Source organism: Bosea sp. (in: a-proteobacteria), from assembly GCA_023910605.1.
Classification (GTDB): domain Bacteria; phylum Pseudomonadota; class Alphaproteobacteria; order Rhizobiales; family Beijerinckiaceae; genus Allobosea.
In genome coordinates this window covers 2,658,333-2,716,003 of record JAAVVV010000001.1, presented here as the reverse complement: position 1 = coordinate 2,716,003, position 57,671 = coordinate 2,658,333, and the positions used below count along the sequence as shown (strand labels likewise).

General features: G+C 63.3%; 44 protein-coding genes, 2 tRNA genes and 3 pseudogenes (2 of these 49 cut by a window edge). 20 read left to right on the top strand and 29 right to left on the bottom strand.

The window, feature by feature from the left end; all coding sequences use genetic code 11:
* A protein-coding gene (locus HEQ16_13070; GenBank protein MCO4054951.1) for an IS1595 family transposase crosses the window boundary here: on the top strand, window positions 1-763 show its 3' portion. It extends 305 nt beyond the left edge of the window; 763 of the gene's 1,068 nt are visible here — the last part of the coding sequence; the start codon falls outside the window, past its left edge; the stop codon is at window positions 761-763.
* Here the strand turns inward: HEQ16_13070 and HEQ16_13065 are convergent.
* Complete coding sequence (locus HEQ16_13065) at window positions 760-1,209, bottom strand: hypothetical protein (GenBank protein ID MCO4054950.1); 450 nt, start codon at window positions 1,207-1,209, stop codon at window positions 760-762. The genes HEQ16_13070 and HEQ16_13065 overlap by 4 nt on opposite strands.
* 399 nt (window positions 1,210-1,608) lie before the next feature.
* On the opposite strand from HEQ16_13065, the gene HEQ16_13060 reads away from it, so the two are divergent.
* A complete protein-coding gene (locus tag HEQ16_13060; GenBank protein ID MCO4054949.1) occupies window positions 1,609-2,631 on the top strand; it encodes a hypothetical protein in 1,023 nt (340 codons plus the stop codon).
* A gap of 294 nt (window positions 2,632-2,925) precedes the next feature.
* Here the strand turns inward: HEQ16_13060 and HEQ16_13055 are convergent, their stop codons facing one another.
* Window positions 2,926-5,904, bottom strand: coding sequence for a DEAD/DEAH box helicase (locus HEQ16_13055; GenBank protein MCO4054948.1), 2,979 nt, complete (start codon window positions 5,902-5,904; stop codon window positions 2,926-2,928).
* Window positions 5,904-8,873, bottom strand: coding sequence for a hypothetical protein (locus HEQ16_13050; GenBank protein MCO4054947.1), 2,970 nt, complete (start codon window positions 8,871-8,873; stop codon window positions 5,904-5,906). The genes HEQ16_13055 and HEQ16_13050 overlap by 1 nt, the downstream gene beginning before the upstream one ends.
* A gap of 131 nt (window positions 8,874-9,004) precedes the next feature.
* Between HEQ16_13050 and HEQ16_13045 the strand changes: the two genes are divergently transcribed.
* The 4 genes from HEQ16_13045 (at window position 9,005) to HEQ16_13030 (ending at window position 18,064) form a co-directional block, all read left to right on the top strand.
* Entirely contained in the window at window positions 9,005-11,377 is a 2,373-nt protein-coding gene (locus HEQ16_13045) for an ATP-dependent helicase (protein MCO4054946.1), read from the top strand.
* A 29-nt stretch (window positions 11,378-11,406) separates the two neighbouring features.
* Window positions 11,407-14,565 carry a DNA helicase gene (locus HEQ16_13040; GenBank protein ID MCO4054945.1) on the top strand — a complete coding sequence of 1,053 codons (3,159 nt, stop codon included), beginning with the start codon at window positions 11,407-11,409 and terminating at the stop codon, window positions 14,563-14,565.
* A 416-nt stretch (window positions 14,566-14,981) separates the two neighbouring features.
* Window positions 14,982-16,385 carry a DUF1998 domain-containing protein gene (locus HEQ16_13035; GenBank protein ID MCO4054944.1) on the top strand — a complete coding sequence of 468 codons (1,404 nt, stop codon included), beginning with the start codon at window positions 14,982-14,984 and terminating at the stop codon, window positions 16,383-16,385.
* A gap of 2 nt (window positions 16,386-16,387) precedes the next feature.
* A complete protein-coding gene (locus HEQ16_13030; protein MCO4054943.1) occupies window positions 16,388-18,064 on the top strand; it encodes a hypothetical protein in 1,677 nt (558 codons plus the stop codon).
* A 151-nt stretch (window positions 18,065-18,215) separates the two neighbouring features.
* Here HEQ16_13030 and HEQ16_13025 read toward each other — a convergent pair.
* A protein-coding gene (locus HEQ16_13025; protein ID MCO4054942.1) for an IS630 family transposase occupies window positions 18,216-19,282 on the bottom strand; the annotation gives its coding sequence in 2 pieces (ribosomal slippage) (window positions 18,216-18,796 and window positions 18,796-19,282; 1,068 coding nt in all).
* 186 nt (window positions 19,283-19,468) lie between these two features.
* Here HEQ16_13025 and HEQ16_13020 point away from each other — a divergent pair.
* The 4 genes from HEQ16_13020 to HEQ16_13005 all read left to right on the top strand — a co-directional run bounded on the left by HEQ16_13020 (window position 19,469) and on the right by HEQ16_13005 (window position 22,142).
* Window positions 19,469-19,639: a hypothetical protein gene (locus tag HEQ16_13020; GenBank protein ID MCO4054941.1), complete on the top strand. Its 171-nt coding sequence runs from the start codon at window positions 19,469-19,471 to the stop codon at window positions 19,637-19,639.
* A 51-nt stretch (window positions 19,640-19,690) separates the two neighbouring features.
* Window positions 19,691-20,104 (top strand): transposase, encoded by a 414-nt coding sequence (locus HEQ16_13015; protein ID MCO4054940.1) that lies wholly within the window; start codon window positions 19,691-19,693, stop codon window positions 20,102-20,104.
* On the top strand, window positions 20,101-20,463 hold the full coding sequence (gene tnpB / locus HEQ16_13010) for an IS66 family insertion sequence element accessory protein TnpB (protein MCO4054939.1): 363 nt from the start codon (window positions 20,101-20,103) through the stop codon (window positions 20,461-20,463). The genes HEQ16_13015 and tnpB (HEQ16_13010) overlap by 4 nt, the downstream gene beginning before the upstream one ends.
* Window positions 20,464-20,537: 74 nt before the next feature.
* Entirely contained in the window at window positions 20,538-22,142 is a 1,605-nt protein-coding gene (locus HEQ16_13005; GenBank protein MCO4054938.1) for an IS66 family transposase, read from the top strand.
* On the opposite strand, the pseudogene HEQ16_13000 reads toward HEQ16_13005, so the two are convergent.
* The 4 genes and pseudogenes from HEQ16_13000 to HEQ16_12985 form a co-directional block, all read right to left on the bottom strand.
* Window positions 22,132-22,359, bottom strand: a pseudogene (locus HEQ16_13000) (hypothetical protein). The gene HEQ16_13005 and the pseudogene HEQ16_13000 overlap by 11 nt on opposite strands.
* A gap of 28 nt (window positions 22,360-22,387) precedes the next feature.
* A complete protein-coding gene (locus HEQ16_12995) occupies window positions 22,388-23,992 on the bottom strand; it encodes an IS66 family transposase (protein MCO4054937.1) in 1,605 nt (534 codons plus the stop codon).
* Window positions 23,993-24,066: 74 nt separating this feature from the next.
* Entirely contained in the window at window positions 24,067-24,429 is a 363-nt protein-coding gene (tnpB, locus tag HEQ16_12990) for an IS66 family insertion sequence element accessory protein TnpB (protein ID MCO4054936.1), read from the bottom strand.
* The gene (locus HEQ16_12985) at window positions 24,426-24,839 is read right to left on the bottom strand and encodes a transposase (protein ID MCO4054935.1); all 414 of its coding nucleotides are present in this window, start codon (window positions 24,837-24,839) and stop codon (window positions 24,426-24,428) included. The genes tnpB (HEQ16_12990) and HEQ16_12985 overlap by 4 nt, the downstream gene beginning before the upstream one ends.
* Window positions 24,840-24,944: 105 nt before the next feature.
* Between HEQ16_12985 and HEQ16_12980 the strand changes: the two are divergent.
* Window positions 24,945-26,278 (top strand): annotated as a pseudogene (locus HEQ16_12980) (IS4 family transposase).
* Between the two features lie 147 nt (window positions 26,279-26,425).
* Here HEQ16_12980 and HEQ16_12975 read toward each other — a convergent pair.
* From HEQ16_12975 to HEQ16_12890, 18 genes and pseudogenes are all read right to left on the bottom strand, one after another.
* Window positions 26,426-27,784 (bottom strand): restriction endonuclease, encoded by a 1,359-nt coding sequence (locus HEQ16_12975; GenBank protein MCO4054934.1) that lies wholly within the window; start codon window positions 27,782-27,784, stop codon window positions 26,426-26,428.
* Window positions 27,781-28,236, bottom strand: a complete 456-nt coding sequence (vsr, locus tag HEQ16_12970; GenBank protein MCO4054933.1) for a DNA mismatch endonuclease Vsr — start codon at window positions 28,234-28,236, stop codon at window positions 27,781-27,783. The genes HEQ16_12975 and vsr overlap by 4 nt, the downstream gene beginning before the upstream one ends.
* Window positions 28,229-29,479, bottom strand: coding sequence for a DNA (cytosine-5-)-methyltransferase (gene dcm, locus HEQ16_12965; protein MCO4054932.1), 1,251 nt, complete (start codon window positions 29,477-29,479; stop codon window positions 28,229-28,231). The genes vsr and dcm overlap by 8 nt, the downstream gene beginning before the upstream one ends.
* 90 nt (window positions 29,480-29,569) lie before the next feature.
* Window positions 29,570-29,851 carry a hypothetical protein gene (locus HEQ16_12960; GenBank protein MCO4054931.1) on the bottom strand — a complete coding sequence of 94 codons (282 nt, stop codon included), beginning with the start codon at window positions 29,849-29,851 and terminating at the stop codon, window positions 29,570-29,572.
* Window positions 29,852-29,986: 135 nt separating this feature from the next.
* Complete coding sequence (locus tag HEQ16_12955; protein MCO4054930.1) at window positions 29,987-31,870, bottom strand: site-specific integrase; 1,884 nt, start codon at window positions 31,868-31,870, stop codon at window positions 29,987-29,989.
* A 102-nt stretch (window positions 31,871-31,972) separates the two neighbouring features.
* Window positions 31,973-32,047, bottom strand: a tRNA-Gln gene (locus tag HEQ16_12950).
* A 146-nt stretch (window positions 32,048-32,193) separates the two neighbouring features.
* Window positions 32,194-32,270, bottom strand: a tRNA-Pro gene (locus HEQ16_12945).
* 116 nt (window positions 32,271-32,386) lie between these two features.
* Window positions 32,387-35,545 carry an EAL domain-containing protein gene (locus HEQ16_12940; protein ID MCO4054929.1) on the bottom strand — a complete coding sequence of 1,053 codons (3,159 nt, stop codon included), beginning with the start codon at window positions 35,543-35,545 and terminating at the stop codon, window positions 32,387-32,389.
* On the bottom strand, window positions 35,542-35,913 hold the full coding sequence (locus HEQ16_12935; GenBank protein MCO4054928.1) for a hypothetical protein: 372 nt from the start codon (window positions 35,911-35,913) through the stop codon (window positions 35,542-35,544). The genes HEQ16_12940 and HEQ16_12935 overlap by 4 nt, the downstream gene beginning before the upstream one ends.
* Before the next feature lie 464 nt (window positions 35,914-36,377).
* Window positions 36,378-37,040, bottom strand: a pseudogene (locus HEQ16_12930) (ISAs1 family transposase).
* A 107-nt stretch (window positions 37,041-37,147) separates the two neighbouring features.
* Window positions 37,148-37,873: a DUF1028 domain-containing protein gene (locus tag HEQ16_12925; protein MCO4054927.1), complete on the bottom strand. Its 726-nt coding sequence runs from the start codon at window positions 37,871-37,873 to the stop codon at window positions 37,148-37,150.
* Window positions 37,874-37,886: 13 nt separating this feature from the next.
* On the bottom strand, window positions 37,887-39,686 hold the full coding sequence (locus HEQ16_12920) for a gamma-glutamyltransferase family protein (protein ID MCO4054926.1): 1,800 nt from the start codon (window positions 39,684-39,686) through the stop codon (window positions 37,887-37,889).
* 67 nt (window positions 39,687-39,753) lie between these two features.
* Window positions 39,754-40,632 (bottom strand): ABC transporter permease, encoded by an 879-nt coding sequence (locus HEQ16_12915; GenBank protein MCO4054925.1) that lies wholly within the window; start codon window positions 40,630-40,632, stop codon window positions 39,754-39,756.
* Window positions 40,632-41,576: an ABC transporter permease gene (locus HEQ16_12910; GenBank protein MCO4054924.1), complete on the bottom strand. Its 945-nt coding sequence runs from the start codon at window positions 41,574-41,576 to the stop codon at window positions 40,632-40,634. The genes HEQ16_12915 and HEQ16_12910 overlap by 1 nt, the downstream gene beginning before the upstream one ends.
* 151 nt (window positions 41,577-41,727) lie before the next feature.
* Entirely contained in the window at window positions 41,728-43,206 is a 1,479-nt protein-coding gene (locus HEQ16_12905) for an ABC transporter substrate-binding protein (GenBank protein ID MCO4054923.1), read from the bottom strand.
* A 61-nt stretch (window positions 43,207-43,267) separates the two neighbouring features.
* Entirely contained in the window at window positions 43,268-44,356 is a 1,089-nt protein-coding gene (locus HEQ16_12900; GenBank protein MCO4054922.1) for an ATP-binding cassette domain-containing protein, read from the bottom strand.
* Window positions 44,353-45,516, bottom strand: coding sequence for an ABC transporter ATP-binding protein (locus HEQ16_12895; GenBank protein MCO4054921.1), 1,164 nt, complete (start codon window positions 45,514-45,516; stop codon window positions 44,353-44,355). The genes HEQ16_12900 and HEQ16_12895 overlap by 4 nt, the downstream gene beginning before the upstream one ends.
* A 107-nt stretch (window positions 45,517-45,623) precedes the next feature.
* Window positions 45,624-46,247, bottom strand: a complete 624-nt coding sequence (locus tag HEQ16_12890) for a biotin transporter BioY (GenBank protein ID MCO4054920.1) — start codon at window positions 46,245-46,247, stop codon at window positions 45,624-45,626.
* Window positions 46,248-46,280: 33 nt separating this feature from the next.
* Between HEQ16_12890 and HEQ16_12885 the strand changes: the two genes are divergently transcribed.
* The gene (locus HEQ16_12885) at window positions 46,281-47,372 is read left to right on the top strand and encodes an MBL fold metallo-hydrolase (protein MCO4054919.1); all 1,092 of its coding nucleotides are present in this window, start codon (window positions 46,281-46,283) and stop codon (window positions 47,370-47,372) included.
* Here HEQ16_12885 and HEQ16_12880 read toward each other — a convergent pair whose 3' ends face one another.
* Both HEQ16_12880 and HEQ16_12875 read right to left on the bottom strand, forming a co-directional pair.
* Window positions 47,373-48,146, bottom strand: coding sequence for a DUF1499 domain-containing protein (locus HEQ16_12880; GenBank protein ID MCO4054918.1), 774 nt, complete (start codon window positions 48,144-48,146; stop codon window positions 47,373-47,375).
* A gap of 54 nt (window positions 48,147-48,200) precedes the next feature.
* Window positions 48,201-49,826: a long-chain-fatty-acid--CoA ligase gene (locus HEQ16_12875; protein MCO4054917.1), complete on the bottom strand. Its 1,626-nt coding sequence runs from the start codon at window positions 49,824-49,826 to the stop codon at window positions 48,201-48,203.
* Between the two features lie 162 nt (window positions 49,827-49,988).
* On the opposite strand from HEQ16_12875, the gene HEQ16_12870 reads away from it, so the two are divergent.
* The 5 genes from HEQ16_12870 to HEQ16_12850 all read left to right on the top strand — a co-directional run bounded on the left by HEQ16_12870 (window position 49,989) and on the right by HEQ16_12850 (window position 54,268).
* The gene (locus tag HEQ16_12870; GenBank protein ID MCO4054916.1) at window positions 49,989-50,468 is read left to right on the top strand and encodes a MarR family transcriptional regulator; all 480 of its coding nucleotides are present in this window, start codon (window positions 49,989-49,991) and stop codon (window positions 50,466-50,468) included.
* A 271-nt stretch (window positions 50,469-50,739) separates the two neighbouring features.
* Window positions 50,740-51,651, top strand: a complete 912-nt coding sequence (locus HEQ16_12865; GenBank protein ID MCO4054915.1) for a hypothetical protein — start codon at window positions 50,740-50,742, stop codon at window positions 51,649-51,651.
* Between the two features lie 148 nt (window positions 51,652-51,799).
* Entirely contained in the window at window positions 51,800-53,134 is a 1,335-nt protein-coding gene (locus tag HEQ16_12860; protein ID MCO4054914.1) for a L,D-transpeptidase family protein, read from the top strand.
* A 97-nt stretch (window positions 53,135-53,231) separates the two neighbouring features.
* A complete protein-coding gene (locus HEQ16_12855; protein MCO4054913.1) occupies window positions 53,232-53,948 on the top strand; it encodes a branched-chain amino acid ABC transporter permease in 717 nt (238 codons plus the stop codon).
* 20 nt (window positions 53,949-53,968) lie between these two features.
* On the top strand, window positions 53,969-54,268 hold the full coding sequence (locus tag HEQ16_12850) for an AzlD domain-containing protein (GenBank protein ID MCO4054912.1): 300 nt from the start codon (window positions 53,969-53,971) through the stop codon (window positions 54,266-54,268).
* 7 nt (window positions 54,269-54,275) lie between these two features.
* On the opposite strand, the gene HEQ16_12845 is transcribed toward HEQ16_12850, so the two are convergent.
* Window positions 54,276-55,739 carry a histidine--tRNA ligase gene (locus tag HEQ16_12845; GenBank protein MCO4054911.1) on the bottom strand — a complete coding sequence of 488 codons (1,464 nt, stop codon included), beginning with the start codon at window positions 55,737-55,739 and terminating at the stop codon, window positions 54,276-54,278.
* Between the two features lie 141 nt (window positions 55,740-55,880).
* Between HEQ16_12845 and HEQ16_12840 the strand changes: the two genes are divergently transcribed.
* The 3 genes in view from HEQ16_12840 to HEQ16_12830 are tightly spaced (at most 22 nt apart) and all read left to right on the top strand, a layout consistent with a single transcriptional unit that may run on beyond the window.
* Window positions 55,881-56,315, top strand: coding sequence for a DUF2948 family protein (locus HEQ16_12840; GenBank protein MCO4054910.1), 435 nt, complete (start codon window positions 55,881-55,883; stop codon window positions 56,313-56,315).
* Between the two features lie 18 nt (window positions 56,316-56,333).
* A complete protein-coding gene (gene hisD, locus HEQ16_12835) occupies window positions 56,334-57,626 on the top strand; it encodes a histidinol dehydrogenase (GenBank protein MCO4054909.1) in 1,293 nt (430 codons plus the stop codon).
* Window positions 57,627-57,648: 22 nt separating this feature from the next.
* A protein-coding gene (locus tag HEQ16_12830) for a UPF0262 family protein (GenBank protein MCO4054908.1) crosses the window boundary here: on the top strand, window positions 57,649-57,671 show its start. It continues 460 nt past the right edge of the window; only the first 23 of its 483 coding nucleotides appear in the window; it begins with the start codon at window positions 57,649-57,651; the stop codon falls past the right edge of the window.

Sequence of the window (57,671 nt, the reverse complement as noted above, 5' to 3'; positions counted from 1 at the left end):
CGGTCGAAAAATGCCGATCAAGAAGATCCTCTTCGGCATCATGACCTTCGTCGACGGTGCCAAGGGCGAGGCGGCGCTGCAACTGGGTCGCCTGTTTCGCGGACAACACAAGACATGCTTCGTGATGCTGCACAAGCTCAGGGAAGCTCTCGGCATAGAGACCGACGCGCGGATGGCCGAGGGGGTTGTCGAGATCGACGGCGCGAACTTCGGTGGATACGTGAAACCGGAAAATCTGGTCAAAGACCGTGTCAACCGCAGCCTGAAGGAAAATCAGTCCGGCAAGCGCAGGAGTGTGGTGGTGATGCGTGAACGAGGCGGACGCACGCTGCCGTTCGTCGTGCGGCACGAGAGCCAAGGTGCCAAGACGGTGCGCGAGCGGGTCAAGCCTGGGAGCACTATCCACGCGGACGAAGCGCCGTGGTGGAACGATGTCGAATACGACGACAGGTTCGAGACCAAACGCATCAACCATGACAAGGACGGCTATTCCTTCGAGGGAGCCTGCACGAATAGCGCGGAAGGCTTCTTCTCCCGGCTCCGGCGCAGCGAGATCGGCATCCATCACCATATCGCGGGCCCTTACCTGGACGCCTACGCCAAGGAAATGGCATGGCGCGAGGATGCACGCCGGATCCCGAACGGCACGCAGTTCAAGCTCGTTGTGCAGGCTGCCGCAACGCATCCGAAGTCGAAGCGGTGGTCCGGCTACTGGCAACGCCGCGCTGCGGGCACTGCCGCTCCACCGCCTCCGGGCGCTTAGGCGGCACGCTCCCAAGTCGCCTCGACACCCTTCCGCTCGCCGTTTCGGACTCGCCCCTTGGCAAGGTGCGCCTTCAGTGCCTGATAGACCGTGCGGCGCATGTCCTCGCGAACGACGCCATCGTCCCGGTCGAGTCCGGCGATTTCCATCACTTTCTCTGCGATCTCATGCGTCGTCGCCCCTGGGGAGACTGCGATCGCTCTCAGCACCAACCGCATCGGTTCGCCGCGCTTGAGATGGGACGAACGCGACGGACGCTTGACGACATCAGAAAGGTCGCGCTGCAAACCGAATACCCTCAACGCACGATCCAGGGCGTTGAGGTCCGTCTGCAGGCGCTGCACCTCGTCCTGCTTGGCCTTCACCTCGCCAGCGATCTCCGCGCGCTTGCGGAGCAACCCTGAAACCGTCCGCTCGTAGCCGTCTTCGATGTCATCTTCCGTCATTCCCGTAGTATGCCAGCGGGAATGCGAGAACGCTATTTCCGTAATATGTGTTTGCTACCGGATACCGCGTTATCTGTCGATCGCGTTCGCGTGATTAACCCGCTGGGGGACGCCTCATTGCGATCTGAAAGACGATTTGTGCCCGCTGGCGAAGGCATAAAGTCACTTGTGAAATGCCGCTGGCAACTGGTGCTACAGTTCCAGGCGGTGCTGTACGGGGTGCCGCTGGCGTTTGCCTCGCGGAATCTGCGATCTGTGATTTTTCCGCTGGCAATCGCGTGAATTGATCCGCTTTCGGCGCTGGCAATGGCTCAACGGCATTGCCGCTGGGCCTGACATAGACCGTCCCAGACTATGTCACCAGATTTACATTACAAAATACTTTATGTAATGTAACGCATGATCCAAACCACACAGCTGCAAATTCAGACCCTTTACCAGGATCTCGTCGACGCGCATGTCAGCCGCCCCGCTGCTGATGTCGACGGGGCACCGTTTATCCGTGTGATCAGCGGGAAGAGGTACTGGTACACCAACGAGCGGGTCGGCGCCCGAATGGTGCAGCACTATTTCGGGCCTGATGACGAGGCAACACGCCAGCGCATGCACAATGCCAGGATCGCCCGTGAAGAAGCCAAGGCTTTCGAGCGTCGAACGTCGGATATAGTGGCTCAGCTGCGCGCAGCGCGTTTGCCTGCACAGGATGCAGATACAGGCCGTCTGCTGACCGCGCTGGCTCGTTCCGGCGTGTTTGGTGTTGGTGGAACCTTGGTCGGAACCCACGCCTTTCGGCTTTATGATGCCGAGATTGGTCGGCGCGTGACCCAGGCCGCTCCTGCACAAACCGAAGATGTCGACATCGCAAGCTTCGAGCGACTATCGCTGGCCATGGCTGCAGATGACGTTCCGCCCGTGGCTTTGACAAACACCCTTGCGGCTCTTGATCTCGAACCCGCCCCGACGACCGACCCGAAAGGAAGGACAGGCCGCTGGCGCCGAAAGGGCGGCGGTGTCGCCCTTGACCTGCTGGCACCAAGTTTCAGCGAAGAAGAAGGAATCGTGAGGCTGGAGGTCATGGGTGTCTGGGCGCAGAGCCTCCACTTCCTCAATTACCTCATAGCCGACCCAATTCCCGCAGTTGCACTGTATAGAGCGGGAGTTCTGGTGCGGATTCCGCGGCCCGAGCGCTACGCCATCCACAAGCTCATCGTTGCGCAGCGTCGGCAGGCAGGCAACCTTGCCAAGCGCCGCAAGGACCTCGCTCAGGCTGCCGCACTGATTGAAGTGCTGGCAGAAGATCGAAATTCTGAGCTGCGGCAGGCATATCAGACCGCGCTGGAAGCCGGACCTGAATGGCGCGCGGCAATCGAAATCTCATTGGCAGGGATGCCCAACAGTCAAAAGTTGGTTGCAGAACTTTAGAAAAGCTCGGGGCGCAACCACAGGTCCCCGGGGCGCTGTCCTATACTCCTGATGGCGTCGTCTTTGCCTTGTCCATGCTGTCCACGGTGCGCGGCTCGCCGTGGTCGGCGTCGAGCCTCCCGCCGACGCTTGTCCTGCACCACCGTAGGGATAAGTGCCACGTCACCCACGCCGCCGATGTCGAGCCCTTCGCCCAATGAGCAGGGTCAAAGGTCCGCGTTCGGTGGAACGATGGCGGCTGAGCCCCGTCCAGCCGCATCACGCAAGCTGATTTTCCCCTGACAGTGCCCCACACTATGTCCAATCGTCTGGGATGAGCGCCATGAGAGCCGTGAAGGGCTGAATTATTACGAAAAAGCTGCTCCCGCTAGCAAAACCTTGAAGAAAGGTGGTCGCTTCCGAAAAGTTCAGACGGCCCATCGCCAGCGATCTTTCCAAAGCGGCCACCTGACCCTGCCAAAGTTCGACTGGGCCAGCTTGGGGTGGTGACTGTCTACGGCGCTCCAAGGCCATCTCTCGATTTCTGATTTCCGCTAGAAAGTGAGCGCTCACTTGATTTGCGAAGCCCACAAGCTCTTGTCGGACATTATTCACAGCCGCAGCTCGGTACTGCTCCACCTTTGAGTTGATCGCGGCCACTTGTCGAGAACGGATTGAATTCACCGCATCATGTCGCTCGAGGGGCACGCGTGGAATTCGACCCTTGGCCAAAACGTTGTTTGTGCGAGAAGTGACTGGCTTAAGGCAAAGGTCCACTTCCTCTTCTGTCAAGTCTTGCCAGCCATCACGTGCCTTGTATGACCCAACACGAATTAAGCTTGATGGTGCTGCGATTCTGATTTTGCGCTGGAGAGCGCGAAAGAGGGATTGAAGTGCATTTCGGTCGGCACTGAGTGCTCTCCTCTGTGCATCTGTCGGCGCGGCTTCAAGCATTTGCTTTGCTGCAGGCGTCCATAATGGCGGGAGCAGTTCATCTGGGCACGGGTCGATCTGCGCTACCGAAATGAGCACCAGTGGGCCAATTCCTTTTGCTGGGTGGTCCTCCGGCAGCCTGACGCTCGTCTGCACTACTGGTTTCGCTGTTCCGAAAGAATTCAGGCATGCAGCCGTGTAGCCAGCAACTAGAGCGTCGTGCAGCTCTGCGCCATGATCGAAAAAGCGTAATGGACGTCCTGATCTTTCGCCATCTCCTGAACGCTCTCCATCGTCAGTGAAGACACTTTTCCTAGGCGGTGCAGAAATATCAGATCGCCGATAGATGAACGGGTGGTGTCCAGACATCCAGCTTTCCCTGGACACACCAGGCAGGGCGAAAGGGCTCTCGCCAGCGCGGCCTCGCTCACCAATGCCATGATACCAGAACGTCTGGAACCCGTAGCCGTCGACCTTGTCACGTCGGTACTCTATGTCGAAGTCGCTGGAAGCTGTGATTGCTTTCAGCCATGCTCCGATTGCTCGCTCTTCTAGCCGTATTGGTGTCTCCTTGCGGCGTGCGAGCTCAGACAGCATGGCCGGTCCGGGACAAGGTTTCTCACACCAAAGATTGAAGTCGGCCGCTGCCTGTTGCTTTGTGAAGGGATCTGCCCCCTTGAAGCGAGAAGGCAGGCCTGTGCCGCTTCCCGTGAGTGGAACAACCGAAAGAGCTGCCTTGCGCCTGATGGCAGCGCGCCCGAGCACTGTCTGCAGCTCAGCCAGTTCCGCGGGTGATAGTGGTGGCAGCGGAGCGTCGAAAACGCCGAGCGCTGCGACTGTGTCGGCAATCGCGGCTTCCTGAGACCCTTCGATAAGGATGCGCCAGATATCGATGACACGCCTCGAGCCCTTTCGGTCATCATTAGGACCAAGACGGTCCACGCGGCCGATCAGCTGGTCGATTCCGTCGATTTCCCAAGGCAAAGAGAAGAAGATGATCCCTTGGGCAACGTGGTGCAGGTTCAGTCCAGCTTGCACCCAGTCGCCAACGAGCAGAAGGCGGTTTTTGCCATACAACAAAGGTGCGAGTGTTTCCTGGATCTCGCGAAGGTTGGTGACCCCTTCCACATCTGTCGCTGCGGGGCGCCGCAGCACGGAGATAGCATCTGCAAGGAAAGGGAAGTACCTCGGAAGCGCTACACGCAACATGTCGATCGTCGGATTGTCTCCGCAGACGACGATGAATGCGCGATCCTCATCGCGGCACCATTCCTCCGAAAGGATGTCGAGCAAGGCCTCGAGGCGACTGTCGCCGGGATCCTCGAGTGACTTGATGAGGGCGGCATCTGCCAGTTCAGCGACAGACCCTCCCCGTGTTGCCAGTTCTGTGAGAACCGTTCTTGCAGCTCTCGCGCTACGCTGGAGGGCTCGTGCAGCCGTCCACGCAGGTCCCTGGATGCCTTGGGCTGGGTCTGCAGCTTCCAGCACCATAGCAGCGATCTCATGCCGCATTCGCTCGAAAGTAAGGGGTTGCAGCCGAACCTCGTGATTTCGGCGCTGCGGCAGATACTCACCCCAGTCGGAGCGACCGTTCCTGATGATGCGCCGTGCCGCTCCCGACTGCAGGAAACCTTGGGTCCAGTCTTCCGAGTAATCTGATCCGTTCAGAGCCGTGACTGCCGCGGCCTCACGGTCTTCAAGAACTTCAGCAACGTTCCGGCCTTCCATCCGAGCAAGCGCAGCAGCCTCCGGTTCGATCATTCGCAAGATCGGTTCGCGCCAAAGAGGGTCGCCTAGTCTAGGTGTTGCGGACAGGACAAGCACCTGCCGAAATTCATCCGATGCTTGGGAGATGGCCTGAATCGTCTCACGCGGCATTGTCTGGGGCTCGTCAACGATCAGTAGATCGAAGACAGCCGGGTCTGCGTTGATGGTTCGCCCCTCCTGTCCGTGACGTGTCATCAGGTCGCGCGGACGCGCCAGCGTGACGGGCGACCGCTCGTCTTTTGTACCATCTCCGACCGCACCAGCGATCGCAGGCATTATGTGACCTCTGATCCAGCACTCCTCCTGCCACTGCGACAACAGATTGTCCGGTGCAATCACCAGTGTCCGGTGTCCCGGGTGTTGCCAGCGAATGGCATTGACGATCATCAACGCTTGTACGGTCTTTCCGAGCCCTACCTCGTCGGAAATCAAGTGACGGATATGGGAGTCCCCAAGCACTCGACGGACCGTTGCAATCTGGTGCGGCAAAGGATCAGCGGCGACCCCAAGCGCACCACCCAAACCGATATCGAGCGCTGAGACCCTTCGCCGCAACGCCTGAACACCGTTAACGAACCTGAGGTAGTGGTCCATTAGCTGGGACTCCCGTCAGGAAGGTCTCCAAGTGCGAGTTTCCGTCGAAGTGCTACGTAGCGCACGGCTCTACTCGTTCGGATGTCCGAGAGTCCCTTTGCCAGAAGCTTTCGCCAACCTTCTGTTTCCACCATCGCCTTTGGCGAAAGCCACAACTGTAACATGGCTCGGATCTCAGGACGTCCGAGCCAGCGCAGCCCAGGTCGCCGGAAGGCGTCGACATGGACGGAATCCAGCAGGTCAACCAAATCGTCTTCGGTAAGTTCGCTGTAGAATGGTCGCACGAGTGCAGACCACCTCGCATCGGGCAAAATATACGGTCCAAAAGTCAAGAGTCTTTGGGCATCCCCCGCTTTTCTGAATGCGGATCTCCAGTCATCTGTGAGAAAACCAACTGCACAAGAGAACTCTGGCGTGTCACCTCGAGCTTCGACAGCCGCGCTCAACTCATCGTAAGCGTCTTCCATCGCCAGATCTAAGGCACCCGCCATGTCATCGTCGATGTTCGTGGCTGCAGTTTGCGGATCGGGTAGGACCTCCTTCATCTTTTGAATTATTCTACTCGACAGAAAATCGCGATCCCGAGCATTGTCTAGTTGCGGTCGACCACCCTTGGTACTGTCCCAAATCTCGACGATAAACAGCAACAACGCCGAATAAAAGTCAGCGAAAGACGGATCGATTTCAGTTTCCAGTTTACGCCATCTCGCTCCGCAAAGCTGTTCAATCAAGGCGGCCTCAAGCCCTTCTACTACCGACCATCGTTGCCAGTTTCCAAGAAGATCACGCGCTTCTGCAAGTTGCCACGCAACATTCGCACGGGCCAGTTCGATGAGCCCAACGCCGTTCTCGCTTGAAGTCGGCTCCCGAAGTAGTGTGGGCAGTGATATTCGGCTGCGATTAACTAGGCCAAGTCGAGTGGAAGCTGGTCCTGAAAAGATGATACCCGCCGGCAGCGCCTCGTGGTCAGGAGCATCTGGCAAGATCAGTCGGGTTCCTTTCGAGTCAGAATTTCCTGCGCCGAGAAGGGGTGCTCCGACGGCGGCGCCGATCGATGCCAGGACTTTTTCGTCATCTCCGATCCCAATCCAATTGCCCGTATCCCCGTCATAGCGAATCTCGCGGCGAACTGGTGGAAGCGAGAAGACCTTCTCCAGAAGTCCTTCGGCTTCGACATGCAGTCGCAAGCCGGATTCGTTGGATTGGAGCCCAGCCAACTGTGTCTGGATTTTATACAGGATTGGAGAACGTCCAGTTATCCTTGCGGGCAACCGTTCGATCACACCTTCGGAAACGAGGGCTGTCTCGTTCGGTGAAATCACTCGAACGCGGATCGCGACAGCCTCAAGTGCGAGGGGAGCGGTTATGTTGATCTCGATATGCCCTGATGCGAGATCGGAGACATTTGCGTTGGCTGGCAGTAACTTCACCGTTGCTGGTTCAACGTCCGGCGGCTCTATGACTTCGAAATCCAGCCTGTCGATCTCTCGACCTTCAGCGAGTTCGATCAGATGTCGGCCGACGTCTGGTCTAAGTGCTTTCCGCTCGATACCGCGGATGCTCAGAAGTTCGCCTGAGGCAACCGACCCATCAAGGAGGAGTTCACCGCCTGCGACGCCTCGCTGCGCAACGAGGATAGGAAAGTCACTAAGAAACCTGTTTGAAGACCCTGGTGCAGGTAACCCCAAAAGCTGTAGACTTGGAACGCGGTCTGCAATCACAAATCCTCGGCGCCGTAAAAACTCGATGTCCGAAGGGATAGATGTTTCCAAGGTTCGAGATTCGAGATTTCCGTAGCCATCTGCACGAATGAACTGGATGATTCTGGACCCAGGTTGCAGCTTGTCGTCCGGAAAAACGGCGCTAGCTGTAAGATCATTGGACTCAACAGCAAAAAACTCCGGCTCGAGCGGCTGCAGACGTTCCATTGCTGTATTTGCAGTTCCCTCATCGACATTGAGGGCGTCGTCCCTGCGCAAAGGGGTTGCCGGGAAAGGGAAGACGCTTTTCAAGGCGATTTCACCGCCAGCAAGGAATGAGCCAAGAGGGAGTGCCTGCATCCCATTAATGGCCCGTATGCGGTCACCATGTATGCGCAAAACGCCGATCACTTCGTCGCGCAGCTGAGCCGGCAATGCTGGCCCACGAATGACTAGGTGGCTCGGTGCGCCATCCCTGAGTCCAAGAACGTACCGGGATGATACAATCTGTGCGAGGCGCGCCGTTCTTCTTGCGACGGTCTTCCGTGCTTCAGTGATCGCTCGCAGTGCGCCCCAATCTTTTCGGATATCTTGGTCGATCCGTAGCAGAAAGTCCTCTGAAAGCCAGCCGGCTGACCGAGGCGCAAGAAGCCGGCGCATGACCTCAAGAGCAAGGTCCCTCTGCAGGAGCCAGTTCTCGAAGCGACGACTTGCATGCCCCGCCGCAAGCGCTCTGAGGTGCTCCAGCAGCCTTTCGGTGTCGTCGGCTGGAACTCCTGCCCTGACAGCACGTCTGAGCGCGTCTGCGAGCTGGGGCTGAATCTCAAGTGGCACAACGGAGTTGCCGATCGGCCATGAGATATGAGGGAAATGGCGCTCCCACGGACTGTCGCCGGGCTGCGCGAGGCGAAACCTATCGTGTCCGAGTTCGAACAGACGAGACAGACCAGATCGGAATGCAGGACCCGCCTCGGTTCCGATTTCCTGAGAGAGCACTGGCCAGAAATCCGTTCCGGTGCCGCGGTATCGGTATCCTACCTCCGTGGCGATCACGACCAACGGAAGATAGCTCCACGACCACACAGCCCCCGCGAGTTGCGGATCCTTCTCGATCTGTCGCGAGACTGTCTTTCTCAGTTCTTCCAGCGCCAGCTCGTCGAGCCCGTGCTCAATGGCGAAGACGGGCAGTTCGCCTCGCGCCCGACCGAGGCTTGTAAATTGTTCGGCAAGCGCCTGATGTCGGTCTGCCAGAACATTCGCACTCTGCATCTTTCCATCCGAGCCCACATAAGTTCGCTGAACAAGGTCACCACGACGCCAGTCCGAAGCAATCACAGCAAGGTTGACTACTAACTGTCTGAACGTCAATCATATTTGGCAAGTCTCTCGAGAGGTGCTGTGTGACTTCTGAATCTGCGCTTGCCCTTGGCCTGCCCACGCCAGATGTGCCGGGGGACGGCAGCATAAGTGCCATCGCGGATCTGGTCCGACGGATCGTCCATGCACGTCGTGGCCTCAGCCGCACCGAGGTTGTGAGTTGGGTGTCGCAGTTCGTGGATGACTCGGACAGCGTGGAGGCTGCAGCCCGCATCGGTAGCGTTATCGACGCACTGTGCGAGTTGAAGGACATTGGCTACGGCACGATGCGCGGTGAGCCAGTTCTGGTGGCCCTGCCGGAGCGTCGGATCTCACTGCCGGATGGCACGGTCGTAGCTCTTGGAGATCATGGCACCTTGGTTGGAACTGGTTGTGAAAGACTTTTTCCCGAAGTAGCCGGCGGTGCGACGGAGAGCCTTGTCGAAGTGCTTGCGTCATTTGACGAACCTGTCTCACTGAGTGGTCATCGTGCCCTTGAGCCCATCGGACGCTGGACTGGCGACGATCCGATGCCTGCCGCATTGCGCAGGGCCCTTTCGCTCAGTGGAGCTTTCGATCATGTCGATCAGAAATGGTCGATGAGCGAAGAGAATGCCTCGTTCCTGAATGAATGGTTCAGTTTCAAGACCCCTGATCCTTCGAGCCAGGTAGCTGAACGCGATGAGGGTCAAATGCGGGTAGCGCATGCTCCTGCTGGATCGAGAATGGTTGTTGAGGCTGGCCCCGGTAGTGGCAAGACTCATGTAGCCTGCGAGCGTGTCATATCCCTTGTGCAGGACGAGGGCCTTGCCCCTTCACGGATCCTGCTTCTCAGTTTCACCCGCATCGCAGTTGCAGAGATCCGCGACAGGATCGGTCGACGCCTGCACGATATGCCAAATGCAGCGGCGCTGCAGATCAGGACGTTCGACTCTTTTGCGGCGCGCCTGCTCGCAGCTTCGGGTGCATATGCTGCGGGCGGGCATGACGCCAGCATTCAGGCTGCAACAAGACTGATGCGGTCGGATAATCCACTCGTGGCGGACGCCATTGGTTTGCTGGAACACGTGGTCATTGATGAGGCGCAGGATCTGGTCGGTGACCGCAAGGAGATGTGTGAGGCCCTTCTTGCCTTGCTGGATCCTTCCTGTGGCATCACGATCTTCGGAGATTTCGCGCAATCGATCTATGGCTATCAGCAGAGAGGTGCTGAGGGATCCACATTGCTGGCAGAAATCGCGAGGCATGCCGATTTCACTTGTGACCAGCTCGAATGCGACCACCGGACCCGGACAAAAGCCTTAAAGGAAATGTTTCGCTCAGTTCGCGAAACCCTGAAAGACGATCCGGTGGGTTCAAGGGATGGCTACTTTCGTATTCGAGAGCAGATCAGCACCGCTGCCGTTGAGACCGACGTCACAAGGTTTGTAGTTCATCCATCCACAATAGGCGGCCTAATCCTGACACGAAGCCGTCGCGGACTTTTCACTGCTGCCGAACACATGCGTGCGGTTGGTAGAAGTTTCAGGCTCAGGCTACCCGACCGACCGCCAAGAGTTGAGGCATGGATCGGGGCATTGCTCGGCGGCCTGCCGTCGGCAACCCGTATGTCGCAGAACGACTTCCGGTCCATCTTTGAGGCGTTGAGCCCAGCGCCATTGCGCAATCTCGATGAGTGTTGGGAAATCCTGCTCGATCTGGATACTTCAGGCCGCAAAGACATCTCGGTTGGCAATATCGCCAAAGGTCTTGCAGATCCGCCGCTGGAACTGCTGAGCGACCATGAGGGAAGCTCGGGACCGTTGCTGTCGACGATCCATGGGATCAAGGGGCGAGAGGCCGAGCGGGTCATGCTGTTGCTCGCGCAGGCACCGTATGGCGACGAGGTGAACTGGGCCGAGGAAGCCCGCACTCTATATGTCGGAGCAACTCGTGCCAGCACGGAACTTCGAACTGGATGGATTAATCCGCGAAAGTTTTACACGACTGGAGAACCGGAACGCTTTTGGGCCGCACGCCCCGATCATCGCCTGATGGAGATCGGCCTTGAGGGGGATCTCGTCGACTGGACCGAGTTCGTGCGTTCGAGCCACGTCGTCAATGTGGCAAACTTGATCTCAAGTATATGGCGTGCTGCGACCGATGAACCGAGAGTGGCTGCATATCTTGATGATGAAAGCCGTCTGATCCTGAGGATCGGAGATCACGATGGAACCGCGATCGGATGTCTTTCCGATAGTTTCGTCGATTTGATGCAGTCGTTGCGCAAGGCTGAGCCGGAGTCAGCGCTACCGGAAGTCGTTGCGGGAATTCCTATAGTTGGTGCGACCACGGTTGTCGTGCCGGGACGGTCCGGAGAGGCACCGAGCCTTGCGCTCATGCCGCTGCTAGGCGGCTTTGCCAGCATTCCTCGCTGAGCCAGGACCATAACTTTTGGAGAACGTAAATGATCGATGCCCGCGACACGCTGCTTCAAAGGATGAAGGTCGATCTCATCGGTCCAGAGGCACCGGATGAACTGATTTCAGATCGGCCGACTGACCGATATCTGACTGGAATCCTTTTTCCCCCTCGCACGACGATTTCGCCGGAAGATGACGACGAGGCGAGCGATGCTGACGACGCGGATGCAGTGGGAACCGCGCTGGATGGAGTGAAGGCAGCCTCTGCTTTTCGGCCCACTTCGGCCGGTCTTTCCTTTGCGGTCCAACCGAGCGGTTCGGCACCGAGATTGCGGGTTCGGGTAGAGGGGGCTCGCTACAGGTCAGAGAGCACGGCCGAAGAAAGCACCGGTTCGGGCAGGACGCGGGTGCAGAGTTGGCGACGAGCCCCTCACTTCGCCGAGTTGTCACTCGATCTCGCGGACCTGCGCACAGAGGCAGCCCCAATCATTAGCCTTGCCAGCAGTGGGCTTGCAGGAACCTCGTTGCACTGCAGGATCGCACCTTGGTGCGATATCCTGCTTGTCACGCTCGCGGTGACTAACGATGCGAAGCCGATTGATGCGAGAAGTCGCGCAGCCAACGAGGAAGCAACGCTCTTCCAGTTCTCTGTGAATGTAGAATGCGAAGCTGATTGCAGGTTCGTTCCGAAACCTGACCGGGCAGGATCCGGGAGGGACGAAGACGATGCCCGTGCATCTGCCTTGCTGTATCGCGACATACAGCAATTTGCGGTGGGCCACACCTGCTCCGCTATGTGGGACGAACCCGTGGATGGCTCTGTTCAACGGGTCAGCACAAGCTGGTTTCCGGAGGCCACTATCCATTTGGTTAGCGCGGAAGGTGATATGGAGTTCCGGCAGGATGATGCGAGGTTGCCGCTTGCGGCTTCCTGGCTGGCATCCGAGGACTCCGCCAGTCTCGTTGCTGGACTGGCGTCGTTTGTTGATGCCTACGCGCACTGGATTTCAAGGATAAAGGGTGGAGCGCTCGGCATGCCGCAGGAGCATGTTGAACAGGCACAGCTGCACATGCAGCGCTGCCGAACCGCCGAACAGCGAATGCGAGCGGGTATTGCTCTCCTGGAGTCATCGCCCGATGTCCTGACCGCCTTCAGGCTCGCAAACGCTGCCCTTGCGCTACAGTATTCATGGCGCGTCAATCCACAACCTCCCGAACTGGTATGGCGGCCGTTTCAGCTTGGTTTTGCGCTCCTGTGTCTTGAGTCGATCGCAAAACCGGATTCCTCAGATCGCGAGACGATGGACTTGCTTTGGTTTCCGACCGGCGGCGGAAAGACCGAAGCCTATCTGTTGCTGGCGGCGTTCACGATATTCCTCCGTCGTCTCCATGCAGCGGGAAATCCGAGTGGCGCAGGCGTGACAACGTTCATGCGGTATACCCTTAGGTTGCTGACTATCCAGCAGTTCGAGCGAGCAGCAGCCCTGATCTGTGCCTGCGAGATGGTCAGGCGTGGCAGGGTCAAGCTGGAGAAGGTCAGGCTGCCCGCGCACTTCGCAACGGATATCCCGATTTCCCTCGGGCTTTGGGTGGGAGAAGGTGCCACACCGAATAAAGTTGCGCAGGCGGGGCAGGTACTTGGCACGGAGGCGGAAAGCTCCCCGGCGCAGTTGCGTAGTTGCCCGTGCTGTCGTGATGTCCTCGACTGGAAAATCGCGTTGGACAAAAGTCGTGTGGAGGTTCGCTGCCTTACAAAGTCATGTGACGTGGGGCAGGAACTTGCACTGCTCCCGATCTGGACAGTCGATGAGGATATCTATCGAGAGCGGCCGACGTTGCTGATTGCAACGATCGACAAATACGCGCAGATCACGCGTAATCAGAAGACTGGTTGCCTCTTCGGTATCGGAACAGCTGCGGATTCCCCTGAGTTGGTAATCCAGGACGAACTCCACCTGATCTCGGGGCCGCTCGGTAGTCTTGCCGGGCTCTACGAGACGGCAATTGACGAGCTGTGTCGATCGGGAGCAGGCTTGAGAGCAAAGGTCATTGGTTCAACAGCAACGATCCGGAGAGCTGAAGACCAGATTAAGAACCTGTTTGACCGCCGTTCCTTTCAGTTCCCCCCGCCCGGGCTCGATCATACAAATTCGGGTTTCGCGATCGAGGATCGTGACGTGCCCGGTCGTCGCTACGTGGGCATCTCAACCGTGGGTCGCTCGGTCAAGTTTGCACAACAGGCTGTTGCTGCTTCTCTGCTACAGGCGGCTACCGACGAGACGCTTCCGGCAGACAGGCGTGACGGATATTGGACCCTCATCAACTACTTCAATTCGCTTCGTGAGCTTGGTGGCGCGCTTGTTCTCATGCGCGACGACGTTACCCGCAGTATCCGGGACTACTCCGCGCGGAGACCGGGCGAGATTGAGCGCGACGCGGGGATGCAGATCGAACTCACTAGTCGTGTCCGTTCCAGCGACATTCCGAGACACCTCAAAGATCTGGAACGTGCTTGGGACGATCCCGACCACGTCGACATCGTGCTGGCAAGCAATATGATCTCGGTGGGGATGGATGTTTCTCGGCTTGGTCTGATGTTGGTCAATGGTCAGCCGAAGACGATTGCCGAGTACATCCAGGCCACAAGTCGGGTTGGCAGGAGCCAGAGGGCGCCGGGCCTCGTAGTTACACTGTTCAACGCAGCAAAGTCCCGTGACCGCAGCCGATACGAGACCTTTGCAAGTTGGCATCGCAGCCTTTACCGGGATGTAGAGGCCACAAGTGTGACCCCCTTCGCCCCGCGGGCGCGCGACCGTGCGCTGCATGCCCCATTTGTCGCCATGGTACGCCATCTAGTGGTCGGTATGGAGAAACCGGGCGCGATTGAACACCATCAACAAGAGGTGGAAGCACTTCTGCGGACGGTTATTGCAAGGATCGAACGAGTTGATCCGGTTGAGGCCGAGGCATCACGAGCGCAACTCAACGCGTTCCTTGACAACTGGTTCAATCGGCAGGGCCTGACAGAATATTGGGATGAATCAAGTGACGCTCTTCTGACTTCTGCGGAAGTCGCTGCCGAACGTGGAAACAAGGCTCGCTTTGCCGGCCAGAAGCCGACGCCCAACTCGCTGCGTTCCGTTGAGGCCTCGACGTCTTATGTTCTGCTAGAGGGCCGATCGGACAGGGAGACAACACGATGAAACCGATCGGAAAGATTCGGCGGAGCCAGGCACTTACTGGCAACGGCCCTGGGTCGATCATCGACTTCAGAGGCGAGAATGGTGCGCCTGTCTCCGTGGTCGCGGCAGGCCTTGAGGCTTGGGACCAACTGGCGATCAAAAAGGGGCTTCTGAACGATCAATGCATCCATCATGCGCCACTTCAGGCCAAGCTTCAGGTGAATGGGTTCAGGTTACCTCCTGTCGGCGACGAGAACGTCGGAAGGGAGAAGCGTCCACGCCTCTTGCCTGCCTATCGATTTCCGGATTGGCATGTCTGTCCAAAGTGCAACATGCTGCAACGTAGCCGACTCTGGAGCTCAGAGATCGGCAAGCCTGAGTTATGGTGCCCATCCTGCAGTACGGGGCGAGGCCAGCGCGTCAAGAAAATCTACGTGGTGCCGGTCCGCTTCATCGTGACGTGCCCCGCCGGACACCTGCAAGACTTTCCTTGGATGTCATGGCCGAATCACGCCGAGGCTTGCTCCAGAAAAAAGCCGCTCAAGCTCATCGGGGATGGCGCAGGATTGAAAGGACTTAAGGTCCACTGCACGGAGTGCGGCTCAAAACGTGATCTGGATGGCGCACTGTCGCCCAGCGCGCTAAGCAGGTTTTCATGCGAAGGATTGTCGCCTTGGCTCAAGAGCGAGCCTTCAGCATCATGCAACCACAAACCTGTGTCTATTCAGCGTGGTGCATCGAACGCTTATTTCCCCTTAGTTGAGTCAGCGCTTGACGTGCCACCGTTTGGTGGTTCCTTCCAGCTCATGCTGGAGGATTTTTGGCCGGATATCATTACGCTAGACGACCGATCGCAGCTGGCCGATTTCGTGCGGAAGCGTATCCATCCAAGGTGGCCCGAACCAGACACAAGGCCAGAAGACTTAACGGCGCGGATACTCACCCTGTTGACAGTGCTGGACAACAAGACCGGTGACCTGCGCCCTAATGAGCATCTAATGTTTTGCACGGGCGGCCCGGAAGATGAGCAGTTCTCCGAGTTCCAGATCTCGCCACAGGCAATCCCGCGCGATCTCGAGGGAATTCTGGACCGTGTCGTCTCGGTCGAGAGACTGCGCGAAGTACGGGCTCTAAAGGCATTCACCCGTCTCAGCCCGGTGGAATCGGTCGACAACAGCGCTTTCGTGGCACCGCTGTCCGAAAAGAAGTTGAACTGGCTGCCGGCAATCGAAGTTCGCGGGGAAGGCATATTCATCAACTTCGATGAGACAGCCGTATTGTCTTGGGAGAACGCGCCCGATGTCACAGACAGGGCGGCAAAGGCGCATAATGCCGCCGAGCGTGCATGGCAGGACCACAACGGCAGCGATCGTCCCTTGCCCATGACGATTTCAGCGAGGTTGCTACTCATCCACACAACGGCACACGCTCTGTCGGAACGCCTGTCACTCGACAGCGGGTATTCCACTGCCTCCATCCGAGAGAGGTTGTACGTTTCGCCAGGTCCCGGTGGGATGTGCGGATTTCTGCTGTATACATCGGCCCCGGACTCCGATGGAACACTGGGTGGTTTGTCCCGAAAGGGACGTACCAGCGAGATTGGCCCTATACTGCTAGCAGCACTGCGGGGTCTGGAGTGGTGCTCTTCCGATCCGCTTTGCAGCAGCGGCATCCTCTCACTTTCCGAGGGATCTGGGTCCTCGGCCTGTCACTGCTGCACATTCCTTCCGGAAACCTCATGCGAGCATTTCAACCGTCACCTTGACCGGGGCATGCTGGTCGGAACACCCGAGAACCCGGGACTCGGTTTCTTCCGCAAGCTTCTGGACGGAAGGCCCTGAATATGGCCCGGATGTATCCGAAGGAACTGCCACGACATGTTCTGGACAATCGGAAACTGTCTTCGGAAATCCGGGTTTACGAGCGTATGCGGGAAAAGCTTCCCGGAGACTACAACTGCTACTATTCACGCTCTTGGCATGAAGTGGATCACGACGGCGCTGAGTTCGACGGAGAAGCAGATTTCATTGTCGCACACGCCGAACACGGGCTGTTGTTCCTCGAGGTTAAGGGCGGGAGGGTGAGTTGCCGCGAGAGCGACGGTCAGTGGCTCAGTGAGGACCGGGACGGTTTCACGTTCAGGATCAAGAATCCCGTCTCTCAGGCACGTAGCAGCAAGCATCATTTCTTGAAACGGCTCAGCGCAAGCCGAGCGCTGAGCAGTCGTTTCGTCAGAGCGCGCCATGGCGCTATCCTTCCCGGCTGCGTCCGACCTCGACGGGCACTGGCGCCGGATGCGCCGCTGGAGATCATGGCGTTCGGGGATGACATGGAAACCCTCGATCGCTGGATTGTCCATCGGATGACCGAAGGCGGCGACCAGCGTGAAAGCCATTTGGGACTGGATGGCCTGAGAACGCTCGAGGAGCTGCTTGCCAGCCATTTCGAACTGAAGGCCCACATTGGCATCAGCCTTGCTGACGATGCCATGACTATTGAGCGGCTTACGGCCGAACAAGCGTGGATCCTCGACTCGCTCGCAGACAACAAGGAAATGGCGATCTCGGGTGGTGCGGGCAGTGGCAAAACCGTTTTGGCCGTCGAAAAGGCCATAAGGTCAGCTGCCGAAGGCCGCCGCACGCTTCTGACCTGCTACAACGCGCCGCTCGCCGCCCATCTTCGAACGATCTGTCACAGTCACGACTGCCTCTTTGTAGCCAGCTTCCACGCGCTATGCCGAACCCTCGCGCAGAAGGCCGGGGTCGAATTGCCCTCGGATGGCGCTCAGTCCCTGTTCGATAGCCTTCTTCCGGAGGCACTCGTGGAGGCGGTCAGCAACAATCCCGATTTCGGCTTTGATACTGTCATCATCGATGAGGGGCAGGACTTTCATGACTCTTGGTTGAATGCCCTACGCCTCACCATCAGAGACCCGGAAACCGGCGGATTCTACGTTTTCTACGACGACAATCAGCGCCTGTTTTCTCCCGAAAAGGGGTTCATCGAGGCTCTCCCCGCGTCGTCCATCGCACTGACAAGGAATCTTCGAAACACGCGGCGGATCCATGCCGTGATGGCAAAGTGGTACCAGGGTCGACGAAGCATCCCTGCTGGACCCGAAGGCGAGCCGGTTGGAACCCTAGTGTGTCGTAACGGCGAAATCTCCCTTTCGCGCCTGAACGAACGGATTGCACAGCTTCTTCGCTCCGGTCAGGTCGCGCCGGCGCAGATTGCGGTACTTGCAGGTACAGGTGGCACCTTGAATGCTCTTGGCGAAAAGATCGCCGGCATAGCGACCTGCCGTGCCGATGACATTCGGCCCGATCGCATCGTTCTTGACACAGTACGGCGCTTCAAGGGCCTGTCGCGTCCATGCGTTTTTCTGATCGGGATCGAGGGTCTGACCGACCCTGAACTGGTCTATGTCGCAACGAGCCGCGCGAATGTGCTGCTGGAAATCGTCGGGACAGCCGAAGATATTGCGCGCCTTAAGCAGCAGGATGATGCCGCAGGACCGTGAAGAGGTGGTAGTCTTCGGCGGGGAGTCCGTCCCGCTTCGGTTGGCCGTGCCCTTCGCAAATGAGCCGCTTAGATTGACGCTGCTGATCTGAGCGCCAGCCCATGCCTGAATAATGGGTGCAAGAGTTGCCTGGTACTCATACTAACGGCCCTTATAACTGACCTGTTTGCGCCCAGTGGCGCATCCCGATTGATGTGATGACGTCGGGCCTTTCGGTGAGCCTGTTCCAGGCCTCGCAGGCTGCATTGATGATGTCGGCGTATGTCTCGAAGACGCGGTTCGAGAGGTAGTTGGCACGCAGATACTGCCAGATATTCTCCACGGGGTTCAGTTCCGGCGCGCGCGAGGGCAGCAGGATCGGCGTGATGTTCTTCGGCCAGTTCAGGTCGCCGGTGATGTGCCATCCGGCTCGATCCAGCAGCAGCACGGCATGAGCGCCTTTGGCGACGTGCAGGGATATCTCGTCGATATGCAGTTGCATCATGTCGGTGTCAGCATGGGGCAAAGCGAGGGCCGCGCCCACGCCTCTTTCGGGGCAGATGGCACCGAAGAGATAGGCGTTCTCATAGCGTTGGTCGGCAGGCTGGGTAGGTCTTGTGCCGCGCCTCGCCCATTGCCGGACGAGCCCGTTCTTCTGGCCGATGCGGGCCTCATCCTGAAACCAGATCTCGATCTTCGTCTTGCGCGTCACGCCCTTGATGTGCGCCGCGAGCGTGTTGGGCCAGTTTTTTTAAAAGCCGCGATGACCTCGCCATCTTGCCCGGGATGCCGTGGCCGGGCGCTGATGTGCGAGAAGCCCAGGTGCTTCAGCAGCTTGCCGATGCTGCGCTGGTGATACGCGATCTTGAACTTGTCCGCGATGACACGTTGCAGGTCGATCCGCCGCCAGCGCACCACGCCGTCTACAGCGCGGTTGGGGCCGGTCTCGACGATCTCGGACAGCTCCACCAGTTGCGCCTGCGACAGACGTCTTGGGTTCCCCCGGCGACGGTTGTCCTTCAACCCGGCAGGGCCTTGCTCATTAAACCGATGCGCCCAGTCCCGTAGCGTCTGGCGGTCCATGCCGCCGATCTTGGCGGCCTCCGCCCGGCTCATCCCGTCCAGCGCCGCAGCGATGGACAGCAATCGTCGACTTTGGTTCGCATCCTTGCCCGATGCCGCCAGGCGGCGCAGCTCGGCGGGAGTATGGCTCGGCTTGATCTCGACAACCTTCGGCATGGCGTGGGTCCTCCACGCACTTTGAATCACGCCGCAGTCAGTTTGGGAACCCTCGGTGAGTCAGGTCAAAGGGCCTTTGGTATCATCCGGTGAGACTTTCGATTACCCACATCTCCTGCGCGCGATTTGCACCCGTTGAATCGTCCGTGATTCTGTCTGTGACGCCGATTCGCGGAGGCGTCACAGATGAGCGGAGACACGGAACACGGACTTGCAGGCTGGCATGACGATGAAGTCGGTTCGGCGGGGCTGCCGGACAAACGTCTGGCGCGCCGTTTGCACCGTCTGCTTGAGCAGATGTCGGGTAAGCGTTCTGCCATGGCTGCCTTGCGCGGGGGCGGGTCCGGCATCGTATGAGCATGGTCTGGACGGTTGTTGTCGTCCTTAAGCCTATGCGCAAGGACGGCTATGGACACCCGGACGGAGATTATCAGCCAGGTTGAGCGCCGTCGTCGCTGGAGCGTCGAGGAGAAGGTGCGGCTTCTGGAGGCGACGATGCAGCCGGGCGCTTCTGTGGCGGCGGTTGCGGATCGGCATGGGGTGAGCCGGAGCCTGCTGTTTTACTGGCGCAAGCAGGCGAAGGCGGGGCTGATGCCGGGCGTGACGCCGCTGGCCTCGCTGGAGGCTCCGGTCTTCGCGCCTGTTGTCATCGCAGCCGAAGCGCAGCCGGGACAGAAGCCTTCACCAAAGCCCCCGCGCAAGATGGCTCCGCGTGCCGACTGCACGGTGGAGGTCAGCTTGAGCAACGGCCGGGTGCTGAAGGCGGATGAGGGTATCGCGCCTGAGCGGCTTTCGGCTCTTGTCGCAGCGCTCGACCGATGACGCCACAAACCCTGACCTCGCCTTTGGCGGGCGCGCGCATCTACATGGCGCTGGCACCTGTGGATATGAGGAAGGGCTTCGACGGGCTGTCGATGGTGGTGCAGGATCTTTTGAAGAAGGATCCGTTCCGCGGCCACCTGTTCATTTTCCGGGGCAAGCGCGCTGATCTGGTGAAGATTCTGATGTGGGACGGCACGGGGCTTTGCCTGTTCGCCAAGCGGCTGGAGCGTGGCCGCTTCGTCTGGGCAGTGACGCAGGATGGCGAGGTTGTACTGACGCCCGCACAGCTGTCGATGCTGCTCGAAGGCATCGACTGGCGCTCGCCGTTACGCACGGATCAGCCACGACGTGCGGGGTGAAGTGCTTCGCGCAAAAGGTCAAGATCGACATTGATTCAATAGCTTGACCCCATCTGCCCTGGTATCTTCACCTCATGATCGAAGCAGCGGGACAAGATAGTGACGAGGTGGCGCGGCTTCGCGCGCTCGTCGCTGCGCAGGCTGCAGCGCTGAAGACGGCGCAGGCCGAAGCTGCCGCCGCCAAGGCCGGTCTTCTTGTCAAGAGCCTGGAGATCGAGAAGCTCAAGATCCAGATCGCGCGGCTCAGGCGCATGCAATTTGGCCGCTCCTCGGAGAAGCTCTCCCATGAGATCGAGCAACTGGAACTGCGGCTCGAGGAACTGGAGATGGTCGAGGCGGCGAACAATGCAGCCATCGACGAGATAGCTCCTGCCGCTGATGCAGCAACAGCCAAGCCGAAGGCCACGCGCCGCCCTTTGCCTGAGCATCTGCCGCGCATCGAGATCGTACACACGCCTGCCATCGTGAACGACCCTGCCTGTGCTTGTCCATCCTGCGGAACGGCAGGCAAGTGGCGCAAGGTGGATGAGGATGTCCGTGAAGTCCTGGAGTATGTGCCGGGCCGCTTCGAGGTTATCCGCCATGTGCGTCCCGCCTTCTCGTGCCGCACCTGCGAGAGCATGGCGCAAGCTCCGATGCCGAGCATGCCGATCGAGCGCGGCATGGCCGGACCGGGCCTGATCGCCCAGGTTCTGGTTGGCAAATACTGTGATCATCTCCCGCTTTATCGCCAGGCAGAGATCTTTGCCCGCGAGGGCGTCGAGATCGAGCGCTCGGTGATGGCCGGCTGGGTTGCCAAGGCCGCAGAGCTTGTCGCGCCACTGGTCGAGGCGGTCGGTGCCCATGTGATGCGGGCTGAGCGGCTGCATGCCGACGACACGCCCGTGCCAGTGCTGGCGCCGGGCCTCGGGCGCACGAAGACAGGGCGGCTCTGGGTGTATCTGCGCGATGAGCGACCCCGTGGCGGTCAAGACCCGCCCGCCGCGCTGTATCGCTACACGCCCGACCGCAAGGGAGAGCGACCGCGCGAGCACCTCAAGGCCTTTGCAGGATTCCTGCAGGCGGATGCCTATGCCGGATTCAACGAACTCTATGCGACGAGTGCCACGCGTTCAGCCGCCGCAACCGAGGTTGCCTGCTGGGCGCACGTCAGGCGCAACTTCCACGACGTTCACGCCGGGACAGGCTCGCCCCTGGCACTGGAGGCGATGACCCGCATTGGCAAGCTGTTCGAGGTTGAGCGCCTCATTCACGGCCAGCAGCCCGAGGATCGGCGCAAGGCTCGTCAGGATCTGGCGCTGCCCGTCATGACCGAACTCGCCAGCTTCCTCGACCATTCCCTCGCCCAGATCTCCGGCAAGAGCGACCTGGCCAAGGCCATTCGCTATGCCCGATCGCGCTGGGCAGCACTCACCCGCTATCTCGACGACGGCACCCTCGATATCTCCAACAACGCCGCAGAACGCGCCATCAGGCCTCTCAAGCTCGGCGCCAAGAACTGGTTGTTCGCAGGGTCCGACGCAGGCGGCGAGCGCGCCGCCGCCATCTACACGCTCACCGAAACCGCAAAGCTCAACGGGCGAGACCCAGCGGGATATCTGCGAGCAGTCATCACCAGGATCGCCGATCACCCCATCAACAAAATCGCCGACCTGTTGCCGTGGAACCTTATGCCGTAGCCGTCAGAGGACGCTTACTCAGTATCACGGTCAGATGATCCGCATCGATGTCGCCGCCAACGCGGACAACCGTATCCCGAATGACAATCTCCACAGCCCAGTTGCCAGCCGCCTCGACGCGCGCAAACTTCACCTCATCGTGCGCAACGGGCATGGCTTTGACCGCCCCGGATGCCCGGGCCTGTCGCCGCCATCCATAAAGCTGCGAAGGGTCAACCCCGGCAGAAGTAAGCGTCCTCTGACGGCTACGGCATAAGGTTCCACGGCAACAGGTCGGCGATTTTGTTGATGGGGTGATCGGCGATCCTGGTGATGACTGCTCGCAGATATCCCGCTGGGTCTCGCCCGTTGAGCTTTGCGGTTTCGGTGAGCGTGTAGATGGCGGCGGCGCGCTCGCCGCCTGCGTCGGACCCTGCGAACAACCAGTTCTTGGCGCCGAGCTTGAGAGGCCTGATGGCGCGTTCTGCGGCGTTGTTGGAGATATCGAGGGTGCCGTCGTCGAGATAGCGGGTGAGTGCTGCCCAGCGCGATCGGGCATAGCGAATGGCCTTGGCCAGGTCGCTCTTGCCGGAGATCTGGGCGAGGGAATGGTCGAGGAAGCTGGCGAGTTCGGTCATGACGGGCAGCGCCAGATCCTGACGAGCCTTGCGCCGATCCTCGGGCTGCTGGCCGTGAATGAGGCGCTCAACCTCGAACAGCTTGCCAATGCGGGTCATCGCCTCCAGTGCCAGGGGCGAGCCTGTCCCGGCGTGAACGTCGTGGAAGTTGCGCCTGACGTGCGCCCAGCAGGCAACCTCGGTTGCGGCGGCTGAACGCGTGGCACTCGTCGCATAGAGTTCGTTGAATCCGGCATAGGCATCCGCCTGCAGGAATCCTGCAAAGGCCTTGAGGTGCTCGCGCGGTCGCTCTCCCTTGCGGTCGGGCGTGTAGCGATACAGCGCGGCGGGCGGGTCTTGACCGCCACGGGGTCGCTCATCGCGCAGATACACCCAGAGCCGCCCTGTCTTCGTGCGCCCGAGGCCCGGCGCCAGCACTGGCACGGGCGTGTCGTCGGCATGCAGCCGCTCAGCCCGCATCACATGGGCACCGACCGCCTCGACCAGTGGCGCGACAAGCTCTGCGGCCTTGGCAACCCAGCCGGCCATCACCGAGCGCTCGATCTCGACGCCCTCGCGGGCAAAGATCTCTGCCTGGCGATAAAGCGGGAGATGATCACAGTATTTGCCAACCAGAACCTGGGCGATCAGGCCCGGTCCGGCCATGCCGCGCTCGATCGGCATGCTCGGCATCGGAGCTTGCGCCATGCTCTCGCAGGTGCGGCACGAGAAGGCGGGACGCACATGGCGGATAACCTCGAAGCGGCCCGGCACATACTCCAGGACTTCACGGACATCCTCATCCACCTTGCGCCACTTGCCTGCCGTTCCGCAGGATGGACAAGCACAGGCAGGGTCGTTCACGATGGCAGGCGTGTGTACGATCTCGATGCGCGGCAGATGCTCAGGCAAAGGGCGGCGCGTGGCCTTCGGCTTGGCTGTTGCTGCATCAGCGGCAGGAGCTATCTCGTCGATGGCTGCATTGTTCGCCGCCTCGACCATCTCCAGTTCCTCGAGCCGCAGTTCCAGTTGCTCGATCTCATGGGAGAGCTTCTCCGAGGAGCGGCCAAATTGCATGCGCCTGAGCCGCGCGATCTGGATCTTGAGCTTCTCGATCTCCAGGCTCTTGACAAGAAGACCGGCCTTGGCGGCGGCAGCTTCGGCCTGCGCCGTCTTCAGCGCTGCAGCCTGCGCAGCGACGAGCGCGCGAAGCCGCGCCACCTCGTCACTATCTTGTCCCGCTGCTTCGATCATGAGGTGAAGATACCAGGGCAGATGGGGTCAAGCTATTGAATCAATGTCGATCTTGACCTTTTGCGCGAAGCACTTCACCCCGCACGTCGTGGCTGATCCGTGCGTAACGGCGAGCGCCAGTCGATGCCTTCGAGCAGCATCGACAGCTGTGCGGGCGTCAGTACAACCTCGCCATCCTGCGTCACTGCCCAGACGAAGCGGCCACGCTCCAGCCGCTTGGCGAACAGGCAAAGCCCCGTGCCGTCCCACATCAGAATCTTCACCAGATCAGCGCGCTTGCCCCGGAAAATGAACAGGTGGCCGCGGAACGGATCCTTCTTCAAAAGATCCTGCACCACCATCGACAGCCCGTCGAAGCCCTTCCTCATATCCACAGGTGCCAGCGCCATGTAGATGCGCGCGCCCGCCAAAGGCGAGGTCAGGGTTTGTGGCGTCATCGGTCGAGCGCTGCGACAAGAGCCGAAAGCCGCTCAGGCGCGATACCCTCATCCGCCTTCAGCACCCGGCCGTTGCTCAAGCTGACCTCCACCGTGCAGTCGGCACGCGGAGCCATCTTGCGCGGGGGCTTTGGTGAAGGCTTCTGTCCCGGCTGCGCTTCGGCTGCGATGACAACAGGCGCGAAGACCGGAGCCTCCAGCGAGGCCAGCGGCGTCACGCCCGGCATCAGCCCCGCCTTCGCCTGCTTGCGCCAGTAAAACAGCAGGCTCCGGCTCACCCCATGCCGATCCGCAACCGCCGCCACAGAAGCGCCCGGCTGCATCGTCGCCTCCAGAAGCCGCACCTTCTCCTCGACGCTCCAGCGACGACGGCGCTCAACCTGGCTGATAATCTCCGTCCGGGTGTCCATAGCCGTCCTTGCGCATAGGCTTAAGGACGACAACAACCGTCCAGACCATGCTCATACGATGCCGGACCCGCCCCCGCGCAAGGCAGCCATGGCAGAACGCTTACGATGTCGGCAGCACCTGGACAGCCGGTCCCGGCCGCGTGCGGCGACTGGGCGGCGACGAAGGCGGCCTACCGTTTCTTCGACAACCCGCGCGTCACCGAGCACGGGGTGCTGGCGGGCCATTTTGGTGCGACCGCTATCCGCTGCGCGGCGAGCGAGGGACCGATCCTCATCCTGCAGTACACCACCGAGTTCATCTACAGCCGCGCGCGGCCGGGCAAGATCGGCTTCACCAAGACCATCAACGCCGGGCGTTATAAGGCGGGTCAGCCCAACGTGGTGACCTTGTGCGGGGTGCTGATGCATTCGAGCCTGGCCGTGACCCTGAACGGCACGCCGCTCGGGCTGACGGCGGCGAAGTTCTGGACGCGCACGAAGTTCAAGGGGACCTGGACGCTCAAGCGGCATGTGAACCCCACGCGCGTGCCGATCGAGACGAAGGAATGCTATCGCTGGCTGGAGAACCTGCGCCAGTCGATGGCGCTCGTCGACGCGCCGGAACGCTGCATGCATTTGGCCGACCGCGAGAGCGACATCTACGAGCTTTTCTGCCTCGCGCAGGATCTCGGCACGCGTTTCCTGGTGCGGGTGCAGACCAACCGGTTGGCCACGCGCCGGCCGATGCCAAGTTGCAGGATGGTGCGCATCGGGTCTTCGCCCAGCTCTCGGCGGAGCCCTAGGCGGGACGCCATTGCGTCAAGATCGACCAGGATGAGACGGCGTGCGTGCCCGTGAAGTTCGCCGCCATAGAGACCTTGCCGCCCATCGGCAAGCGGAAGCTATATCGTCCTAAGCGTCTCACCTACATCCACGCCCTTGAGATCGACCCGTCGGCCGACCGTCCGCCGATCGACTGGAAGCTGGTGACCAATCTCCCGGTCAGCGATCTCACCGCCACCGTCGAGAAGCTCAAATGGTACGCCTTGCGCTGGAAGGCGGAGGTCTTCCACAAGGTGATGAAGTCCGGTTGCCGCGCCGAGGAGGCGAGGCTCGAGACCGGCGAGCGGCTGGCTAAGTTCCTCGCCCTCATCGCGGTGGTCAGCTGGCGTATCTTCTTCCTCACCATGTCCGCACGGGCAAAGCCCGAGGCTGAGCCGGGGACAGTTCTCACCCCAGCCGAAATCGCGACGCTTGATGGCATTGACGCGACGCGGGCCAAGCCGCGCATCCTGCGAAGAACCCTCGCCACCTATCTGCTCCAGATCGCCATGCTCGGCGGCTATCTTGCCCGCAACCATGATCCGCCACCGGGAAACATGGTTGTCTGGCGAGGCCTGACACGCCTCAATGACATCGCCTTCGGCATCTCCATCGGAACACGCCGACGATCTGGGTAATCGAAAGCCTCGCCGGATGGTTACGTTGTCTGCACCTCTCGAACGGGAGAGCTGGCGCTCGTATCTACGGCCTCACGGGCAAGAATTTTCCCTCAGGTAATCGTCGGCGCTCACGTTCTTGTAATCCTCAGTGATGGGGTTTTCGCCTTATACTCTCCAAGCTGCCAGCTTGGCCCTGACATGAGCATCGAAAAACTGGCGGAAGCCGAGCACGTTGGGCTGCTTGTCATACTCTGCATCCTTCGAGGTCTTGAGTGCTTCAGGGACCACGAGCGTGATGCCCATGGTAGCCATATCCTCGATCGCGTTGCCGGCCACCGTCTCGTCCACGGTCGCAAGGAACATCTCGTGTACGCCCATCTCGCGCTGCACCTGCTTCCAGCGTTCCCGCAGGGTGGTCTTGGCGCTGAGAATAAGTCCCCCGCTGGTCCCGGACGGCCCCCGGCGGAGGACCGCGAGCGACGGCAGCACGAAATCGGGCCGCTTTTTCGCGTCCATTATCACCTGTTTTTCGAAGGGAATTCTGCCTGCCGCCAGCATCGCCTCGATATGGTGCTCGAACGAATAGCCGGCCCGCGATTTCCGCTGCTGGGCCGCCGAGAGCATCAGGGCATCGATCTCGGGCAGGCGGTCGATCAGGCTACGGATGACAGCGGCAGCTGTGACCGGACCAGGCATGTCACCCATGACAAGCCGGACCAGGGTGACGGCTCGCTCCCGCCGCTGGAACTCGCGGAAGAGTTCCCATTCGACGCTGCGGCTGATATCACGCAGGGCGTTCCCCGGTGTGTTGATCTTCCAGGGATCAAGATGCTCGTGCCCCTCGCGAACAAGCCACGCGGTGCGGGCCTGCTCCGCCAGCGCTGCCGTTGCCGGCATGACTGCATGCGTCTTGGCGAAGGGGGCAATCTGCCCAGCCAGCCAAGCCGCGATCACCTGCTCGGCAAAATCAAGGATCCGCTCCTGCTCGGCCTTTCGGCGCAGTTTCGGGTTGAAAACCTCGATACGGAAATCCGGCTGCATGTCCAGCAGGTCGGCTAGCAGCAGTGCGTCGTCCGTCGTCGAGCTGATGGTCAGGCATTCATAGAACGGCTGCCCTGCTTCGTTGCGCTGTGCCATGACCAGAAAGGAAGCGGGATCAAGATCCCGAAAGGCCTCCTTGGGGAGGCGCGTCATATGTGTCTCTGACCCCTTGCTGGTGTAGTGGACCAGGCGGGTGTCATCTCGTGTTTCGTCGACGGCAGGCCAGACCGTCCGGAAATAGGCCTCGCGGATCGGCTCGCCCTTGTCTCGCTCCTTCTCCACCAGCGGCGGGAAAAACCCGCCGTCGCGCTGGGCCGGGGGCATATAGACGCCGGCCTGATGCTTGTTGCTGAACCGCGCCCAATCCCGGTCATTGTTCGAGAGTTTCTTGACGAGCACGGTGTCGGCACTATCGAGCAGACGGACCAGCAGGGATGCCGGCTTGCTCCCCAGATCATTGAACAGATCAGCCTGCAGGCTCATGCCGTCCCCCTGACGTCCAGCCGGGCCGCATCGGAGCGCAGCCAGGCAATACAGGCCTCCAGCACGTCCAGGAGGGGCAAGCGCGTGCGACCCTTCAGGGCGCATTCCCAGACAACCCCAAGCCGCCAGCCGGCCTCGGCCAGCGCCGCCTCGCTTCGGGCGTCCACGGCCTGGTTGCGGGTGATCTTCTCGCGCCACCAGTCCTGCCGGGTCGAGGGCCAGCGGAACAGGTGGCAGTCATGGCCATGCCAGAAACAGCCATGGGCGAACAGCACCGCCCGGTGACGCGGGAACACCATGTCCGGCTTGCCCGGCAGATCCTTCACATGCAGCCTGTAGCGGAACCCGGCCGCGTGCAGCCCCTTGCGCAGCACCAGTTCGGGCTTCGTGTCCCTGCCGCGAATGCCGGCCATCATCCGGCTGCGCACCTCGGGCGGCACGATGTCAGCCATGCGCGCGGATGGCTTCCTGCGGTTCCGGCGCTGCCAGCGCCTTCGCGATATGCGGCTGCATCGCCTTCGCCACGAACTCGACCACGGGCACCACCACGGCGTTGCCGAACTGGCGGTAGGCCTGGGTGTCCGACACCGGAATCCGCCAGGGACGGCCCGGACGGTCGAAGCCCATCAGCCGCGCGCACTCGATCGGCGTCAGCCGGCGCGGGCGCTGGCCCGGCTGGTCCACCAGCACCTCGGAACCGTCCTTGTAGTAGCGGGCCGACAGGGTGCGGGTGACGTCGTTCGGCCCGAACAGACTGTAGCCAAAGCCGTTGCCGGCTGCGTTGTGCTTCTTCTTGTAGTCCTGGAGATACTGCCAGAGCTTCGGGGTCAGGGTGTATTTCGGGTCGACCTCGTGGGGCGGCTGGAGAATGCTCCCCAGCTTCGGCCCGCTCTCGGCTGGCGGCAGCTTCAGCGCCGCAAAATCGAACGTCGTCGGCTCGCGGAAGCCCGCGATGAACACGCGCTGCCGCTTCTGGGGCACCCAGGGCTCCGCACTGATGACCCGGTGCTGCACATGGTAGCCCAGCTCGTTCCTCAGCACGTTCATGATGGTGGCGAAGGTCCGGCCGCCGTCATGGCTCTCCAGGTTCTTGACGTTTTCCAGCAGGAAGGCCGCCGGGCGGTGATGGGCGATGATCTGGGCGGTATCGAAGAACAGCGTCCCCTGCGTATCACACAGGAAGCCATGGGCGCGGCCGAGGGAGTTTTTCTTGGAGACCCCGGCAATGGAGAAGGGCTGGCACGGAAAACCGCCCAGGAGCACGTCATGCTCGGGGATCAGGGCCGGGTTCTTCGAGTAGTCCCGGATGTCGCCGGCAATCGGGTGGTTGTCGGGGAAATTGAGCGCGTAGGTCTTCTGCGCGTTCGGGTCCCATTCCGAGGTGAAGGCGCAATGCCCGCCGATGCTCTCGAACCCGAGACGGAGCCCGCCAATGCCGGCGAACAGGTCGATGAAGCGGAACCGGGTCGCGGCGGCCTTCGGCGCGCCATAGACGCGCCGCTCGCCAATGGCCGCCTGGAGCGTGCGGATCGCCAGCCTGGTCGGGGCGCATTCCCCGTTCTCGTAGCGGTAGATGGTTCGCTCCGACACCGCCAGCAGCGCCCGCGCCTCATCGAGGGTCAGCCCGGCCTGTTCGCGAAGCCGCCGGAACTCGGTTGGCGCTGCGCCGCGCAGGGGGATGATTCGCTGTGTCATTTGGTGCCACCTTGGCACCAGCAGTCCTGTTCGCCAAGCGCCCTGTTCCTGATCTGTTCAAATTACAGGCAGGTTCCTAACAGGGACTTTTCAGGCGCGGCCCCTGATCAGGGAATTTGGTGTCAGCACATGCAGGCGCTCATGGCCCGATGGCCACCACACCATGAACCGCTGGTCAGCAAGATCGGATGAGCGGCATACCAGCTCCACCGGATGATCGCGGATGATCACCACGCCTGCCGCCTCTGCCGCCTGTATCAGGAAGGTCTCCAGTTCCGGCGCGGCCTCGGCAAATGCCATGCCCTCAAGCGGATAAAGTTCCCCGGCAAAAGGATAAGGCCCCGGGGCAAGCTGGCTGTCGGTCATGCTCATCAGCAAGGCCTCGCATGATCCCAGGCAACGATGCAACCACGCTCCCGGTCAATCCCAGAGCGACACCTGCAGGTCAGACTAGCTCCATTGATCCGCGCTATGCTGATTTGCCAAGCCAGCACTCCATTGGATGCCTTAAATGTTCTTCTTACTTGCAACTTCTTTATCTCGCTCGGCGCGAATGACCGCTGCCTTGATGATTAAGGCAGCCTCAGGAGCCTGTATGCCTTTGGTACCTCGATAAGTCAGATGGCTGAGATCGATGTCATAATCGACCGCCGAAACGACCTTGAGCTTGTTGTCAGCCCAGATTTCTTTGGTGTAGCGACTGCGCTCCGATTGACGTTCGGAATTGCTGTGCCCCGTCACCTCGTCGATCCAGGCGTTGTTTAGACCCAGTTTGTTGACAGCTTCGGTGATGAAATTTGCTCGCAATGAGTGAAAATCGACCAGTTCCTCAGCCACGCCAATGTCACGGCGGTAGCGTCCGAACCATTTGCTGAAGCTGATTGACCGATCACCAGTCGCGCCTTGCGGCAATAACTCAGGAAACAGCGGTTCCTCCGGCTTTCTGCCATGGAAGCGATACTCCAGGAATCCAAGCGCGAGCGCGACCGGCGGAATCGGCGGGTCCCGTTCCGATGCCTCGTTCTTGGCCTCACGGATCTGGAACACGGGCACTTCGCCCTCCCGGACGATATCACTGACCTTGAGCGAACAGACCTCGTTGAGGCGTGCGCCTAGGTGCGGACCCATCAGCGTGACCCAGAATTTTGCGTCACGGACAATCACAGTGCCGGGCGAAGAGCGTCTGAATGTGGTTTTGCAACCGGTGAACAACGGCGAGGTGAACAGCAGTTTGATTTGATCGGCGCTCCAGGCCTTTCGTTGTTCACGGCTCTTCTTTTTCGATTTTTTGGACCGGCCAAAACCGGCAAACGGATTCTGGGCACTGTCCGAGATGACGCCGTGCACTCCCAGATGCTCCCAATACCCCTGGAGAAATGAGGTGTACTTGTCGACAGTCCCAGCATCTTTCAGCCTCAAGGTTGTGAGGTCGATCTTGTGTTTGGCGAGCCAGACCTCGTCCTCGAGCAGTTTCAGAAGATCACGCGGGCTCAGATCCTTGAAAGGCAACTGCTGGGCGTGTTTTTGTGGCAACCGGAAGAAATCAGTGCGAAATGTGCTGACCAGTCTGCGGTCTACTGCGCCCAATTTGATGCCTGGATAAAGCTGGTCAAACAACCGGCGCGTTGATCCGGCGTCACGCAGATTGCCCTTTTTCCAATCGTCTGCGTTGATTTTGGCCGTGGTGTACTCATCCCACCATGTCATGAAAGGCATGCTGGCGTTCAGCGAGATTTCCCTGGATACGGGTTGCTCCGGCGCTGGAGCCAGGTGGGCGGGCGACGACAGGTCGAGTGCCTCCCCAGCCGTCAGCGCCCGGCGTTTTTCGAGGATCTCGGACAGCCCTGACAAGGCGAGCTGGTCGATCAGCATGGCATCGGGCGAGGCGGGCAGGAGCCCATCGCTGAACATGGGGCGGTAGGCCTCGAGCATGGCATCGATGTCGGTGTTTGATTCCACCGCCATGCCTGCCCGTTTCGCGGCCAGCTTTTCCTGCAAACGGCGGTGACCGAATGCGAGGAACACACCGCCGAAGAGCGCCTCGAGTTCCGTTGCCTCGCGCTGGCCAAGCTTCTCCGTCTCATCGGGCGTCAAAACCTTGAGGCCGCCGCGCATCAGGGCTTCTGTCTCCAGCGCCTCGATTTCGGCGTCGACGATGGCGCGGACGCGGCGGCGCGCTTCCATGGGTTTGAGTGTCGGCGAAAGCTCGGTTGTCATCCTGTCCAGACGGCTCCTGATGGCACGGGCGCGGCGAACCGCTTCAGCATGATCGCCGGTTCGAACGGAAACCACAAGGAAGCTGAGCCCTGTACGTGCCGAGACCGCAGCGCCAAGTCGCGCCCGGAACCGCCAGCGCTGGCCGTGTTTCTGGAGATAAACGCCTGCGCGCATGGAGCTTGTGACCCAGTTTGTGTACCGGTCGCGTGTCCCAAATGCACAGTAGCCATTCAGGGCTACTGCAAGGCGTTGATGGTCATGAGATTTTCGGATGAGTGGCTGGGGCGCCAGGATTCGAACCTGGGAATGGCGGTACCAAAAACCGCTGCCTTACCGCTTGGCGACGCCCCAACGTGAGCGCGGGATTAGCTGCGCCGCCTGATGAATGCAACAGGCAATGATGCGGATTGGCGCAGCCCGGCGGTCGACCACCTGTGACGCCGGCCATGCGGGCGGCAGGCCGGTGTGAAACGCCAAGGGCAGGCAAGGTGAAAGAATGGTCGGAGTGGCAGGATTTGAACCTGCGACCCCTACGTCCCGAACGTAGTGCTCTACCAGGCTGAGCCACACTCCGACGCTTGCGCACGCCGCTATGACGGGTTTCGAGCGACTCGCGGTGTATAACCAGCGCCATGGGGCGGTGCAACAGCAAAAGCGACGCCGCCGCGCCATGGCGGGCGCCGCGGGACGTCAGTCGTTGACGGCGCGACGGCTCGCCGGCCGGCGGCGCTGGCTGCGTAAGCGGTCGGGCTTCGCGCGCGCCGGAACGGCAGGCCGGCCGGGGGCAGGCTGCTCCGCAGCCAGAATCGTAACGGCGTTGAGCAGCGAGCCCGGCCGCCCGAGCAGGAAGCCCTGCGCCTCGTCGCAGCCAAGGCTGCGGACAAGTTCGAGCTGCTCGGTCGTCTCGATGCCCTCGGCCGTGGTTGACATGTCGAGCCTCACGGAAAGCTCCACGATGGAACGGATGATATCCGAGCAATCCGCCCGCTCCGTCGCTTCGGTGATGAAGACCTTGTCGATCTTGATCTTATGGAAGGGGAAGCGGCGCAGATAGTTGAGCGACGAATAGCCGGTGCCAAAATCATCGAGCACGATGTGCACGCCCATTCCGTTGAGCCTGTGCAGATGGGCAAGGATGCGATCGTCATCATCGAGCAAGGCGGATTCGGTGATCTCCAGTTCGAGCCGCGTCGGAGGCAGGCCCGAGCGGGCGAGGGCGTTGGTCACGACATCGAAGAAATCCGCCGATTTAAGCTGAACCGGTGAGACGTTCACGGCGATCATGATGTTTCCAGGCATGGAGGCCATGTCCGAACAGGCTCGCTCAAGGCACCAGGCGCCGATTTCGTTGATGACGCCGGTTTCCTCCGCGAGGGGAATGAACTCGGCCGGGCTGATGCCGCCGCGCGTGGGATGATTCCAGCGCAGCAGCGCCTCGAAGGAGGTGACGCGATTCTCCTTCAGGCCGAACAGCGGCTGATAGGCAATCTCGAACTCCGAGCGGCCGATCGCGGTCTTGAGGTCGGTCTCGATCACGAAGCGCGATTGCAGGCGCGTCGCCATGTCCGGCTCGAAGATGCAGTAAAGGCCGCGGCCGCGATTCTTGGCCGCGTAGAGCGCCATGTCGGCGTTCTTCAGCAGCGTGTCCGCATCGACTTCATTGGCTCCGGTCATGGCCCCGCCGATGCTGACGCCGACGCTGATCCTGCAGCCATCAAGCTCATAGGGCGCGGCAAGACGACGGATGATGCTCCTGGCCAGCATTTCCGCGCGGCTGGCGGCATCGTCGCAGACAAAGGTGATGGCGAATTCGTCGCCGCCAAGGCGGGCCACCATGTCCGAGCCCCGCAGGCTGCCGCGAAGACGCGTCGCAACCTGCTCCAGCAGACGATCGCCGGCTGTGTGGCCCATTGTGTCGTTGACCTGCTTGAATCTGTCGAGATCGAGGTAAAGAAGGGCAAGCTGCTGGCCGGTCCTGGCAAGCCTGGCCATCTGCTGGTCCAGCGAATTGCGGAACTGAAGACGGTTCGGTAGCCCGGTCAGGGCGTCGTGATGCGCAATATAGACGATCTGGTGCTCGGCCCTGCGCCGCTCCGTTACGTCTTCGACGATGGCGACGAAGCCGCCGGAGCGCATGGGGCGTGCGCTGACGCCGAGGGCGCGGCCGTCCGTGTCTGTGATGACGAAGCTCGCCGGGGCCTCGTGGGCGGCATGGTCGCGCAGGCGGCGCACCAGTTCGGAGCCCGCGGAGCGGTTGGCGTCCGAGCGTTCGCTGCGGCCAAGGAAGACTGTCTCGATCTGCGCGCCCTGCACCGTCTGCGGTTCGCCCAGCTCGAACAGATCGGTCAGCTGGCGATTGCAGACGATCAGCCTTTCGTCGGCGTCCACCATCATCAGCCCATGGGACATGTTGTTGATGGCGGCGTCGAACAGCATGTTCTGCATCAGCAACGCTGCATCGCGCTCAAGCAGCACTGCGTTCTGCGACTGAAGCTCGGCCATGGTCGCGCCGACGCGCTCGTTGGCTGTGGCGAGATCAGCAAGCAAACGCTTGAATTCGGTGATGTCGGTCCGGATGCCGACCGTGCCACCATTGGCGGTCCGGCGCTCGGTGATGAGGATCCAGCGACCATCGGGCAGCAGGCGCTCGATCACGCCCGAGCCAGCGTGGTGCCACGCGACCGTACGGCGAATGAAGCCTTCGACATCGTCTCCGGCTTGTGGATACTGACCGGCCTTCACGCCCTCGCGCATGATGTGCTCGAAGGACGCTCCGACCTTGAGGAACGGAGCGCTCTTCTCGTAGATCTCGAGGAAATGCTGGTTGAAATTCACCAACTTGTCATCCGCGTCCCACATCACGAAGCCGTCCGCCATCGCGGCGATGGCGTCCTCGAGCATGGTCTGGGCCTGCTGGCGTTCATCGTCCAGGCGCCGGTGCCGCCTGAGCGCCGCGAGCAGCGCAAGCGATGACATCATCATGAGGGTGATCGCGACGATCAACACGATCAACACGCGATCGCGGTCGCGACGCCAGTCCATCAGCGCCGAGGCCTGGTCGAGAGTCAGCGTTGCGCGCAGATCGGCGTAAAGCGTCGGCACCCGCACCGAGAGCGAGTCGGGGTCGCCATCGGCGCCATGGTTTCGCCGAGCCACCCCATCGAGGCTATCGATAGCGGCGGCCGCCGCGCGATAGACGCCGATCTGAAGTTCGTCATGCGGCAACCTGGCGAGGATCTGATCGTTCGAGTTCTGCAAGATGATCTGCAGCCCCGGTGTGTCGGCTATGGGGGCGAGCTGCGCCGTGAGCATTGCGTGCGGAACCTCGGCGACGGCGATCTTCTCGATCTGGCCCGGGAACACCACCCGGCGCGCGATGAAGAGGGTCCATTCTGACGTCGATGGGTTGCGGATGGGGCCGATCAGCCGGCTGGCGCCGGGCCTGAGGCTGGCGAGCAAGGCCTCGTCCTCGGGCGTGAACAGATTGCGCATCGGCGATCGCGCCGAGGTCCACAACTTGCCGTCCGTCGACAAAAGCAGCAGGTCACGCAACACGAAGGCCTGGAAATTGAGGCCTTGCAGGAGCATACGAGCCGAGTTGGGGGCGGTCTCGTCGCGCCCGGCGAAGCTCACCAGCGTGGGAATGCCGGCCAGCGCGCTGTCGATCTGGAGAATGTGGCGGTTCAGCACCGTGGAGACGACGCGGCCGCTCTGTTCAAGCTGCGCTCCGGCTCCGACCAGGGCGCGCTCCTTGAGGTTGCTGACCACGAAGGCAGCGCCGCCGATGAAGGCGCACAGGATCGCCGTTGTGCCCAGCAGGACCGAGCGCTTCAGGATGTCATGAGTCACAATTCAATCCGCCTGCGTGAGGAACGGGGCGCATCAGTGGGCGCGCTCATTGCGAGGGTCCTGAGCAGGCCCCCCAGCCTGTTTTGCAGTGTGGTCACGACGCCCTGCCCAGTGACGCTCAGGCCGATGCAGGCGGCGAGCGTGGCGTTCCAGCCGACAACGCATGGCGCGCCGCAGCGTGCGATCCAGCGGGGCAGGACCACCTCGCGCAGAAGCTCCCGGCTCCTGGCCTTGTCGTCGTCAGTGAGAGGCACTCGCGTCATGCGCCCGGACCCGGAGCCCGGACACATGGCCAGCCCGGTGCCGCCGGCAACCGGCAAATGCGCGGCGCCGAAGGGCACAACGCCGAGCCGGATCAGTTGCAGCATATCCTGCCCGCGAAGTCCGCTGCGGTCGAAAGGATGAATCAAAGCGGTGATGGCGCCGCTGGACCGCCTGGCGATCCCGGTCCGCCGGAACGGCTCTTCGAAAGCCCGATACTGTTTGACGCCATCGAGCCCGCCGACGATACGTAGCGTCTTTGCCTCACTCGCGTGCGCGATTTTGCTGTCTGGCAGCAATGCTGCACCAAGGAAAGCCATAATGACTGTGCATCTCGTTGCGAGCGAACGACAGAAACTTGGCCAGAATGTACGGAGCATGGCGAGTTTTCAACAGAACTCGATGACGTTAGGGTCAGCTGGTTAATTTTGTCATAGGGAGACCGCCTGCGGCTGGCGGCTTCCCACAGCGCGGCTTTGCTGGAAAGCCTTGGCATGATCAGGCGCGGCCCTGAATCCGGGTTGACGGGCGTGTCGGTCGCGGTGTCGGCGGCGACACCCTGCTGCGAGGGATCGTCGAAGAAGCGCTCGATCTCGCCCATCAGGCCGGACTGGTTGGCCATGACCGCCAGAAGATAGTCGACCCCTGCGTCGAGAATGGCTTGCGCCGTGCCCCCGTTGCAGGCGATCGCGTCGATGGACACGAGCGCGCCCGCGATCTGGCCCTTTTGCGCCAGCCGCTCCAGCAAAAGCGGGATCGTGGTCTGCTCGCCGCCGCCCGCCGCCACCGCTTCCTGCGCCAGAACCAGCTTCCCGCGGGTGGCGAAGGTTGAGACCAGATGCAGCGCGGCGCGGCCATGGCGTCGATCATGGCTGGCGCGCGAGGTCTTGCCGTCGATGGCCACCAGCGCCGGAGCCTGGGGGCGCAGCGTCGCCGCCCGGGACTGGAACATCTCCGAAGACAGCGCCGGATCGATGCGGTTCAACAGGATGCGCAGCCAGCGCGAACCGGGAACGCCATGATGATGCGACAGGAACCTCCGCAGAAACGGCAGATTATCCTCGCGCCACTCCACGATCCCGTCGAAATCGTCGCACGCCCCGATCGTGCCGCACACCAGAAGAAGCGGCACATCCGGCAAGGGATGGGCGACCCGCCAGCTCTCCCGGTCATCCTCCAGAAGAGCGAAATGATCCAGCAAAACGCGAAGACGCGGCCGAGCCCCAGGATCCATCGATGCCTCCCAATGCACCGGAACCTTGAATCTCACTCACGAACAACGCGATACCCTTGCCGTTAACCCGAGTTCAGGGCCGTGTGCGGCACGCGCCCCAATGCCGTTCAGGCGGGGTGACGGGCATTCCAGTCAGCGGCATAGGCTGTGCACAGGCGATCGAGCTCGGCGCGGTCGAGCACGCCGCCTGGCAGCGCGCGGGAGGGGCCGGCCTCCTGGAAGGGCACATAGCGCTGATGCGCGATGCGCCAGAGCCGCCTGAGCTCCAGCAGAGGCTCGGCGTGGTCATCCACGCGGATGTCGATCGCCGGGAAGGTTTCGGTGGCCCACACCCTGATTGCGGCGGATTGGCGGCCGCGCTTGTCGCCGCCGGCCCGCTCCCCCGCCTCGAGCGCGGTGATGAGCCGGTCGTCGAAATCGAGATGGGCATTGGCGAGGTAGCTCGCCAGCGTGTCCGCCACGACGGCGGGGCCGGACAGCATGTTGCCGGCGACGGAGACATGTTCAGCGGAGAGCGAGCCGCACCAGTCCACGCAATCGGAGCCAGTGAAGGCCGCGGTCTGCCCGTCGCGGTCGATCAGATGGGCCTGCCGGTTGCTGGCGCCGGGATCGGCGGCCACGACCATGGCCAGCGCCTCCCCGGCGCTGCGGCCTTCCTGCAGCAGGCGCAGCCCGTCAACGCCGAAGAAGGGATTGACGAAGGACTGGGTGGCGACTGCGCCGACGCCGCCGCAGCCATAGGGAACGCGGGCGCCGACTGCGAAGGCGCAGGTGGTGACGGCCACGGCGTAACGACCCGTGGCGGCATCCTTTGCGACGATGGACCAGGTCATGGCTCTGTTCTCCTCAGCGTCCGATGGCGTAGGCCTGCATCAGCCTTGGCGTGGCCGCGGCGCGCAGGATGCCGTCGGCGCCCTTTTCGGCGGCCGTGTTGCGGCCGACCGTCCATTCCCCGGCGCGCTCCACGGCATGGCCCATGGCCTCCAGTTCCGCAATGCTCGCCTCGCCGACATTCTCCTCGACCATCAGATGGCCGAGGCGGGCCTCGCGCGGATAGAAGGAGGAGGGAGCGTGCGCGGTGTGGAACATCGGCAGCTCGATGGCCTCCTGCAGGTTGAGCCCGTGATGCACGCGGCGCAGGAACACCGGCATCTGCCACTGGTCCTGCTGATCGCCGCCGGGCGTGCCGAAGACGAGGCGGGGCTCGCCATTCTCGAAGGCGAGCGATGGCGTCAGGCTGGTGCGCGGCCGCTTGCCGGGCGCCAGCGAGGCGGGCAGGCCTTCGGTCAGCCAGAACATCTGTGCCCGCGAATTGAGCGCAAAGCCAAGCTCGGGGATGATCGGGGAAGATTGCAGCCAACCGCCTGACGGCGTGGCGGCCACCATGTTGCCGTGCCTGTCGATGACATCGATGTGGACTGTGTCGCCGCGCTTGTTGGCGGCCACCATGGACTGAAGCGTGGGCTCGCCCACAGCCGCGCCGCCGCCCCTGGTGTGGCCGGGGAAGCGCAACTCGGACCACATGCGCGACACCTGTTCCTCGAAGCCGGGAATTGCGCCGGGCCTCAACTCCTTCGAGGCTACGCTGCCGATGAGCTTGCGGCGCTCGGCGGCATAGGAGTCGGAGAGCAGGGCATCGCCCGGCACCGCGACAAAGTTCGGATCGCCGTAATAGGCCTCACGGTCGGCGAAGGCGAGCTTGAGCGCCTCGGCGACCAGATGGATGAAGGGTGCGCCCTTGGGGTCCATGCCGGTGAGGTCGAAGCCCTCAAGGAGCTTGAGCGTCTGCAGGAAGATCGGCCCCTGGCCCCAGAATCCGGTCTTGAACACCTCCCAGCCATGATAGGTGACCGAGGCGGGCTTCTCGTAGGTTGCGCTCCACGAGGCCATGTCCTGGCCGGTGAGCAGGCCCTTGTGGCGGCGGCCGGAGGAATCCATCACCTCCTGCGTGCGACAGAACCGGTCGATCGCCTCGGCGACGAAGCCTTGCGACCAGCTGCGGCGCGCGGCCTCGATCTGGCGCTCGCGCGAGCCGCCTGCTGCCTCGGATTCGGCGAGGATTCGGGCATAGGTGGCCCCCAGGCCAGGATTGGCGAACAGCGCCCTGGCCTTGGGCAGGTTGCCGCCCGGCATGAAGACGGCGGCGGAAGTCGTCCACTCGGTTTCGAACAGCTCCTTCATGGCCCTGATCTGATCGGCGACGCGCGGGAGCAGCGGGTGACCGTTGATGGCGTAGCCGATCGCCGGGGACAGCACCTCGCGCAGGCCCAGGCTGCCATGGTCGCGCAGCATCAGCATCCAGCCATCGAAGGCGCCGGGCACGACGGTGGCGAGAAGGCCGGAGCCGGGCACCAGATCAAGCCCCAGCGACTTGTAGGCCTCGATCGTCGCCGCCTGCGGGGACGGGCCCTGCGCGCACAGGACCTCCACCTTCTTCGTGGCGGCCGAATAGAACACGGCGGGCATGTCGCCCGAGGGGCCGACAAGATGGGGCTCGACGATCTGGAGAACGAAGGCGGCTGCGATGCAGGCGTCGAAGGCGTTGCCGCCCTTCTCCAGCATGGCCATGCCGGCGGCCGAGGCGAGCCAGTGCGTTGAGGTGACGACCCCGAAGGTGCCGAGGATTTCCGGGCGGGTGGTGAACATGGGGCAGGCCTTGGCTGGGATTGCGAGAGAAAAACGGGGTTGGCCAGCGCGTCGGGGTGCGACGCGCTCACGTCTCCTTGGGGTCAAGCGCGTCGCGCAGACCATCGCCGAGGATGTTGAAGCCGACGACGACGAGGCAGATGGCGATGCCCGGCGAGATGGACATCCAGGGCGCCTGCTCCATGAAGTTCTTGGCGGTGTTGAGCATCGAGCCCCAGGAGGCCTGCGGCGGCTGCTGGCCAAGCCCGAGGAAGGACAAGGAGGCCTCCAGGATGATGGCCTGGGCCATAAAAAGGGTGGACTGCACCAGGATAGGCGGCAGCGTGTTCGGCGCAAGGTGCCTGACCAGGATCCAGCTGTCGCGCACGCCGACAGCGCGCGCGCCCTCGATGTAGTCCTCCGCCTTGACGGTGATGGCCTGCCCGCGCGCCAGCCGCACGAAGATCGGCACGGCGGACAGACCGATGGCGATCATGGCGTTGGTGAGAGAGGGGCCGAGGATCGCCGCGAAGGCGATGGCGAGGATCAGAAAGGGGCAGGCAAGCAGGGCATCCGTGATGCGCGACACGATCATGTCGAACCAGCCGCCATACCAGCCGGCCGCGAGGCCTACCGGCACGCCGATGCAGACCGCGATGCCGACCGAGACGACGCCCGCCATCAGCGAGGCGCGGGCACCGTAGAACAGGCGCGAGAGGATGTCGCGGCCGAGCTCGTCCGTTCCGAACCAGTAAAGCGCGGAGGGCGGCCTGCGGATCAGCAGGAAGTTGGTCTTGATGGGATCATAGGGCGCCAGCACCGGCGCCAGCAGAGCCATGGCGATGAAGAAGATGACGATGGTCCCGCCGATCCAGGCGGCGCGGCTGCGGCGCAGCTTGCCCCAGACACGGCTCTGGCGCGGTGCAAGGGCGTTCGCGGCTGCGGCTGGTGTTGCGACAGCGCTCATCAGCGCCCCCTCAGGCGTGGATTGACGAGGATGTAGAGCATGTCGGCGACGAGGTTCATGAGGATGAAGCCGATGGCGGTGCAGAGCACGACGCCCTGAACCACGCCGTAATCACGGTTGAACACCGCATCGACGATCAGCTTGCCGAAGCCGGGAATGGTGAAGACCTGTTCGGTCAGGACGGCGCCGGCCAGCAATTCGCCGAACAGGATGGTGGAGAGCGTGATGACGGGGATCAGCGCATTGCGCAAAGCGTGCTTGTTGATGACGACACGCTCGTCCAGCCCCTTGGCGCGGGCTGTGCGCACATAGTCCGAGCGCAGCACCTCGAGCATCGCCGAGCGCGTATGGCGCATGATGAAGGCCGCAAGGCCCGTGCCGAGCACGAAGGCCGGCATGATCAGCGTCCCGATCGCGCCGAGAGGGTCGGAGAAGAACGGCACATAGCCGGAGGCGGGCAGCCATCTGAGCTCCACCGCGAAGATCAGGATCATCACGATGCCGAGCCAGAAGTTTGGGATCGACAGGCCCGAGAGGGCAACCGCGCTGGCCGCGTAGTCCACCGGCGTGCCCTTGCGCACGGCGGCGATGATGCCGGCCGGCAGGCCGATGACGAGCGCCACGATCATCGAGGCGGCCGCCAGCTGCAAGGTGACGGGAAGCTTCTGGAGGATGAGGTTGAGCACCGGCTCGCCCGTGCGCAGCGAGCGGCCGAACTCGCCCTGCACCACCTGCCCCAGCCAGGCGAAGTACTGGACGATGATGGGGTCATCCATGCGGTAGATCGCCCTGAGCCGGGCAATGATCTCGGGGTCCCGCTCCTCGCCGGCGATGACGAGGAAGGGGTCCCCCGGCAGCGCATGCTGCAGCGCGAACACGAACAGCGACACGATCAGGAGTGTCGGGATCGCAATCAGCACGCGGTTGACGATCAGCTTCAGCATGGCTCAGGCATTCGCCTTCGGACAGGGGTCGGATTGAGCGGCGGGTGACAGCGCCACCCGCGGCCTTTCAGGCATGGGCCGGGCTGCTTCACGGCATCGTCCGGGACGACGCCATGGCAGGGGCCGGCGGCGCAAGCCGGCCCCATCGGCCTCACTGCCGCTTGATGCCATTCAGGCGGATCATGCCGTCCGGATGCAGCGGGAAGCCCGTGATCCGTGCCGAAGTCGCATAGAACCAGGGCTGGTTGTATAGATACAGCACCGGGATTTCGTCCTGCGCGATGTTCTGGGCGGCGTCATAGAGCTTCTTGCGGGACTCGAAGTCGTAGACGGCGCGCGCCTCGGTCAGGAGCCTGTCCATCTCGGGATTGTTGTACTTGCCGTCATTCTGCCCGCCTTGCGAAGTCCAGAATGGATGGATGTTGCCATCGGGATCGATGCGGCCCGACCAGCCAACGCGGCTGAGCTGGAACCTGCCCTGCTGCTGGTCACGAAGCTGGCTGGCGAACTCCATCGAGCGCAGTGAAATCTCGAAGCCGGCCTCCTGCACCATGGCCTGGATGACCTGGCCGAGCTGGGCGTCAACCGGGTTGTTCGTCACCATCATCTCGATCTTGATCGGGGTGGTGACGCCGGCTTCCCGGAGCAGAGCTCTCGCCTTGGCGATGTCCCGCGCCGGTGGCACGAGGTCCTTGCGGTAATAGCTGCTGGAGGGCGGGAAGGGCTGCACCGTCGGCGGGTGCGTGTCGTCGAACACGACCTGGTTGAGCACGGCGCGGTCGATCGACAGGGAGAAGGCCTGGCGGACGCGCTTGTCCTTGCCCAGCGGCGTGTTGGCGGCGTCGCTATTGTTGTGGTTGATCGTCATGCCCTGATAGCCGAGGCCGGGCGTGAACAGCACCCTGAGGTTGCGGTCGGCGCGCGCGGACTTCACGTCCGTCGCGGCGAGGCGCTCGATCATGTCCAGTTCGCCGGAGCGCAGATTGGCAAGCCGCACCGTGGTGTCGGGAATTGAGCGGTAGATCACCCGGTCGAAATGGTAGTTCGCGGCTTCCCAGTGGTCTGCGAACTTCTCCAGCACGATCCGGTCGTTCTGCACACGTTCCACGAACTTGTACGGACCGGTGCAGACCGGGCGGGCGCCGACATCGCCGGCCAGCGTCGCCGGGGACAGCATCATGCCGGCGCGGTCGGCGAGCTGGCTGAGCAGGGTTGCGTCGCGCTGCCTGAGCTTGATGGCGATGGTGAGCGGATCGACGACCTCGACGCTGTCGATCGTCGCGAGTTCGGAGCGCCGCAGCGATTCCGGCAGCGTGCGGGCGCGGTCGAGATTGGCCTTGGCGGCCGCCGCATCGAAGGCGGCGCCGTCATGGAACTTCACATTGGGACGAAGCTTGATCGTCGCGGTCATGCCGTCGGCGGAAAAGCTCCACTCGGTGGCGAGGCGCGGCACGAGCTGGAGATCGGGGCTGGCGTCGAAGAGCTTGTCGCACAGGCCCTTGAACACGATGCGTCCGACGAAAGTGCGCGCCCGGTGCGGGTCTAGCATGTCGGGGTCTTCCTGCAGGCCGATGCGCAGCACCGATTGCTGGGCGTGAGCTGCCGGCGCGGCGCCCAGCGCGGCCGCCATGGCCAGCGCCCCGATCGCGGCCGCCTTAAGCAGGGTCTTGTCTGTCCTGATGGTCATCATGTCATCCTCCCGATGATGTGGCTTCGTTGCGCCCTGTGGCGCTGGCCTTCGCAAAGATCTCGATGCGCTGCTGGCGCGCGGCGCTCGCCTCCACCACCGGAAGCACGTCGCGCGCCGCCAGCTCAGCGGCACGATGGCATGCAACGGCGTGGCCGGACACGATGTCGTCAAGTGGCGGCCTGACCTCGCGGCAGATGGCGATTGCGTGGGGGCAGCGCGTGTGGAACCGGCAGCCCGGCGGCGGCGAGGCAGGTGACGGCGGGTCGCCCTCCAGGAGCGGCGCGTCGCGACGGGCCGTGGGGTCCTGCGCGGGAATCGCCATCATCAGTGCCCGCGTGTAGGGGTGGGCCGGCGCGTCGAAGAGGCTTTCCACCTCCGCAAGCTCGACGATCTCGCCCAGATACATCACCGCGACGCGATCTGCGGTGTGCCGCACGACGCCAAGATCATGGGAGACCAGGAGCATGGTCAGGCCCAGCTCCACCTTCAGATCCTCAAGCAGGTTGATGATCTGCGCCCTGATCGAAACATCCAGCGCCGAAACGGGCTCGTCGCCCAGAACCAGCCGCGGTCGCGAGGCCAGCGCCCGCGCGATGGCGATGCGCTGCCTCTGGCCGCCCGAGAACTCGTGCGGGTAGCGCTCGGCATTGTCGGGCGGAAGCCCAACCAATGTGAGCATGCGCGCCACTTCCTTCGCCACGCCTGGCCCGCTGGCGATGCCGTGGGTCACGATCGGCTCGGCAACCAGCTGGCCAACCGTCATGCGTGGGTTGAGCGAGGAGAACGGGTCCTGAAAGACGATCTGCATGTCACGCCGGAGCCGCCGCAGGGCGTCGGGCGCCGCTGCCGTCACATCCGTGCCGTCGAAGATCACCTGCCCGGCATCGGGCTCGATGAGGCGCAGAAGCAGGCGCGCCAGCGTGGACTTGCCGCAGCCGGATTCGCCGACAATGGCGAAAGTTTCGCCACGACGGATCTCAAGCGAGACATCATCCACGGCGCGCACCAGAGGCTCGCGCCGGAACAGGCTGCGCTGGCCGCCGAAATGGCGGGTGAGGTGACTCGCGGACAGGATGATGTCGTCGCTCATGCTGCGGACCCGATGCCTGCTGAGCCCACGCCCAGTTCGATCGGCGCACGGAAACAGGCCGCACGATGGCCGGGGCTCATCTCCACGAGGGGCGGCGCCTCGGCGCGGCACTGCGCGTTGGCGAAGGGGCAGCGCGTCGAGAAGCGGCAGCCGGCCGGCCACAGCGAGGGGGGCGGCACTGCGCCCGGAATGGAGGTGAGGCGCGACTGGCGGCGGCCGAGCGATGGCAGCGAGCCCATCAGGCCGATCGTGTAGGGGTGCTGGGGATCGCGGAAGATCTGAGCGACCGGGCCGTGCTCGACGATGCGGCCCGCATACATGACGGCAACGTCATCGGCGACCTCGGCCACCACGCCAAGATCATGCGTGACCAGCACCATGGCCGTGCCCGAGCTGTGCTGGAGATCGCGCACGAGCCGCAGGATCTGCGCCTGGATGGTCACGTCGAGCGCAGTGGTGGGCTCGTCGGCGATGAGCAGGCGCGGGCTGTTGGCCAGCGCCATGGCGATCATGATGCGCTGGCGCATGCCGCCCGACATCTGGTGGGGATAGGCCTTCAGGCGGGTTTCGGGCGCCGGGATGCGGACCTGCTGGAGGACGCCGAGCGCCAGCTTGTCCGCCTCGGCCTGGTTCACCTTGCGATGGCGCAGGATCACCTCGGTGAGCTGATCGCCAATGGTGAAGGCCGGGTTGAGCGAGGTCATCGGCTCCTGGAAGATCATCGTCATCCGGTTGCCGCGCAAATCTGCCAGGGCGTGCCGGTCCAGGGTGAGCAGGTCCTGACCCTCGAACATGATGCGGCCCGAAGTGATCCGCGCCGGAGGGCGGGCAAGAAGGCCCATCAGCGACAGCGAGACGATGGACTTTCCGCAGCCGGACTCGCCCACGAGGCAGAGCGTGCGGCCCGCCTTGACGCTGAACGACACGCGATCAACCAGCGAAAAGCCTGCCGGCTGGCCGACGAAGCTGATCGAGAGATCCTCGACGGAGAGGACGGTCTGGGGTTCGTCTGGCGGATGCACGGCTTGCGTCACGATTGGGTATGGGCGGACCGGCGGTTCGCCCCTTGTGGCCGCGCAATCTCCGACCGGGCCCTCGCTCAAGTCAAGGCCGCCCGATGCGCGCGGGCGGCTCCATCCATGCGCTGCACGCAAGACCATAAAATGGTGGAGTCACTTGGCGTCAGGGCTTCGCGCGCTGCGCGAGCGCGAGCCCAACAAAAAAGCCGGGCCAAGGCCCGGCTTGCGTTCGTGCAAATTGCAGCTTGTCAGCGGCGCTTCACGAGGCTCCAGCCTGCGGCCACCAGCGCCGTCGCGAGCGCCACCTTGACGAGCGAGCCGAGCACGAAGGGCTGAACCCCGACGGCGAAGGCGCGAGACAGGCCGACGCCGGTGGCGCCGCTGGAGAGCTGCGCGAACCAGGAAAGCCAGGCGAGCCCGAGGGCCAGGATAAGGCCGTGCGCCAGGGTCATGCCGGCTGCGACGCGGAGCAGGGAAGCGCCGCGTGCCGCAAACACGCCTGCCACATAGGCGGCGGGGATGAATGAGAGGAGAAAGCCGCCGGTGGAGCCAAGGAAATAGGCGGGACCGCCGACGCCTGGAAGGGCGAAGACCGGAAGGCCTGCGAAGCCCTGCGCGAGATAAAGCGCGACGGCGGCCGCGCCGAGCCGGGGGCCAAGGGCAGCGCCAAGGAAGAGCACCACGAAGCTCTGCATCGTCATCGGCACCGGCCACATCGGCACCTGCACCTTGGCAGAGAGGATCATCAGCAACGAACCGGCGATGACCAGCGCGGCGTTGCGGACCGGCGCCGAGACGGCGCCGAAGGCGTGAGGAAAGGCCGAGACCAGCAGGGGCTGCGGCGAGGCATGCGACGAAGCGGCTTGGGCCATGATGCGATCCTGAAACAATGCGAGGCGGGAGCGATGGCGGTTGAGTTGCGCCGACTTGTCCGCTCTATAGGTCCAGATCGGCGGGCTCACAAGTGCGGGCGCCCGTCTACGCCCGTGCGTCGATGCCTCTTCCAGGGGACTTGCAACGACTTGCAACGGACATTCTCCTCAAGCGCCGAACCGGCGGCGCAGCAGCCATGGAGGGCTCCCCGCTTGGCCGAAGACCTCATCCTCGACCGCAGCCTCGATGCCGAGGCGGGGCGCGTAGTCGCCCTGACGCCGCTGATCCGCCGGGTGATCGCGGGCAATGCGAGCCCCTTCACCTTCACGGGGACCTGCACCTACATCGTGGGCCGCGGCACCGTGGCGGTGATCGACCCGGGCCCCGAATCGCCCGGCCATCTGGCCGTGCTCCTCGGGGCGCTGCGCGGCGAGAGCGTGAGCCACATCGTGGTCAGCCACACCCACAAGGACCATTCGCCGGGGGCGCGTGCGCTGAAGGCGCTCACCGGCGGACGGATCGTGGGCTGCGGGCCTCACCGCGCGGCCCGGGACCTTGCGCTGGGCGAAGCGAACCGGCTCGACGCCTCCGCTGACCATGACCATGCGCCGGATGCCATCATGGCTGAGGGCGACGCCGTTTCCGGCCCGGGATGGAGTCTCGCGGCCGTGCCGACGCCGGGGCACACGGTCAACCATCTCGCCTTTGCCCTGCGTGAGGAGCAGTCGCTGTTTTCCGCCGATCATGTGATGGCCTGGTCGACCACGATCGTCGCGCCGCCCGACGGCTCGATGTCCACCTTCATGGCGTCGCTCGACAAACTCAGGGGGCGGCACGAGACGATCTACTGGCCGGGCCATGGCGGGCCGGTGCGCGAGCCTGCCCGCTTCGTGCGCGCGCTGGTGACCCATCGCAAACTGCGAGAGGCCAGCATCCTGAACCGGGTGCGCGAGGGCGACCGATCCATCGCGGCCATCGTGGCGCGTGTCTATGAAGGCTTGCCTCCGGCGCTGCATGGCGCGGCGGCGCTCTCCGCCTTCGCGCACATCGAAGATCTCGTGGCGCGCGGGCTGGTGCGCTGCGACGGCGCGCCCACGCTCGACGCGGTGTTCGAGCCCGCCTGATCAGCGTGCGGCCAACATCAGCTGGACTTCATCCGCAAAGGCCTGGATGCGCCGGGCGTTGGCTCCCAGATCATGCCGGCCGATGCGTGAAGCGGAGCGGATGTCGATGCGCGAGCCGTTGACGCGCGGGCGGATGCGGATGGTGACATCATCATTGAAGCGCAGGACCCGCGTCGTAGCTACCGCCTCGATGCGGCCCGATCCTGTGCGGCCGCCGGGGGGCGCGTGCTCGACAACCTGCCAGCCCAGGCTGCGCGCCGCCTTCAGCGCCACATCGAAAGCATTCTCCGCCGGCAACTCGGTGATGATGGGGATGAGCTGCTGATAGGCTTCGCGCTGGGGGGCGCGCGCCTCGCGAGGGAGTTCGCGCGGGACATGGCCCGAACGCGCCGCGAGCGCCGCACGCGAGCGCGAGAAGGAGGGAGGGTCGTCGATGTCGGTGGTGATGTCGGTGAGCTGCGGCAAGGTCAGCGCCTGCATCGCCGCCCATGCCGGAGCCGCGAGCAGGCCAAGGCCGAGAAGGACCGCGAGAACAATCCGGCGCGCGCCCCTGAGGCCAAGTCGCCAGATCGCCACCCCGCCGAAGAACGCCAGCAGAAGCGTGAGCGCGGCCAGCGCAAACCCCGCCCCCAGCGCGGCCAGCCCCGCAGGGCCGTGCTGGCCGCTCCGCACAACGATCAGGCCATAGATCGTGACCACCACCGCGAACAGCGCGAGGCGCGCCGCAAAGATCGCGGCGCGCGAGGCAGGCTGTTCGAGGACAAGGCGGCGCATTGGCCAAGCCTAGCGCGGGCCGCGCGCCAGCGCCACGCCCAAGCGCGTACAGCCTCAGGCCGGGAAGCGATAATCCTTGAACTGATCGCGCAGGGTCGTCTTCTGGATCTTGCCCGTGGCCGTATGCGGGATCGCCTCGACGAGGGCGACCGCATCGGGCAGCCACCATTTCGCGATCCTGCCCTCCATGAAGGATACGAGGTCATCGCGGGTTGGTTTGCGCCCCGGACGCGGCACGATCACCAGCAGCGGGCGCTCGTCCCAACGTGGGTGGGGGACTCCGATCACGGCCGCCTCCGCCACGTCGGGATGGCCCATGGCGAGGTTCTCGATCTCGATCGACGAGATCCATTCGCCTCCGGACTTGATCACGTCCTTGGCGCGGTCGGTGATGGCCATGTAGCCATGGGCGTCGATCGTGGCGACGTCGCCGGTATCGAAGAAGCCTTCCGCGTCGAGGATATCGCCGCCATCTTCGCCCATGTAGCTGGCGGCGACGGCCGGTCCGCGCACTTTCAGTCTGCCGAAGGTCCTGCCGTCCCACGGCAGGGGCGCGCCAGCATCGTCGGTTATCTTCATCTCGACGGTGAAGGGCGGGTGACCCTGCCGGGTCTTGAGGTCCAGCATGGATTCCGGGTCCAGCCCCTCATAGGCGGGCTTGATCGAGCAGAAGGAGCCGAGCGGGCTCATCTCGGTCATGCCCCAGGCATGAGCGACGGTGACGCCGAAGCGCGTTTCGAAAGCCTCGGTCATGGCGCGCGGGCAGGCCGAGCCGCCGATCACCACGCGCTTGAGCGAACTCAATCGTCCGCCCGTCGCGTCAAGATGGGCGAGCAGGCCGAGCCAGACGGTGGGCACGGCCGCAGTGACGGTGACCTTCTCCTCCTCCAGCAGGGCGTGCAGGCTGGGGCCGTCAAGGCGCGGCCCCGGCATCACCATCCTGGCCCCCGTCATCGGGGCCGAGAAGGCTAGGGACCAGCCATTGGCATGGAAAAGCGGCACCACGGGCATAACCGAATCGCGCGAGGACAGGTTGAGAAAGTCCGGCGCTGCGCAGGCCAGGGCATGGAGCACGTTGGAGCGGTGGGAATAGAGCACGCCCTTGGGGCTGCCGGTGGTGCCCGAAGTGTAGCACAGGCCGGCGGCGGTGTTTTCCTCCAAGCGCGCCCAGGCGAAATCGCCGTCGGCTTCGGTCAGCCAGCTTTCCATGTCGACGGCGCCGGGCAGGGCGGTCGCCGGCATGTTGGCCGCATCCGTCATGATGATGTAGCGATCGATCGTGGGCAGGCGCGGCTGGAGCCGCTCGACCAGCGCCACGAAGGTGAGATCGAGGAACATCAGCCGGTCGCCGGCATGGTTGGCGATCCAGGCGATCTGATCCTCGAACAGGCGCGGGTTGAGCGTGTGGTAGATCGCCCCGATCCCGGTGATCCCGTACCACAACTCGAGGTGGCGCTCGGTGTTCCAGGCAAGGGTGGCGATGCGGTCGCCCGCTCTGACGCCATCGCGGGCGAGGCGCTGGGCTATGCGCAGAGCGCGCTGGCGGGTGCGGGCATAGCTCGAGCGCCGTGTCTCGCCCTCCACGCCGCGCGAGACGATCTCGCGGGCGCCGTGCTGGACCGCCGCATGGTCGATGATGCGGTGGATCAGCAAAGGCCAGTGTTGCATCAGCCCGAGCATGGCGTTCTCCCTCGTCCTTGTTTTGAGCGGATGATACCCCCTTCGCTGCCGAGGTGAAGCGGCGGCTGCCGCCATGCGCCTCGCGGCTTGCGCGAGGGCTGGCGCCGAAGGCTCAATCTCTGGTAGTTTAGATGTGAACGACAGCAGCAGCGGGAGTGCGCCATGGCCGCGACGGCAAGCCGCAAGGCGGCGGAGGCGGAAGTGCCGGTGGATGTAATGCGGCTCTGGTTCCGCTTCCTCAGGCTTCACCAGCGCGTGTCGCTCGCCATGGCGGCGCGGCTGCGCGCAATAGGGCTGTCCGTGCCACAGTTCGACCTTCTCTCCACCCTCAGCGAGGGGGAGGGCATAACCCAGAGCGAACTTGCCGAACGCCTTTACGTCACAAAGGGCAATGTGTCGGGCCTCGTCGACCGGCTGGTCGATGCCGGTCTGGTCGAACGCCGGGCCATCGCCAATGACCGCCGCTCCTATGCGCTGCACCTGACGGCGCATGGACGCGATCTCGCCGAGAAGGGCCTGGCCACGCAGCGCGACTATGTGCGCCGCACGCTCGGCACGCTCGCCAGGGCTGATCTCGCGTTGATGGAGCGGCTGGTTCTCGATTGGCGCGAGGCCGCGCGAACGATGGGGCGCAGCGGCTGACGCTGCCTTTGCGGGCGCCGTGACGCTTCCTCGTTCCGCCGGACGCATGGCCACTCGGTCCCGCGTTGCACGCAATCTGCACAAGCCGTGACCTCTTCGCCTGCGCTTCAGGCATGACGATGCAGGCTTGATCAGCCCGGCACGCCATCTGTTGTTGCAAGGCAACACCCGGCCAAAAGCGACGCCGATGTGAAGGGATGGCGTCGAATGGCTGATTACACGCATGGGTTGTGTTGATATCATGATTGCCTGATTTGGAGAGGCATGACCCATGAAACTCGCATTCACCACCACCGTCGCGCTCGCTGGGCTGACTGGTGCGGCCTTCGCGGCTGACCTGCCGGCCCGCAGGGCGATGCCGCCCGCCCCGGCTGCATCCGCCGCCTGCCTGGAGACGAATGCCCTTCCCACCGATGTCTTCGGCTTCACCACCGGCTCGGACGTGACCGATGTCGGCGCCTGGGGCGGCACGGTCACTGCGAACGGCGTCTTCACCTCGCGCTCGACGCGGGTGTCGGGCGTGACGGGCGTGGCGCAGGTCGCCACCGGCCTGTTCCGCTGCTTCGAGATCGCGCCCTATGCCTTCCTCGGCGGTGCTGACGCCACGGCTCGCGGCGGCGCCTCTGGCTCCTCCACGGCCTATGGCGGCGGCATCGAAGCCAAGTACAAGTTCCTTGGCCGCGACCTTCACGGCGTCGGCGCGACGGTCGACCTCGACGTGAGCGCCGGGAACACCCGCTTCTCGGGCCTGCTCGGGGCCGGCACGGTGACCTCGTACAATGTCGCCGCGCGCCTTTTCCTTGATCGTGAACTCGTGGCGGGTCTCCTTTATGGGGCGCTGAACCTTGAGCATGTCTCGACCTTCAGCAGGGTCGCCGGCGTCTCTGCCGACGCCTCGCAGTTCAACGTGCGCGCCGCCCTCTCGGCCAAGGTGGCTCCGAACCTGTTCGTCGGCGCCGAAGCCCTCTATTCGCGCACCTATCAGGATGCCGGCTATGGCCGCTTCCTGGGCGATGCCTTCATGGTCGGCCCGAACATGCTCTGGGCTATCAACGACAAGTGGACGTTCAACGCCGCCTACCAGATCCAGGTGGCCGGCAAGGCCCGCGCGCTGCCGGGCGACCTCAACCTGAACCAGTACACCATGCATTATGCACGGGTGAAGCTGGCCTACGCCTTCTGACCTTTTGCTGCCAGGGCTTGCGAAAGGCCGGGCTTGCCCGGCCTTTTTTCATGAGGCCCACCTGAAAGCGAAGGCGTGTTGCTGCTGCGTCATGGTCGGAAGGATCACTTTCGGCTAAGCATCGCCAATGAGGATGACGGAAAACGCCATGACCAGCCCTGGCTCGCGGATCGTGACGGCCCTGCTGTGCTGCTGGCTGGCAGGCCCAGCGCTGGCGCAGGGCGCGCAGCCTGCGCCGCCAGTCTCCTCGCCGCCAGTCTCCTCGCCGGCGGCCGCGCCGGAGCCTGCCCCGGTCGCCCAGCCCACGGTCGCCCAACCCACGGTCGCCCCTGCGAAGCGGCAGCCACGCCGCGTGGCCCGCCCCGCCCCGCAGCGCGAGACCACGATCAACGCGGATGATCCACGCCCCACCTTAACGGCAGACACGCTGCCGGGCACGGCGCTGGCATCCGAGCGCTACCTGGAGATCGTTCGCGCGGGCGGCTGGCCGAGCCTTCCCAGGGGCACGAACCTCAGGGAGGGCGCGAAGGGCGCGGCCGTGTCCATGCTTCACCGGCGGCTTGCCATCACGGGCGATCTCGTTGCCGTCGGCGGCGGCGATGCATTTGACGAAACGCTCACTGCGGCGGTGAAGCGCTTCCAGTTCCGCCATGGTCTGCGCCAGACCGGCATCGTGGCCGGGCGGACGCTTGACGAGCTCAATGTGCCGGCCGAGACGCGGTTTCGCCAGCTGGCCTCATCGGCACAGCGCATCGCGGGCAGCGCCTTCGCCTTCGGGCCGCGCTATGTCGTGGTCAACATTCCCTCGGCCCATGTCGAGACGGTTGAGAACGGCGTGGTCCGGCGGCGCTATGTGGCGATCGTGGGCCGGCCCGACCGGGCTTCGCCGACGGTCGAGACGCGCATCACCACCGTGAACCTCAACCCGAACTGGACGCTGCCTCCCACCATCATCAAGGAAGACATCATCCCCTTCATGCGCAAGGGCAGGAACGTGCTGGCGCAGAAGGGGGTCAAGGTGTTCTCGGGCGGTCAGGAAATCCCGGCCTCCAGCATCGACTGGTCGAGCGCGCGGGCGCTGAACTATACCTACCGGCAGGAGCCGGGACCGCGCAACGCGCTCGGCCACGTGCGCATCGACATGCCGAACCGCGACGCCGTGTTCATGCATGACACGCCATCGCGCAACCTGTTCGGCGGAGACCAGCGATTCAACTCGTCCGGCTGCGTGCGCGTGCAGGATGTGCGTGACCTTGCCGCCTGGCTGCTCGAGGACACGGCCGGCGGCTGGAACCGCAAGGCCATCGATGCGGGCATTGCCACGGGCGAACGCAAGGACATTCGCCTCCAGCGCGCGGTGCCGGTGGCGTGGGTCTACATGACCGGTTACGCGACGCCCGATGGCGTCGTGCACTTCCGCCCCGATGTCTACGGCATCGACAAGGTGGGCGGCGGGGCGCTGCGGCAGGCTGCCGTGAACTGAGGCCGGGGCGGTTTCCGGCCGGCTCCTGCGTGCGCCGCATGCGGATGCCGCCATCACCGCGCTTGTCCCTCATCCGCACTTCGCCCAAGACCGCCCCATGTCGCCATTGCCTGATCCACCCATCCTGACCCGCAAGGGCGTCGCGCTTGGCGCGCGCATGGTCCTGCCGATGCTGCCCGGGGCTGCCGTGTTCGCGGCCGCCTATGGCGCGGCTTCCTCGGCCAAGGGCCTCGGTCTGGTCGAGGCGACCGCGATGAGCTTCTTCGTCTATGCCGGCATGTCGCAGATGGTGGCGCTGGAAGCCTGGCCGCGCGAGTGGAGCTGGAGCGTGGTGGTCAGCCTCGGCTTGCTTGCCATGGTCGTGAACAGCCGCATGGTGCTTCAGGGCGCCTCGCTCTATCCGTGGCTGCGCGTCCATTCCAACGGCGTGAACGCCGCGCATCTGAGCCTGCTGACCGACGCCAACTGGCTGATCGGCTCACGCTACCATGCCGAGGGCGGGCGCGATGTCGGCGTGCTGCTGGGCGCCGGGCTGACGATGCTGATCGGCTGGACGATCTTCACCGTGCCGGGCCACATGGCCGGTGCATTGGTCAATGATCCCAAGCGTTTCGGGCTCGATCTCGTCATGCCGATCTTTTTCGCGGCCATGCTGGTGCCGCTCTGGCGCGGTCGCAGGGCGGCCGTGCCCTGGGTCGTGGCCGGCATCGTCGGGCTGGCCGTGTCCAAGCTGCTGCCGGGGCATCTGTTCATCATGGCGGGCGCGCTGTCGGGCATGGCGTGCGCGGCCCTGATCCCGGAGAAGGCTTCGTGAGCGGCTGGCTCTCGGGGCTGATGACGCCCGGCGTCGCCATGGCCATCGCGGCCATGGCGCTGGGCACCTATCTGTGTCGGGTCTCGGGCTATTTCCTGATGAACTGGATTCCGCTGACGCCGGCGTTGCGGCGCGCGCTGGCGGCGCTGCCCGGCTCCATCGTGGCAGCAACTGTCGTGCCGATCATCGAGCGGGCCGGGCTGGCGGCGGGCCTCGCGCTCACCGTGGCGCTGGGTGTGATGATGATCCGCCGCAGCGAGATCCTCGCGCTGGCGGCGGGCCTCGCCGCCGTGATGGCGGCGCGGGCCTGGGGGCTCTGAGCGCGGGTCAGCCGTGGCGGGCCAGAACCTGCTTCACCGCTTCGACAAGGCGCTGCTCGGGCACTGCGAACTGGGCATCCTTCTGGCGCTCGAGATAATCCTCGCGGTCCTTGCCCTCGCGGCCGAGCTTGGCCAGCTCCGCGCCGAGGATCAGGTCCTTGACCTGCACCGTTCCGGCGGCCTTCTCGTCCGTGCCCTGGATGACGACGCACGGCGAGCGGCGCTTGTCGGCGTATTTCATCTGTGCGTTGAAGCCGGATGAGCCGAGATAAAGCTCGGCCGCGATGCCGGCGCCGCGCAGCTCCGAGACCATGCGCTGATAATCACTGACGCGGTCCTTATCCATGACGGTGACGACGACCGGGCCGGGCTTGGCCATGCCCGCCAGCAACGGCGAATTGGTCAGTTTCAGCGCGGTGTAAAGCCGTGAGACGCCAATCGAGAAGCCGGTGGCCGGCACGGGATCGTTGCGGAAGCGGCCCACGAGCCCGTCATAGCGCCCGCCGCCCGCGACGGAGCCGAAGCGCACCACCTGGCCGTCCTCGTTGGTGACGGGGAAGGTCAGCTCGGCTTCGAAGACGGGGCCGGTGTAATATTCGAGACCGCGGACGACATCACGAGCGACTAATATTCTGTCAGTGTTGTAACCACCCTGCCTGCATATTTCTTCAAGCTCCATCATTTCGCCGATTCCCTGAGCGTAAAGATCACTCGATGGGAGCCAATCAGGATGAATTAAGTAGGACACAATGTCGTCCACTTGCGAAATTTTCAATCCAACGCCTCGTGTGAAGTCGCCGCTTTCGTCTTTGCGGCCTTCTGATCCAAGTAGCATTTGAACGCCATCTAAGCCGATTTTATCCTTCTTATCGATCGCCCTGAGCACGCCCAGCCTGCGCCCCGCATTCTCCTCCCCGCCCAGCCCGATGGCTTCCATCACGCCGTCCAGCACCTTGCGGTTATTCACCTTGATGACGTAATCGCCGCGCTTGATGCCCACCGCCTCCAGCGTGTCTGCCATCAGCATGCAGGCCTCGGCGTCCGCGGCGACGGAGCTGGCACCCACGATGTCTGCGTCGAACTGCATGAACTGGCGGAAGCGGCCGGGGCCGGGCTTCTCGTTGCGGAAGACATAGCCCGAGCGGTAGCTGCGGTAAGGCTTTGGCAGCGCGTCGAAATTCTCCGCGACATAGCGCGCCAGCGGGGCGGTCAGGTCATAGCGCAGCGAAAGCCACTGCTCGTCATCATCCTGAAATGAGAACACGCCCTCATTGGGCCGGTCCTGATCGGGCAGGAACTTGCCGAGCGCGTCGGTGTATTCGATGAAGGGTGTCTCGACCGGCTCGAAGCCGAACAGCTCGAAGCGTTCCTTGATCTTCGCCAGCATTCGGTCGGTCGCCGCGGCATCGGCTGCATTGCGATCCTCTAGGCCGCGCGGGCGGCGCGCTTTGAGCTTGTCCGTCTTCGACATGATGATGTGTCCCGATCCTTGCGCGCTGGTTAGCCGCTGGGGGGGCAGGGAGCAAGCGCGCGAAGCGATTGGGGCGACAGCATTGACGACAGCATTGACGACAGCATTGACTCTGCGCCACCTGCCGCCCACATCCTGGTCATGAACGAACCTACGCCCTTGCGCCTCATCGCCCTCGATGCCGACGACCTCACGGTGCTGTCCGCCCATGTGCAGGATGCGGTGGTGAAGGTGGGCGATCTGGCCTGGCTGCCGGCCGAGCGCCGCTTCGCGCTGATGATGCGGCGTTTCGATTGGGAGGGCGCGGCGCAAGGCGATAACCGTCGCCGCCTCACCGCGATGCATTTCAACCGCGTGACGAGCCTCAAGGCTCTGAGCATCGATCCTCAGGCCAGGGACACGGCCCTGAACCTGCTGGCCGTGACCTTCACGCCCACGGACGAGCCGGCGGGCGAACTGGTCCTCACCTTCTCGGGCGGGGCTGCTCTGAAATTGCAGGCCGAATGCATCGAAGCGCAGTTGAAAGATTTGGGCGGAATGTGGGAAACGGCTAATCAGCCTGCCCACGAGCTCTGATTTCCGTCGAAAGTCCGCATGCCCATTCGTCTGACCTCACGCTCCGCCAGCTTCGAGGCGGACTTCACCCTGCTGCTGGCCATGAAGCGGGAGGTCTCGGAAGAAGTCGACCACGTCGTGGCCGGCATCATCGGCGATGTCCGCGAGCGGGGCGATGCGGCGCTGATCGACTATACCCTCCGCTTCGACCATCTGGCGCTGGAGGCGGCGGGCTTGCGCGTCAGCGAGGGCGAGATCGCCGCCGCGCTGGGAGCGTGCGACACTGCCGCGCTGGATGCCCTGCGCTTCGCCCATGCACGCATCGAGGCCTTCCATGCGCGACAGAGGCCTCAGGATCAGCGCTTCACCGATGCCGCGGGCGTGGAGATGGGCTGGCGCTGGACGGCGATCGAGGCCGTCGGGCTCTATGTGCCCGGCGGCACGGCCAGCTATCCCTCATCGGTGCTGATGAACGCCGTGCCCGCCCGCGTGGCCGGCGTGCCGCGCATCGTCATGGTCGCGCCGACACCGCGCGGGGAGGGCAATCCACTGGTCCTGGCGGCGGCGCACATCGCGGGCGTGACGGAGATCTACCGCATCGGCGGGGCGCAGGCCGTGGCGGCGCTGGCCCACGGCACGGCCACGATCGCGCCTGTCGCCAAGATCGTGGGGCCGGGCAATGCCTATGTCGCGGCCGCCAAGCGCCGCGTCTTCGGCGCCGTGGGCATCGACATGATCGCGGGCCCGTCCGAGGTGCTGGTGATCGCAGATGGCAGCGCCAACCCTGACTGGGTGGCGGCGGACCTGCTCGCCCAGGCCGAGCACGACACGGCGGCGCAATCGATTCTCCTTACTGATTCGAAGCACCTGGCAGAGGAGGTTGAAGCAGCGATTCAGGCGCAGCTCGCCACGCTGCCGCGCCGCGACATCGCAACTGCAAGCTGGAACGGGTTCGGCGCCATCATCATCGTGGACGATCTGATGGCGGCTGTGCCGCTGGTGGATCGGCTGGCGCCCGAGCATCTGGAAATCTGCACCATGGACCCCGAGCCTCTGGCCGCAGCCATCCGGAACGCCGGCTCGATCTTCCTCGGCCATCATACGCCGGAAGCCATTGGCGATTATGTCGGCGGGCCGAACCATGTGCTGCCCACGGCCCGCTCGGCGCGCTTCTCGTCAGGCCTCGGCGTGCTCGACTTCATGAAGCGCACCACGCTGCTCAAGTGCAGCGCGGCTTCGCTTCGGGCTTTGGCTCCGGCCGCCGCTGCGCTAGGAGAGGCGGAGGGCCTTTCGGCGCATGCGCGCAGCGTGACCAAACGGCTCAACCTCTGACGACGGATGGCGCGAAGGCGGCATGGGCCAGACCAAGAGCAATGA

Coding starts and splice junctions, on each gene's coding strand:
- HEQ16_13065 (MCO4054950.1), bottom strand. CDS start 1,209: ATGACGGAAGATGACATCGAAGACGGCTACGAGCGGACGGTTTCAGGG.
- HEQ16_13060 (MCO4054949.1), top strand. CDS start 1,609: ATGATCCAAACCACACAGCTGCAAATTCAGACCCTTTACCAGGATCTC.
- HEQ16_13055 (MCO4054948.1), bottom strand. CDS start 5,904: ATGGACCACTACCTCAGGTTCGTTAACGGTGTTCAGGCGTTGCGGCGA.
- HEQ16_13050 (MCO4054947.1), bottom strand. CDS start 8,873: ATGCAGAGTGCGAATGTTCTGGCAGACCGACATCAGGCGCTTGCCGAA.
- HEQ16_13040 (MCO4054945.1), top strand. CDS start 11,407: ATGATCGATGCCCGCGACACGCTGCTTCAAAGGATGAAGGTCGATCTC.
- HEQ16_13030 (MCO4054943.1), top strand. CDS start 16,388: ATGGCCCGGATGTATCCGAAGGAACTGCCACGACATGTTCTGGACAAT.
- HEQ16_13020 (MCO4054941.1), top strand. CDS start 19,469: ATGAGCGGAGACACGGAACACGGACTTGCAGGCTGGCATGACGATGAA.
- HEQ16_13015 (MCO4054940.1), top strand. CDS start 19,691: ATGGACACCCGGACGGAGATTATCAGCCAGGTTGAGCGCCGTCGTCGC.
- tnpB (MCO4054939.1), top strand. CDS start 20,101: ATGACGCCACAAACCCTGACCTCGCCTTTGGCGGGCGCGCGCATCTAC.
- HEQ16_13005 (MCO4054938.1), top strand. CDS start 20,538: ATGATCGAAGCAGCGGGACAAGATAGTGACGAGGTGGCGCGGCTTCGC.
- HEQ16_12995 (MCO4054937.1), bottom strand. CDS start 23,992: ATGATCGAAGCAGCGGGACAAGATAGTGACGAGGTGGCGCGGCTTCGC.
- tnpB (MCO4054936.1), bottom strand. CDS start 24,429: ATGACGCCACAAACCCTGACCTCGCCTTTGGCGGGCGCGCGCATCTAC.
- HEQ16_12985 (MCO4054935.1), bottom strand. CDS start 24,839: ATGGACACCCGGACGGAGATTATCAGCCAGGTTGAGCGCCGTCGTCGC.
- HEQ16_12975 (MCO4054934.1), bottom strand. CDS start 27,784: ATGAGCCTGCAGGCTGATCTGTTCAATGATCTGGGGAGCAAGCCGGCA.
- vsr (MCO4054933.1), bottom strand. CDS start 28,236: ATGGCTGACATCGTGCCGCCCGAGGTGCGCAGCCGGATGATGGCCGGC.
- dcm (MCO4054932.1), bottom strand. CDS start 29,479: ATGACACAGCGAATCATCCCCCTGCGCGGCGCAGCGCCAACCGAGTTC.
- HEQ16_12960 (MCO4054931.1), bottom strand. CDS start 29,851: ATGAGCATGACCGACAGCCAGCTTGCCCCGGGGCCTTATCCTTTTGCC.
- HEQ16_12955 (MCO4054930.1), bottom strand. CDS start 31,870: ATGCGCGCAGGCGTTTATCTCCAGAAACACGGCCAGCGCTGGCGGTTC.
- HEQ16_12935 (MCO4054928.1), bottom strand. CDS start 35,913: ATGCTGCAACTGATCCGGCTCGGCGTTGTGCCCTTCGGCGCCGCGCAT.
- HEQ16_12925 (MCO4054927.1), bottom strand. CDS start 37,873: ATGACCTGGTCCATCGTCGCAAAGGATGCCGCCACGGGTCGTTACGCC.
- HEQ16_12920 (MCO4054926.1), bottom strand. CDS start 39,686: ATGTTCACCACCCGCCCGGAAATCCTCGGCACCTTCGGGGTCGTCACC.
- HEQ16_12915 (MCO4054925.1), bottom strand. CDS start 40,632: ATGAGCGCTGTCGCAACACCAGCCGCAGCCGCGAACGCCCTTGCACCG.
- HEQ16_12910 (MCO4054924.1), bottom strand. CDS start 41,576: ATGCTGAAGCTGATCGTCAACCGCGTGCTGATTGCGATCCCGACACTC.
- HEQ16_12905 (MCO4054923.1), bottom strand. CDS start 43,206: ATGGCGGCCGCGCTGGGCGCCGCGCCGGCAGCTCACGCCCAGCAATCG.
- HEQ16_12900 (MCO4054922.1), bottom strand. CDS start 44,356: ATGAGCGACGACATCATCCTGTCCGCGAGTCACCTCACCCGCCATTTC.
- HEQ16_12895 (MCO4054921.1), bottom strand. CDS start 45,516: ATGGTCTTGCGTGCAGCGCATGGATGGAGCCGCCCGCGCGCATCGGGC.
- HEQ16_12890 (MCO4054920.1), bottom strand. CDS start 46,247: ATGGCCCAAGCCGCTTCGTCGCATGCCTCGCCGCAGCCCCTGCTGGTC.
- HEQ16_12885 (MCO4054919.1), top strand. CDS start 46,281: ATGGCGGTTGAGTTGCGCCGACTTGTCCGCTCTATAGGTCCAGATCGG.
- HEQ16_12880 (MCO4054918.1), bottom strand. CDS start 48,146: ATGCGCCGCCTTGTCCTCGAACAGCCTGCCTCGCGCGCCGCGATCTTT.
- HEQ16_12875 (MCO4054917.1), bottom strand. CDS start 49,826: ATGCTCGGGCTGATGCAACACTGGCCTTTGCTGATCCACCGCATCATC.
- HEQ16_12870 (MCO4054916.1), top strand. CDS start 49,989: ATGGCCGCGACGGCAAGCCGCAAGGCGGCGGAGGCGGAAGTGCCGGTG.
- HEQ16_12865 (MCO4054915.1), top strand. CDS start 50,740: ATGAAACTCGCATTCACCACCACCGTCGCGCTCGCTGGGCTGACTGGT.
- HEQ16_12860 (MCO4054914.1), top strand. CDS start 51,800: ATGACCAGCCCTGGCTCGCGGATCGTGACGGCCCTGCTGTGCTGCTGG.
- HEQ16_12855 (MCO4054913.1), top strand. CDS start 53,232: ATGTCGCCATTGCCTGATCCACCCATCCTGACCCGCAAGGGCGTCGCG.
- HEQ16_12850 (MCO4054912.1), top strand. CDS start 53,969: ATGACGCCCGGCGTCGCCATGGCCATCGCGGCCATGGCGCTGGGCACC.
- HEQ16_12845 (MCO4054911.1), bottom strand. CDS start 55,739: ATGTCGAAGACGGACAAGCTCAAAGCGCGCCGCCCGCGCGGCCTAGAG.
- HEQ16_12840 (MCO4054910.1), top strand. CDS start 55,881: ATGAACGAACCTACGCCCTTGCGCCTCATCGCCCTCGATGCCGACGAC.
- hisD (MCO4054909.1), top strand. CDS start 56,334: ATGCCCATTCGTCTGACCTCACGCTCCGCCAGCTTCGAGGCGGACTTC.